Origin of the sequence: Acidovorax sp. JHL-9, from assembly GCF_000426205.1 — a bacterium.
In the GTDB taxonomy this organism is placed as follows: Bacteria; Pseudomonadota; Gammaproteobacteria; order Burkholderiales; family Burkholderiaceae_C; genus Acidovorax; species Acidovorax soli.
The window spans coordinates 224455-276093 of sequence record NZ_AUEX01000002.1; the positions used below are offsets into that span (position 1 = coordinate 224455).

Genomic DNA, 51639 nt, shown 5'->3' on the forward strand with positions numbered 1-51639 from the left:
CACCACACCCGGCAGGCGCAGGCTGGTGGCCGAATGGGTGGTGATGCAGGCGCCAAAACCGCCCGCCACCAGGGCCACGCAGGTCAGTACATCTTCCACCGCCTGCACCACGTTCAGGCGAATGCCCTCGCGGTGGAAGGCGCTGGCCACCTCCTGGGCCAGCCCGGGCAGGGGGGCGTTGGGGTAGACGATCATCGGCTCGCCGTCCAGGTCGCGCAGCGTGATCTCCGGGCGTGCGCACAGGGGATGGGTCTCCGGCAGGCCGACGACCAGTGTTTCCTGGAGCACGTTCAGTACCTCCAAGCCGGGTTCGGGGGGCACCAGCCGGTTGAAGCCGATGGTGATGCGGCGCTCGCGCAGCGCCTGCAACTGTTCGCCCTTGGTCAGGTTGTGCAGTTCGATGCGCACCTCGGGACGTGCCTGGTGGAAGGTGGCCAGCAGCCGGGGGATCACGTCCAGCACCCCCGAGCCGAAGATGCCCACGTCGAGCAGGCCGATCAGCCCCTGCCCGGCCTGCTGCGTGCGGTCGCGCGCGCGTTGCGTCAGCGACAGGATGTTGGGCACCTCGTCCAGCAGTGCCTGGCCGGCGGCGGTCAGCTCCACGCCCTTGGCGGTACGCCGGAACAAAGGGGTTCCCAGTTCGTCCTCCAACCCCCGGATCTGCCGTGTCAGGGGCGGCTGCGCCATGTGCAGCCGCGCTGCTGCCCGGCCGAAGTGCAGCTCCTGGGCGAGCGCAAGAAAGTATTTCATCTGGCGCAAATCCACTGTGCATCTCCTTTTTTTAATACCTCGAAGGTATCAGATTTGGAAAATTTGGTATTGGACAGTATGAGCCTCCCACCCTATCTTTACAGCCAGTCAGTGCTTGCGAGATAAGAAAGTCACCATGCAACAGATTCTGAATTTCATCAACGGCGAATATGTTCGCAACACCAGCGGCAAGACGTTCCAGGACATCAACCCGGTCAACGGCAGCGTCATCGGCGATATTTACGAAGCCGGCCAGGTGGAAGTCAATGCCGCTGTCGCCGCGGCCAAAGCGGCGCTCAAGGGCGACTGGGGCCGACTGTCGGTCGCCGAGCGCTGCAAGCTGCTGGACGCCGTGGCGATCGAGATCAACCGCCGCTTCGACGACTTCCTGCAGGCCGAGATTGCCGACACCGGCAAGCCGCACCACCTGGCTTCGCATGTGGACATTCCGCGCGGCGCCGCCAACTTCCAGATCTTCATCGACACCATCAAGAGCACGGCCACCGAGTCGTTCAACATGCGCACGCCCGACGGCAAGACCGCGCTGAGCTACGGCGTGCGCGTGCCGCGTGGCGTCATCGCCGTGGTCTGCCCGTGGAACCTGCCGCTCTTGCTGATGACCTGGAAGGTCGGCCCGGCGCTGGCCTGCGGCAACACCGTGGTCGTCAAGCCGAGCGAGGAAACCCCCGCCACCGCCACGCTGCTGGGCGAGGTGATGAACGCGGTGGGCATGCCCAAGGGCGTGTACAACGTGGTACACGGCTTTGGCGCCAATTCCGCCGGCTCCTTCCTGACCGAACACCCCGACGTCAACGGCATCACCTTCACCGGCGAAACGCGCACCGGCAGCATCATCATGAAGGCGGCCGCCAATGGCGTGCGCCCGGTGTCGCTGGAGATGGGCGGCAAGAACGCCGCCGTGGTGTTTGCCGACTGCGACTTCCAGACCACCATCGACACGCTGACGCGCTCGTGCTTCGAGAACGCCGGCCAGGTTTGCCTGGGCACCGAGCGCGTGTACGTGGAGCGCCCGATCTTCGAGAAGGTCGTGGCCGCACTGAAGGACCGCGCCGAGAGCATGAAACCCGGCCTGCCCTTCGACAAGGACACCAAGATCGGCCCGCTGATCAGCAAGAAGCACCAGGCCAAGGTGCTGGGCCTGTACCAGACGGCCAAGGAGCAGGGCGCCACCATCGTCACCGGTGGCGGCATCCCCGACATGCCCGGCGACCTGAAGAACGGCTCGTGGATCCAGCCCACCATCTGGACCGGCCTGCCCGAGACCGCCACCGTGGTGACCGAAGAAATCTTCGGCCCCTGCTGCCACATCAGTCCCTTCGACAGCGAAGAAGAAGTGCTGGGCAAGGTCAACGCCAACCGCTACGGCCTGGCCACCGCCGTCTTCACGCAGGACCTTGCGCGCGCCAACCGCCTGGCGCAGCAGATCGAGGTGGGCCTGTGCTGGATCAACGCCTGGTTCCTGCGCGACCTGCGCACGCCGTTCGGCGGCTCCAAGCAGTCGGGCATCGGCCGCGAAGGCGGTGTGCACTCGCTGGAGTTCTACACCGATCTGCGCAACGTGATGGTGAAGTTTTAAGTTGAATCGGCTTCTAGAGATTGCTCGGCAAGCGCTAGATGCTCCTATAAAAGTAGCAAAGAGATATTTCTGATGAGCGCCACCGCCTCCCACCCCGAGATCGGGCACCGCATCGAAGCAGCGGGCATCCGCACCAACTACCACGACCTGGGCAGCGGCCACCCGCTGCTGATGATCCACGGCTCCGGCCCCGGCGTGTCGGCATGGGCCAACTGGCGCCTGGTGATGCCCGAGCTGGCCAAGCAGGCGCGCGTGATCGCGCCCGACATGGTCGGCTTCGGCTTCACCGACCGCCCGGCAGGCCAGCGCTATGACATGGACAGCTGGGTACGCCAGGCCGTGGGCCTGCTGGACGCGCTGGGCATCGAGAAAACCGACCTGGTCGGCAACTCCTTTGGCGGTGCACTGGCCCTGGCGCTGGCCATCCGCCACCCGCAACGCGTGCGCCGCCTGGTGCTGATGGGCAGCGTGGGCGTGCACTTTCCCATCACGCAGGGGCTGGACGCCGTGTGGGGCTACACCCCGTCGGTGCAGAACATGCGCGCCATCATGGGTTACTTTGCCTTCAACCAGGGGCTGATGAGCGACGACCTCGCCCGCATGCGCTACGAAGCCAGCATCCGCCCGGGCTTCCAGGAGTCGTTCTCGGCCATGTTCCCCGCGCCCCGCCAGCGCTGGGTGGATGCCATGGCCAGTCGCGAAGAAGACATCCGCGCCCTGCCGCACCAGACCCTGGTGGTGCATGGGCGCGACGACCAGGTGATCCCGCTGTCCACCTCGCTGACGCTGTCCAACTGGATCCCGCGCTCGCAGCTGCACGTGTACGGCCAGTGCGGGCACTGGACGCAGATCGAACACGCCGCGCGCTTTGCCCGCCTGGTGGGCGATTTCCTGGCCGAGGCTGCAACCGACGAACCCCATTCCCTTTGAGATCGAGGACTTCATGCAAGCACCACTGATCGAGCAGCTCGGCGACGAGCTCTACGACGCCCTGAAGGGCTGCCGCACCGTGGCGCCGCTGACCGCGCGCCATGCCGATATCACCATCAACGACGCCTACGCCATCCAGCAACGCATGCTGGCGCGCCGCCTGGCCGCCGGCGAGCGCGTGGTGGGCAAGAAGATCGGCGTGACCAGCCAGGCGGTGATGGACATGCTGGGCGTGTTCCAGCCCGACTTTGGCTGGCTCACCGACGGCATGGTCTACAACGAAGGCCAGGCCATCCCCGCCGGCACGCTGATCCAGCCCAAGGCCGAGGGCGAGATCGCCTTCGTGCTGAAAAAGACGCTGAAGGGCCCCGGCATCACGGCCGCCGACGTGCTGGCCGCCACCGAGGGCGTGATGGCCTGCTTCGAGATCGTCGACTCGCGCATCCAGGACTGGAAGATCAAGATCCAGGACACCGTGGCCGACAACGCTTCGTGCGGCGTGTTCGTGCTGGGTGACCGCCTGGTCGATCCGCGCGATGTTGATCTGGCCACCGTCGGCATGGTGCTGGAGAAGAACGGCGACATCGTCGCCACCGGCGCCGGAGCCGCTGCGCTGGGCCATCCGGCCAATGCCGTCGCCTGGCTGGCCAACACGCTGGGCCAGCACGGCATCGCGCTGGAGGCGGGTGAGGTCGTGCTGTCGGGTTCGCTCGGCATCATGGTTCCGGTCGCCGCGGGCGACAACCTGCGCGTGACCATGGGTGGCATCGGTGGCTGCTCCGTCCGCTTCGTCTGACACAAGGAATTTCCATGAGCAAGAAGATCAAATGCGCCCTGATCGGGCCCGGCAACATCGGCACCGACCTGCTGGCCAAGCTCCAGCGCAGTCCGGTACTGGAGCCCGTCTGGATGGTGGGCATCGACCCCGAGTCCGACGGCTTGAAGCGCGCCCGCGCGATGGGCATCAAGACCACCGCCGAAGGGGTGGACGGCCTGATTCCCCACATGCGGCAGGACGGCGTGCAGATCGTCTTTGACGCCACCAGCGCCTATGTGCATGCCGAAAACAGCCGCAAGGTCAACGCCCAGGGCGCGCTGATGATCGATCTCACGCCGGCCGCCATCGGCCCGTTCTGCGTGCCGCCTGTGAACCTGAAGGAGCATGTCGGCAAGGCCGAGATGAATGTCAACATGGTCACCTGCGGCGGCCAGGCCACCATCCCCATGGTGGCGGCGGTGAGCCGCGTGCAGGCCGTGGCCTATGGCGAGATCGTGGCCACCGTGTCGTCCAAGTCGGTGGGCCCCGGTACGCGCAAGAACATCGACGAGTTCACCCGCACCACAGCCAGTGCGGTCGAGCAGGTGGGCGGTGCCAAAAAGGGCAAGGCCATCATCATCATCAACCCGGCCGAGCCGCCGCTGATCATGCGCGACACCGTGCACTGCCTCACCGAAGGCGAGCCCGACCAGGCCAGGATCACCGAGTCCATCCACGCGATGCTCAAGGAAGTGCAGAAGTACGTGCCCGGCTACCGCCTGGTCAATGGCCCGGTGTTCGACGGCAAGCGCGTGAGCGTGTTCCTCGAAGTCGAGGGGCTGGGCGACTACCTGCCTAAGTACGCCGGCAACCTGGACATCATGACCGCCGCCGCCGCCCGCACGGCGGAGATGTTTGCCGAAGAAGTCCTGTCCGGTTCGCTCACGCTCGAACCCGTGGCTGCGTAAGGAGAAACCGCACATGACCAACACCCTTCAAGGCAAGAAAGTCCGCCTGCACGACATGACGCTGCGCGACGGCATGCACCCCAAGCGCCACCTGATGACGCTCGCGCAGATGAAGACCATCGCCTGCGGCCTGGACGCCGCGGGCATGGCCCTGATCGAGGTCACCCATGGCGACGGCCTGGGCGGCAGCTCGGTCAACTACGGCTTTCCCGCGCACACCGACGAGGAATACCTGGGCACCGTGGTGCCCCTGATGAAGCAGGCCAAGGTCTCGGCGCTGCTGATTCCCGGCATTGGCACCGTGGACCACCTGAAGATGGCGCATGAACTGGGCGTCAGCACCATCCGCGTGGCCACGCACTGCACCGAGGCCGACGTGAGCGAGCAGCACATCACCCTGGCGCGCAAGATGGGCATGGACACCGTGGGCTTTCTGATGATGAGCCACATGAACAGCGCCGAAGGCCTGGTCACGCAGGCCAGGCTGATGGAAGGCTACGGCGCCAACTGCATCTACATCACCGACTCGGCCGGCCACATGCTGCCGCACGACGTGAAGGAAAAGCTCGGCGCCGTGCGCCAGGCCCTCAAGCCTGAGACCGAGCTGGGCTTTCACGGCCACCACAACCTCGCCATGGGCGTGGCCAACAGCCTGGCCGCCATCGAGGTGGGCTGCAGCCGCATCGATGCCGCCGCCGCCGGCCTGGGCGCCGGTGCCGGCAACACGCCCATGGAAGTGCTGGTGGCGGTGTGCGACCTGATGGGCATCGAGACCGGCGTGGACGTGTTCAAGATCCAGGATGTGGCCGAAGACCTGGTGGTGCCCATCATGGACTTCCCCATCCGCATCGACCGCGACGCGCTCACGCTGGGCTATGCCGGCGTGTACGGCTCCTTCCTGCTGTTCGCCAAGCGCGCCAGCCAGAAGTACGGCGTGCCGGCGCGCGAAATCCTCGTCGAGATGGGCCGCCGCGGCATGGTCGGCGGCCAGGAAGACATGATCGAAGACACCGCGCTCACCCTCGCCAAGGCGCGCGGCCTGCAGACAGCTTGAAGGACAAGAACATGGCATTGAACGCATCCACCCTCGACCAGCTGGCCGACCACCTGGAAAACTGCCAGCTGAAGGCCCAGGACACCCTCAAGATCACCGAGTCCCATCCCGACATGGATTGGGATGACGCCTACGCCATCCAGGACCGCATCCTGGCGCGCAAGCTGGCGCGCGGCGCCCGCGTGGTCGGCTACAAGGCGGGGCTGACCTCGCACGCCAAGATGAAGCAGATGGGCGTGACCGATCCGGTCTTCGGCTTCCTGGTGGACGAGTTCGTCGTCCCTGAAGGCGCGGAGATCCAGGTCGGCGACCTGATCCACCCCAAGGTCGAACCCGAGATCTGCTTCATCACCCGCACCGAACTCAAGGGCCCTGGCTGCCACATCGGCGCCGTGCTGGCCGCCAGCGACGTGGTGCTGCCCGGCATCGAAGTCATCGACAGCCGCTACCGCGACTTCAAGTTCGACCTCAAGAGCGTGGTGGCCGACAACACCTCGGCCGCGCGCTTCGTGGTCGGCGGGCGCATTGCCGCGGCCCGCGACGTGGACCTGCGCACGCTGGGCGTGGTGCTCGAAAAGAACGGCCAGCCCGTGGCCGTGGGCGCTGGCGCCGCGGTGCTGGGGCACCCGGCGGCCGCCGTGGCCATGCTGGTCAACCACCTGGGCCGGCGCGGCCAGTCGCTGCCGGCCGGCAGCCTGGTGCTGTCGGGCGGCATCACCGAGGCCGTGGCGGTGCAGGCAGGCGACAACGTCACGCTGCGCATCCAGAACCTGGGCAGCGTGTCGGTTCGTTTTGTTTAACAGAAGAGGGAAGAAACAATGCAACGGAGACATTTCATCGCCACCGGCATGGGCACCGCCCTGTCGGCATCCCTGGCCGCGTTCCCTCTGGCCAGCTGGGCGCAGGACACCTGGCCCGCCAAGCCGATCAAGCTGGTCGTGCCATTCCCGCCGGGGGGGCCGACCGACATCATGGGCCGCACGGCGGCCAAGGCGATGGGCGACAAGCTGGGCCAGCAGCTGGTGGTGGAGAACAAGGCCGGCGCCGGCGGCAACATCGGCACCGACGCCGTGGCCAAGGCGGCGGGCGATGGCTACACCATCGGCCTGTCGGCCATCAGCAGCCTGGCCATTGCGCCCACGCTCTATCCCAAGCTGTCGTTTTCCGTGGAAAAAGACCTGGCGCCGGTGTCGCTGGTGGGGTTCACGCCCTGCGCCATCGTGGCGCACCCGAGCGCGCCGTTCGATGACCTCAAGGGACTGGTCGCCTATGCCAAGGCCAACCCCGGCAAGCTCAGCTACGGCACCTCGGGCATCGGTACCAGCACCCACCTGGCGGCCGAGCTGCTGCAATCCGCCACTGGCATTGCACTCACCCACATCCCCTACAAGGGCACCAGCCAGATCGCCCAGGACCTGCTGGCCGGCACGATTCCCCTGAGCTTCGAGAGCTCGCTGACCACCACCCTGCCCAACGTGAAGTCGGGCAAGCTCAAGGTGATAGCCGTGACCTCGGCCCAGCGCTCGCGCGCCTTGCCCAACGTGCCCACGGTGGCCGAGCAGGGCGTTGCCGGCTTCGATGTGGTGACCTGGTTCGGGCTGATTGCGCCGGCGGCCACGCCGCGCGACATCGTCAACAAGCTGGCCGATGCCTGGAAAACCGGCGCAGCCACCGCACCCGCCCTGGCGGCCTTCGAGAACATCGGCGCCGACATCAAGGTCAACACGCCGCAGCAGTTTGCCGAGTTCATCCGTGCTGAAAACACGCGCTGGGGCAGCCTGATCCAGAAACTGGGCATCAAGCTCGACTGATCGCCCACCGGCAATGCGCCCAGCCCATGCTTTGAGACTTCCAAGGACATCCCCATGCCATTTGCCCAGATTTACATGATCGAAGGCCGCACCGAAGAGCAGAAGAAGGCCGTCATCGAGAAGGTGACCCAGGCCCTCGTGGATGCCGTGGGTGCGCCGCCGGCCAACGTGCGCGTGTGGATCCACGATGTTCCCAAGGAGAACTGGGGCATTGCCGGCGTCAGCGCCAAGGCGCTGGGGCGCTGAGGCGGCGGCAGTACCTCAGTTTCCGTGGCCGTCTTGCGCCGGTTCGATCACTGCAGCCGTTTGGCCGCGCGACGGCAGACCGAACGCCAGCGCTCCCAGCGCACCTTGCACTAGGCCATAAACGCCGTACAGCATCGCGGCGCCCACGGCGGCAGGGACTGCCACCCCAAACGGCGCCAGCGCGGCGACCGCCGCCGCCTCGCGGGTGCCCCAGCCGCCCACGCTGACGGGGAGCGCCGCCATCAGGAACACGGGGGCGATGGCCCAGGCCCATGCCGTGGGTGGCAGCTGTATGCCGAGCGCCAGCCCACCCGCCGCCAGTGCTACCGCCGACAGCACCTGGACGGCTCCCGAAGCCAATGCCTGCCTGCCGAGCTGGCGCTGAAAATCCGGTCGCAGTGCCGCGGTTCGCAACGGTGCCAGCCAGCTCCAGTTGGCGCCATGCCGCAGCAGTGCCGGCAGGCACCAGGGCAGCACCAGCCAGAGCGCCGTGCCGCACAGTGCCACGCCCCGCAGCAGTGCGGGTGCAAGCCCCAGTGCCGCGCCCAGCGTGTCGGCGCTGGCGGCTGCGCCCAGCCCGCCAATGGCGCACAGCATCCACAGCCCGCTCACGCGATCGAGCACCACCGACCAGCTGGAGGCCACGGCGTCCTGCCCGGTGCGGCGCAGCACCACGGCGCGGTACAGATCGCCTCCCACCACCGCACCCGGCAGCAGCGCATTGAGGCCGATGGCCTGGAAGTACCATCGAATGGCGTCGCGCACGCCCATGTCCGCCCCCAGCCAGCGCGCCAGCGCCCGCCAGCGCAGCGCTGACACGAGGTTGGAGGCGATTGCGGCGGCGAGCCCTGCCAGCAGCCAGCCCGGATGGGCCTGCCCCAGGCTGGCCAGCACCCGGCGCGGGTCGGCCAGCGCCAGCACCGCGCCCAGCAGCGCCAGTCCCAGAAGGGCGCGCAGCAGGATTTTGCGGGACGATTTCAAGCGACTATTTTGGTAGCTGCTGGCGCTGGCGGTACGGGCGCTGCAGCCGTATCTGCCTGGTACTCTTCGGCGTGGAACTGTGGCTTGTTGCCGGCCTCGTGGTAGATGCGCATCAGCATCTCACCGATCAGCCCGGCGACAACCAGCTGCGCGCCCACCAGCACCAGCACCATGCCGGCCAGCAGCAGCGGCCGGCCGCCGATGGCATGGCCCATGAGCTTTTCCACCAGCAGCCACAGCAGGATCAGCGAACCCGGTGCGATCAGCCACAGGCCCAGCCCGCCAAACGCGTGCAGCGGGCGCTGGCGGTAGCGCATGAAGAACACGATCAGGATCAGGTCCAGAATGACGCGGAAGGTGCGGTCGATGCCGTACTTCGACACGCCGCGGGTGCGCGCATGGTGGCGCACCGGTACTTCGGTGATGCGCGCACCGGCTTCCTTGGCCAGCGACGGGATGAAGCGGTGCAGTTCCCCGTACAGGCGAATGCGGTCGATGATCGGGCGGCGGTAGGCCTTGAGCGCGCAGCCGTAGTCGTGCAGGTACACGCCGGTGGAGCGCGAGATCAGCCAGTTGGCGATGCGCGAGGGCAGCTTGCGCGAGAGCTCGGCGTCTTGCCGGTCCTTGCGCCAGCCGGACACCATGTCCACGCGGTGGTCGGTCTCCAGCCGTTGCAGCAGCAGCGGAATGTCGTCGGGCTCGTTTTGCAGGTCGGCGTCCAGCGTGACCACATAGCGGCCGCGCACGCGGTCAAAGCCGGCCTGCAGCGCGCTGGACTGGCCATAGTTGCGCGCCAGAAAAACGGGCCGCAGCCAGGCGCGCGTGGCGGCCAGCTCACGCAGTTTGTCCACGCTGCCGTCCGTGGAGCCATCGTCCACCGTCAACAGTTCGAACGTCAGCGCTTGCTGCGCCATGGCCTGGGCGATGCGCTCCACCAGGTCGGTCAGGTTATCGAACTCGTTGTAGATCGGTACCACGATGGAAACATCGGGTGTCGCGGTGCGGGCGGTATTCATGGACAACTGTAGCGGGGGAGGGATAATGCCGCGATTGTGCCCTGCAGTGCCGCCACCCGCGCCGGCAGCCGGTCTTGGCGGCGCAACGTCCAGCCCCCGAGAACATGAACGTTTCTGCAGTGCCCCGCACCCCGTTGTCTTTCCGATCCCTGATGGCGCATCCACTGGCCTGGCTGCTGGCGATTGCACTGGCGCATGTCGTGGTGCGGGTGGCGGTGTCGCCCGCATTGAAATGGGACGAGGCCGAGCAGATGCTGTGGTCGCGGGAGCTCGCTCTGGGCTATGGCGCCCAGCCGCCGCTCTATACCTGGCTGCAATGGCTGACCAACCAGGTGTTCGGCCCGTCCGTGCTGGCGCTGTCGCTGCTCAAGCACATGCTGCTGGCGCTGACCTACGCGCTGATGTGGCTGGCCGGGCGCGAATTGCTCGGTCAGCGCGGTGCGTGGTGGGCTTCGGCCAGCATGCTGCTGTTTCCCTCCCTGGGCTGGGATTCTGTCCGCGACCAGACGCACTCCATCCTGGTGACCGCCATGGCCTGCGGCGCCTGGTGGCTGCTGCTGCGCATCGTCAAGCGGCCCCGGCCGGTGGACTTTGCCTTGCTGGGGCTGGTGTGCGGGGTGGGCCTGCTGGCCAAGTACAGCTTTGCGCTGGTCATTGCCCTCATGCTGGTGGCGGCGCTTTCAGTGCCGCAGGCCCGACGGGCATTGTTTGCGCGCGGCTGGTGGTGGGTGCTGATCATGGGGGGACTGGTGGTCTTGCCGCATGCGATCTGGCTGGCCTCGCACCTGCAGGAGGCCACGGCGGGCACCCTGGCCAAGATGGAAATCCAGCCCGAGCGGGCTTTGGGTAGGGGGCTGCTTGACTTGCTGGGCGCCATTGTGGGCATGCTGGCGCTGTGGGCGCTGGTCGCGCTGGCGGTGTTTCGCTCGGCCTGGTGGCGCCGGCCGCTGACGCCCGTCGCACCCTGGGCGCAGCAGATCTTTGTGCGCTATGTCCTTTTGGCCCTGCTGGTCCTGCTGGGCATGGTGCTGGCGGCGGGCGTGACCCATTTTGAGGGGCGCTGGGTGCTGCCGCTGTTGTGCATGGTACCGCTGGCGGTTTTCGCAGCGCGGCCGGAGCTGCAGCACCACCCGCGTGCTGGCCGCTACAGCGCTGCCGTCGTCTTCATCGCGCTCTTCTTTCTGTTGGCTGCGGGGCTGCGTCCCTGGGTCACCGGCCTGCGCGGCCACCCGGACGAACTCAACCATCCAGTGGTGGAACTGGGCAACGCGCTGCGGCAGGCGGGCTACGACGGTGTCAGCCCCATCATCGCTGCCGATCACATGTTGGCGGGCGCGCTGCTCACCCGGTTCCCCCGGGCCCCTGTGAATGTCTGCACGTCGAGCCAGGGCGTCTCCACCTGTGTCGCCAGCCACCTGGCGCGCGCGCGAACGGCAGGCCAGGGCTGGTTGCTGATTTCGCGCGAAGACCGTCTGGAACCCGGCTGGTGGGCCGGCGCGAGCGCGGGCAGGCCGGCGCTGGCCATGCAGTCGGTCCGCCTGCCGTTCCACAAGGTGCGGCCGGGCGTGCCGCCAGCGCATTACCAGTTTGTCTGGCAACCTGCCGGAAATGCCGGGGCCAGCACCGGAGAACCGTAGCGCCGACCCGGCTCGGAGGCGAGGTGGATGCTCTTGCTCATATCGCCTGCGGCGCTTGCTGCATAAGCGCGGGCCGCCCATTGGGCATTGATCCTGTCACAGGTTGGTGGCCGCCACCACTTCGGCCATGTCGGTCAGGCCCTGCAGCACCTTTTCGATGCCGTCCTGGCGCAGGGTGAGCATGCCGGCCGCCAGGGCTGCATGGCGGATATCGGAGGCGGGTGCGCGATGGCGGATGTGCTGGCGGATGGGGTCGTCGCTGAGCATCAGCTCATGGATGCCCAGCCGGCCGTGGTAGCCGTGGTGCTCGCACTCCTTGCAGCCTACCGCGCGCCACAGGCGCACGGATCCCGAGGCATCGCCATGCTGCTGGCGCCAACGCGCCACCTGGGTGCTGTGTGCCTCCTGGGTATTGCCGGTGCCGCTGGCAAGGTATTGCGAGGCCAGGCCCAGCAGGGTGTCCTCGTCGGCTACATGGGGCTCGCGGCAGGCAGTACACAGTCGCCGCACCAGGCGCTGCGCGAGGATGGCCAGCAGCGAGTCGGAGAAGTTGAAGGGGTCCAGGCCGATCTCCAGCAAGCGCGCAATGCTTTCGGGGGCCGAGTTGGTGTGCAGCGTGGACAACACCAGGTGCCCCGTGAGCGAGGCCTCGATGGCGATGCGCGCGGTTTCCTCGTCGCGCATTTCGCCGATCATGATGACGTCGGGGTCGGCGCGCAGGAAGGTGCGCATGGCGGCCGCAAAGGTCCAGCCGATGCGGGGATTCACCTGCACCTGGCGCAGGCCGCTCTGGGTGATTTCGATCGGGTCCTCGGCCGTCCAGATCTTGCGCCCGGCGGTGTTGATGTCGCGCACCACCGAATGCAGCGTGGTGGTCTTGCCGCAGCCCGTGGGGCCGCACACCAGCACCAGGCCGTAGCTTTTCTTCATCACGCCGCGCATGGCCACCAGGTTGGAGGGGCTCAGGCCGATGGCTTCCAGCGGCAGGGGCTTGGCGCCGGCCAGCAGGCGCAGCACCACGTCTTCGAGCCCGCGCGAGGTGGGCACGGTGACCACGCGCAGCTCGACCGGCGGGCCGCCAAAGCGCGAGAAGTCGATCTTCCCGTCCTGCGGCTTGCGGTGCTCGGAGATGTCCATGTTGGCCATGATCTTGATGCGGGCCACCATGGCAAACCGAAAGCGTGCCGGGAGTTCGAGGTAGGGCGTCAGATCGCCGTCGATGCGCAGGCGCACGCGCACGTTCAGCGGGGCGGGTTCGGTTTCGATGTGGATGTCGGAGGCGCGGTGGATGATGGCCTCGTCAATCACCGAATTGATCAGGCGTACCAGGGTGTTGTCCGACTCGCTGATCACGTCGGCCGCCTCGGCCTCGCTGTCGGGGGCCGTGGAAGTGAGGTTGACGGCCAGTTCCTGGGACGTGGCGCGAGAGGCAACGGCAGGGCTGTTGTGCGCACCCGCCCCGGCGGGCGAACCCCGCTGGGTCCGCGGCTGCACGCTGTAGGCCTTGGCGATGGCGGGCACCAGGGTGCCTGGCGCTGCCTGCAGCGGAATCAGGCGCCGCTGGGTCAGAAAGCGCAGCTCGTCGAGCAGTATGCGGTCGCAAGGGTCGGCCATCAGCAGCACCAGCGCGTCCCCGCGGGCCAGCAAGGGCAGCACCGATTCGCGCTCGGCCACCGCGCGGGGCACCAGCGCCAGCGATATGGCATCCGGCGTCAGGTGGGCGGGGTTGACCATGTATTCGCCCAGCCAGCTGTCAATCACGTGCTTCAACTGGTCTTGTGTCACGTCGCCGCGGTCCACCAGGATCTGGCCCACCTGGCGTCGGATGCCTATTTCCTGTTCGGCTTTCTGGGTCTGCAGGCCTTCCAGCAACGTCTGCTCGCTGATGATGCCGGCCTGCAAAAGGGCTTCACCCAGGTGGCGCGCCTTTCCCACCACCGGATGGGGGGTGGTGACCAGTTTCCACAAAGCATCCGTATCCGGAGGGGTAAAGCACGGGGTTGGCGTGGTGACAATCGTTTCGGGCGTTGTTGTCATGGGGTGGTCTGCCGAGAGAGGGGGCGAGGGCGGCCGTCAGAGCGTGAAGTCGTAATCCACGGTGATGGGCGCATGGTCCGAGAATTTTTCGGTCTTGTAGATGTGCTCGGTGCGTGCGAGGGCCGCCAGTGCGGGAGTGGCCAGGTGGTAATCCAGGCGCCACCCCACGTTGTTGGCATAGGCCTGCCCCCGGTTGCTCCACCAGGTATAGGCGGTGTCGGTGGCCGTGGGTTGTAATTGGCGGTAAACGTCCACCAGGCCTCCGCCGGCATCAGTTGTGTGCAACAGTTTTGTCATCCAGGCGCGTTCTTCGGGCAGGAAGCCGCTGTTTTTCTGGTTGCTGCGCCAGTTTTTCAGATCGATCGGCTGGTGGGCAATGTTGATGTCTCCGCACAGGATGAATTCGCGCTGACCCTTGGCGGCCATCAGATGCGGATGGAACTCTTCCAGGAAGCGGAACTTGGCCTGCTGGCGATCTTCGCCCGACGAGCCGCTGGGAAAATACGCGCTGATGATGGACAGCTTGCGCGCGGGTGTGTCAAAGCGCAGTTCGATGTAGCGGCCCTCGGCGTCGAACTCGGGCGAGCCATAGCCGGCCACGACATCGCTGGGCTCATGGCGGGTGTAGATGCCGACGCCCGAGTAGCCCTTTTTCTGGGCAAAGTGGAAATGGCCGTTCATCCCGGCAAGCTGTTCGAAACGCGTGGCGATATCGGCGGCCTGGGCCTTCACTTCCTGCACGCAAATACAATCCGGCCGCATGCTTGCGATCCAGGGTTCCACGCCCTTGCTGGTGGCGGAACGGATGCCGTTGAGATTGAGGCTGGTTAACTTGAACAAGGAATTTCCATGGTGAATGTTGGCGCGCCAACCCCTGAGCAGGGTCGTCTGGCGCAGGATTTTGTCCGTTTTGCCGTTGAGGCAGGGGTGCTGCGGTTCGGGGAGTTCAAGACCAAGGCGGGGCGCCTGAGTCCCTACTTCTTCAACGCCGGCCTGTTCGACGATGGGGACAAGCTGGGCCGCCTTGCTGAATTCTATGCAAAAGCCCTGCTGGCCAGCGGGATCGAGTTCGACATGGTGTTCGGTCCAGCCTACAAGGGCATTCCCCTGGCTGCGACCGTGGCCGTGGAACTGGCGCGGCGGGGGCGCAACGTGCCCTTCGCCTACAACCGCAAGGAAGCCAAGGACCATGGGGAAGGCGGTACCCTGGTGGGTGCCCCCCTCCAGGGGCGGGTGCTGATCATTGACGACGTGATGTCGGCAGGCACCGCCGCACGCGAGTCCATCGCCATCATCCGCGCCGCTGGCGCTGTGCCGCATGCGGTCGCCATTGCACTGGATCGCCAGGAAAAAGCCACCGAGAATGGCCAGGACGTAGCGCACAGCGCCGTGCAGTATGTGCGCCACCAGCTGGGCATGCAGGTGTGCGCCATTGCAACCCTGGCAGACTTATTGCTCTATCTTTCCGAAACAGGGGGGGGGGAAATGAGCGCGCACCACGCGCGGGTGCTGGCCTATCGCCAGCGGTATGGAGTCAACCAAGGGTCATGCAGTTGAGCAAATGGGCGTGGATCATGGGAGTCGGTGTGATGGCCAGCATGGCTGCGCAGTGCGCGTGGGCGCAGCAGACCAATGCCGGCAGCATCTACACCTGTGTCGATCGCCAGGGGCGCCGCCTGACGGCGGACCGCCCCATCGCCGAATGCATGGACCGCGAGCAGCGTGAACTGGGCCCCACGGGCACCGTGCGGCGCCAGATTGGTCCTTCCCTCACCGAGCAGGAGCGGGCCGCCCTGGAAGTGCAGCGCCGCAAGGAGGCTGAGGAGCGCGCCCGCCAGCAGGAAGAGCGCCGCCGCGAGCGGGTTCTCACTGCCCGCTACCCGGACAAGGCGGCCCACGATAAGGAGCGTGCCTCGGCCATTCAGCTGCTGGAGGACGTCACCACCGTCGCCGAGAAGCGCGTGCTGGAACTGCAGCAGCAGCGCAAGGCCCTGGAAACCGAAATGGAGTTCTACCAGCGGGATCCCGCCAAGGCCCCCATGGCGCTGCGCCGCAAGATGGCCGAAAACGATGCAGGCATGGCGGAGCAACGGCGCTTCGTGCTCAACCAGGAGCTGGAAAAACGCCGCATCCACCAGCGCTACGACGCAGAGCTGGCGCAGCTGCGCAGGCTGTGGGCTGCGCAAATGGCGCCTGCCGCCGCAGCCTCCGACGTGTTGCTGCCTGCCGCCACGCGCTGAAGGCGGCGCCGGCAGGCCAGTGCGCCGTGCCCCGCAAAATCAGGCTGCGAGCCGTGCGCGCAGCAACTCGTTGACCTGCGTCGGATTGGCCTTGCCCTTGCTGGCCTTCATGATCTGACCCACCAGCGCATTGAAGGCCTTGTCCTTGCCTGCGCGGAACTGCGCCACGTTGTCGGCGTTGGCAGCGATCACCTCGTCGATGATCTTCTCCAGTGCGCCGCTGTCATTCATCTGCTTGAGGCCCTTGGATTCGATGACGGCGTCCACGTCGGCCGATTCACCGTTCCACAGCGCATCAAACACCTGCCTGGCCGCGTTGTTGGAAATCGTTCCGTCAGCGATGCGCGCGATCAGTGCAGCCAGTTGCGCAGAAGACACCGGTGCCTGCTCGATGCCGATCTCGCCCGCGTTCAGGCGGCGCGACATCTCGCCCATGATCCAGTTGCTGGCCAGCTTCGGCTGCCCGCAGGCCGTGGCCACCGCTTCGAAGTAGGCGGCCATGGCCTTGCTTTGCGTGAGCGTGGTGGCGTCGTATTCGGGCAGGCCATGGTCCGCCACGAAGCGCGCCGCCATGGCGCGGGGCAACTCGGCCATGAGCGCACGCTGTTCCTGCGCCCATTGCGCTGAAATGTGGAGCGGCGGCAGGTCTGGGTCAGGAAAGTAGCGGTAGTCCGCTGCGTCTTCCTTGGTGCGCATGGCGCGCGTCTCGCCGGTGTCGGGGTCGAACAGCACGGTGGCCTGCTGGATCGCGTGGCCGTCCTCGATCTGCTCGATCTGCCAGCGGATTTCGTAGTCGATGGCCTGCTGCATGAACTTGAACGAGTTCAGGTTCTTGATCTCGCGGCGCGTGCCTAAAGCGGCGCCGGGCTTGCGCACGGACACGTTGGCGTCGCAGCGGAAGCTGCCTTCCTGCATGTTGCCATCGCAGATGCCGATCCAGGTGACGATCTTGTGCAGTTCCTTGGCATAGGCCACGGCCTCTTCGGACGAGCGCATGTCGGGCTCGGTCACGATCTCCAGCAGCGGCGTGCCGGCGCGGTTGAGGTCGATGCCCGACTGGCCGATGAAGTCCTCATGCAGTGATTTGCCCGCGTCTTCTTCCAGGTGGGCGCGCACCAGGCGCACGGTCTTCTTCTCGTCGCCGAGAAAGAACGCGACCTCGCCGCCTTGCACCACCGGGATCTCGAACTGGCTGATCTGGTAGCCCTTGGGCAGGTCGGGGTAGAAGTAGTTCTTGCGCGCAAAAATGCTCACGGGCGCAATGTGGGAGCCCAGGGCCAGTCCCAGTTTGATAGCGCAGGCCACCGCTTCACGGTTCATCACCGGCAGCGTGCCGGGCAGGGCCAGGTCCACCGCGCAGGCCTGGGTGTTGGGCTCGGCGCCAAAGGCGGTGGGGGCGCGGCTGAAGATCTTGCTCTGCGTGGCGAGCTGGGTGTGGGTCTCGAAGCCGATGACGACTTCATAGCCGTGGATCAATTTGCTGGTCATATCACAGACCTCCGGGTTGGCGGAGGTGGAAGTCAGTGGCTTGCTGCAGGCGGTGTGCAGCGTTCAGAAGGCGTGCTTCCTGGAAGTAGTTGCCGATGAGTTGCAGGCCCACGGGCATGCCCCCCTCGCCAAACCCTGCGGGCACGCTCATGCCGGGCAGGCCGGCCAGCGATGCGGGCAGGGTGAAGATGTCGGCCAGGTAGTCGGCCAGCGGGTCGTTGCCATGTTCACCGAGTTTCCAGGCCACGGTGGGCGCCACGGGGCCGGCGATCAGGTCGCAGCTCTGGAACGCGCTCTGGAAGTCGTCGGCGATCATGCGGCGGATCTTCTGCGCCTGCAGGTAGTAGGCGTCGTAGTAACCGTGCGAGAGCACATAGGTGCCGATCATGATGCGGCGCTTGACCTCGTCGCCAAAGCCTTCCGCGCGGGTCTTCTTGTACATGTCGACCAGATCGGTGTAGTCCTTGGCACGATGGCCGAACTTCACGCCGTCAAAGCGGGAGAGGTTGGACGAGGCTTCGGCCGGGGCAATGATGTAGTAGACCGGAATCGACAGCTCGGTGCGGGGCAGGCTGATGGGTACGAGCTTGGCGCCCAGCTTTTCGTACTCCTTCAGGGCGGCATCGACGGCAGCGCGCACGTCGGGTGCAAGGCCTTCGCCAAAGAACTCGGCGGGGATGCCGATGCGCAGGCCCTCGATGCTGTCGTTGAGCTTGGCGCTGAAGTTCTCGGCGGGCACGTCCAGGCTGGTGGAGTCGCGGTCCGGGTCCGGGCCGCACATGGCCGACAGCAGCAGGGCGCAGTCTTCGGCCGAGCGGGCCATGGGGCCGGCCTGGTCCAGGCTGGAAGCGAAGGCGATCATGCCGTAGCGGCTGGCGCGGCCGTAAGTGGGCTTGATGCCGGTGATGCCGCAGAACGACGCGGGCTGGCGGATGGAGCCGCCGGTGTCGGTGCCCGTGACGGCAGGCGCCAGGCGCGCGGCCACGGCCACGGCGCTGCCGCCCGAGGAGCCGCCGGGAATGCGATGGCTGTCCCAAGGGTTGCGCACCGGCGCGGGGGTGTCGAAGCCCACGGGGGCGACGGCGGAGTTTTCGTTGGCCGAGCCCATGGCGAACTCGTCGCAGTTGAGCTTGCCCAGGGTCACGGCGCCCGCGTCGGCCAGCTTGGTGACCACGGTGGCGTCAAAGGGCGATTGGTAGCCCGCCAGCATTCTCGATCCGGCGGTGCTGGGGAAGCTGCGGGTGACGAAGATGTCCTTGTGCGCAATCGGCACGCCTTCCAGGGTGCCTGCCGTGCCCGCGGCAATGCGGGCGTCAGCGGCCTGGGCTTGTGCCAGGGTGGCGCCTTCGTTCAGGGCCACAAATGCGCCCAGGTTCTGGTGCGCCTTGGCGCGGGCCAGGAAATGCTGGGCGGCTTCGACGGCGGAAACGCGGCGCTCGCGCAGTTCGGTGGCCAACTGGGCCACGCCCAGGTCATGCAATGCGGTGGAAGTCATGCGGCGGGGCTCTTACTCGATCACTTTGGGCACGAGGAACAGGCCTCGTTCGACAGCGGGGGCGCTTTGCTGGTTGGCTTCGCGCTGGTTGGGCTCGCTGGCCACGTCTTCGCGCAGCCGCAGGGTCACGTCCTGGATGGCCGCGACGGGATGTGCCAGGGGGGTGAGCCCCGAGGTGTCCACCGCCCGCATCTTCTCCACGATGCCAAAGAAGCCATTCAGTTGAGTCAGCATGCGCTCACTCTCAGAAGGGGTCAATTCGAGCCGCGCCAGATTGGCGATGCGAGCGATGTCCTGGGGTGTTAGTGCCATAACGGGAACAAGGAGGGAAACCAGATGTAAAGCTGTGATGTCGGTCAAACCGGACGAAGTTATTCACAGGGGATGGGGTATTATCCCGGCTTTGCCGCAATACCCCCTGCCTGACGGTCATTGTGCGGAAAAAGCAAAATCTGCCCCCCAACCACTCCCTGACACACCCCGCGACGGCAAGCCGAAGTGCATGCCGTGCCTGAGAGGATTTTTGAATGTTCGGAGCTTTTCGTCGGTATTTCTCCACCGACCTTGCCATTGACCTTGGCACTGCCAATACCCTCATCTTTGCACGCGACAAAGGCATTGTGCTGGATGAGCCTTCTGTCGTCGCCATTCGCCACGAAGGTGGGCCCCATGGCAAGAAAGTGATTCAGGCTGTCGGCCGTGAGGCCAAGGCCATGCTGGGCAAAGTGCCCGGCAATATCGAGGCCATCCGGCCCATGAAGGACGGCGTGATCGCCGACTTCGTGATCACCGAGCAGATGATCAAGCAGTTCATCAAGATGGTGCACCCGCGCACGCTGTTTACACCCAGCCCGCGCATCATCATCTGCGTGCCCTGTGGCTCCACCCAGGTCGAGCGCCGCGCCATCAAGGACGCGGCCGAGGCCGCCGGCGCCACCGCTGTCTATCTGATCGAAGAACCCATGGCCGCCGGTATCGGCGCGGGCCTGCCCGTGTCGGAAGCATCGGGCTCGATGGTCGTGGACATCGGCGGCGGCACCACCGAGGTGGGTGTGATCTCGCTGGGCGGCATGGTCTACAAGGGCAGTGTGCGCGTGGGCGGCGACAAGTTCGACGAAGCCATCATCAACTACATCCGCCGCAACTACGGCATGTTGATCGGCGAGCCCACGGCCGAAGCCATCAAGAAGAACATCGGCTCGGCCTTTCCGGGCTCCGAAGTGCGCGAGATGGAGGTCAAAGGCCGGAACCTCAGCGAAGGCGTGCCGCGCAGCTTCACCATCTCCAGCAACGAAGTGCTGGAAGCGCTGACCGACCCGCTCAACCAGATCGTCTCGGCCGTCAAGAACGCGCTGGAACAGACCCCGCCCGAGCTGGGTGCCGACATTGCCGACCGCGGCATGATGCTCACCGGCGGCGGCGCGCTGTTGCGTGACCTCGATCGCCTGCTGGCCGAGGAAACCGGCCTGCCCGTGCTGGTGGCCGAAGACCCGCTGACCTGCGTGGTGCGGGGCTGCGGCATTGCGCTGGAGCGCATGGACCGCCTGGGCAGCATTTTTACCAGCGAGTAAAGCGGGGCAGCCTGTGCCTGCACGGGTCGCACCCTGTTTTCCATTGCATGACTGACTGCGTTCGCCTCCATGCCTTGTGGACACGCATTCGCGGCCCGGTGGCCGTGCTCGTGCCATCCCGCCTGACTACGATCATGTGCCATGTCGCTCGGAACCCTTGAGCGCAGTGCGCCGCCGTTTTTCAAGCAAGGGCCATCGTCCCTTTCCAAGCTGGCCCTCTACAGCGCATTGGCGCTGTTTTTGATGGTGGCGGATGCGCGCTTTCACCTCACGGGCGCATTGCGCCAGGCGGTGGCCACCGTCATTTACCCGGTGCAATGGCTGATGCTGCAGCCGGTCGAGTTCATTGCGCAGGGCCGTGGCTATTTCCAGTCCCTGAAAACGGCCCAGGAAGACGCCGATGCGGCCCGCAAGCAAATGGTCCTGATGTCGCAGCGCGCGCTCCAGTCGGATCAGTTGATGCAGGAAAACTTGCATCTGCGGCAATTGCTGGACCTTCGGACCCGGCTGGAAACCCCTGCCCAGGCGGCACAGGTGCTCTACGACACGGCAGATCCCTACACCCGGCGGGTGGTGGTGGACCAGGGCCGGACGGCAGGCGTGGAGCTGGGTGCTCCGGTGCTCGACGAGAAGGGCGTGTTGGGCCAGGTCACGCGGGTGCATCCGTTCGTGAGCGAGGTCACATTGCTGATCGACCGTGATCAGGCCATCGCGGTGTTGAATATACGCACCGGTACCCGCGGCGTTGCCTACGGGGACCCGGTGGCGGGCCATGCCGGTGGCATGGAGTTGCGCTTCATGCCGGCGAACGCCGACGTCCTTGAGGGGGATCTGCTCACGACCAGCGGGGTCGATGGGGTGTATCCACCGGGGCTACCCGTCGCCAAGGTGGTGCGCGTGGAACGGCGGGCCGATTCGGCATTCGCCCGCATTTATTGCGCCCCCATCGCCGGGGTGCAGGGGGCCCGCCATGTGATGCTGCTCAAGCCGGTGGCAGAACCCATGCCGGAGCAGCACGAACCCGTTGCGGTGCCTCCCGGCAAGAAGGGAGCTCGCAAGTGATGTGCTGCAGGAATGTCCCGTCACCGGGGCGCGCGCCATGATCATGCCGCGCGGGCAGCCCTTGCTGCTGCCAGTCAACCCGGCCTTCATTGCCGCCAGCCTGGTGGCGGGCCTGGCGATCAATTTTGTGCCGCTCGGGCGCGTGGTCTGGACGCCCGATATCCTGATGCTGCTGCTGGCGTTCTGGGTGGTGCACCAGTCCCAGCGCATCGGCATGGGCGTGGCGTTCCTGCTGGGCCTGTGCATGGATGTGCACCAGTCATCCTGGCTGGGGCAGCATGCCCTGGCCTATACCGTGATGGCGTTTGGCGCCATGGCGATGCATCGCCGGCTGCTGTGGTTCAGTGTGCCGTCCCAGGCGCTGCAGGTATTGCCGCTGTTTGTGCTGGCCCACGCGGTGGAGCTGTTGCTGCGCATGGTGGGCGGAGGCGTCTTTCCAGGCTTCTGGGGGCTGCTCGCGCCCGTGCTGGAGGCGTTGCTCTGGCTCCCGGCCAGCTGGGTGCTGCTGGCACCGCAGCGCCGTCCACCGGATCGCGATGAGAACCGGCCGCTGTGAGGTTTTTCTTGCGCATGACGAAATATGTCCATTCACCCGCTGAAGCGTTGCCTGCCGCTTGGCGCGAGCGCCGTTCGCAGGCGCCGCAGGGATGGCGGACATGACGGAGCTGCGCAATGTCGAGGCCGACGCATCGCGGTTTCGTACACGGGTCGTGGTGATCGGTGCTGTGGTTTTTCTGGCGTTCTGCCTGATCGTGGCCCGTCTGCTCTTTCTGCAGGTGGTGCGACACGAAGACCTTGCGGCGCAGGCAGAGAGCAACCGCACCGCGATCGTTCCGATTGTTCCCAACCGGGGCCTGATCCTGGATCGCAACGGTGTGGTGCTGGCGACCAACTATGCGGCCTATACCCTCGAAATAACGCCCTCCCGGGTGGGGTCGCTGGACGACACCATTGATGGATTGTCGAAGGTGGTGGAGATTCAAGCCCGGGATCGCCGCCGCTTCAAGCGTTTGATGGAGGAATCGCGCAATTTTGAATCGCTGCCCATCCGCACCCGCCTGACGGACGAGGAAGTCGCACGCTTTGCGGCGCAACGCTACCGGTTTCCCGGAGTGGACATCAAGGCGCGGCTTTTTCGCAACTATCCCCTGGGCGAAGTGGCAAGCCATGCGATTGGCTACATCGGGCGCATCAACCAGGCGGAGAAAGCCCGGATACAGGATTCTGAGGAAGAGGCCAACTACCGTGGCACCGAGTACATCGGCAAGCTGGGCATCGAGCAGAGTTACGAAACGGCATTGCATGGCGCCACGGGTGTGGAGCAGATGGAGACTTCCGCGGGCGGCCGTGCCGTGCGCAAGCTGTCGAGCCGTGCGGCCACGCCTGGCGACAGCGTGATGCTGTCGATCGACGTCAAGCTGCAAAAACTGGTGGAAGAGTTGTATGGGGCCCGCCGCGGCGCGCTGGTGGCCATCGACCCGCGCAACGGCGAGATCCTGGCGCTGGTAAGCAAGCCCACGTTCGATCCCAACCTGTTCGTGGAAGGTATCGATGTCGAAAACTGGACCGCGCTCAATGAATCCATCGACAAGCCGCTGCTCAACCGCGCCCTGCGAGGGCTGTACCCGCCGGGTTCGACCTACAAGCCCTTCATGGCACTGGCGGCGCTGGAACTGAACAAGCGTTCGGCCAGCATGATCATGAACGACCCGGGCTTCTACACGTTCGGTGGCCGCACCTTCCGCAGCCACGAAGGGGGGCTGGGCGCGCTGGACATGCACCGCGCCATCCAGTTCTCCAGCAACACCTACTTCTATTCACTGGCCGTGGAGATGGGCGTGGACACCATCCACGACTTCATGAAACCCCTGAGCTTCGGCCAGTCCACCGGCATCGACCTCAATGGCGAAGTGCGCGGCACCCTGCCCAGCACCGAGTGGAAGCGCAACGCCTACAAGCGCCCCGAGATGAAGCGCTGGTTCCCGGGCGAAACTGTCTCGCTGGGCATTGGCCAGGGCTACAACAACTTCACCATGCTGCAGCTGGCGCAGGCGCAAGCCACCATGGTCAACGGCGGAACCCGCTACCGCCCGCATATGGCCAAGGCCGTGAAGAATGCAGTCACGGGGGCGGTGACGGAGATCGCGCAGCCACCGGGCGAAAACCTGGGCTACCAGTCCAGGAACGTGGACATCGTGCGCAACGCGATGGTGGCCGTGAACACGGGGGGGACTGGAACGCGCGTGTTTGCGGGGGCTCCCTACACCTCGGGCGGTAAAACCGGAACGGCCCAGGCGGTCAGCCTGGGGCAGAACGTGCGCTACAACGCCAAGGCGCTGGAGGAGCACCAGCGTGACCATTCCCTGTTCACGGCGTTCGCGCCCGCCAAAGATCCGAGGATTGCGCTGGCACTGATCGTTGAAAACGCCGGATTTGGCGCAGCGCACGCTGCCCCCATTGCACGCCGGGTGTTCGACTACTGGCTGCTGGGGGAGTACCCGAGCGAGGCAGACATCGCCGCCGTGCAGAAGGGGCAGGCCTCGGCGCCTATCGGCAAGCCGCGTGCCGTGGCCGATGTCCCGTTGTTAGCCCCTTAGCGTCATCTAAAACAATAGCTGTTAACGCTTTCTGCAGAAGAGGTGCAGCCTGATTCGCTGATTAATCGGGCGCAACCGGTTGCACGCCACCGGAGGGTGCCGCGGTCCGCCGGGGTGGCCCCATCTGGCTGAAAACCAGAGCCACCACAATCAGGGCCGCACCGCCCAGTCCGGACCACCCCAGCCGCTCACCCAGCAGCACCCAGGCGGTCAGTGCGGCGAAAACCGGCTCCAGTCCGAACACGATGGCACTGCGCATGGCATCCACGCGCTGCTGGCCCCAGGCCTGCAGCGTCACCACCACCACGCTGGCCACAAAGCCCAGGTACACGAGCGCCAGCCAGCTCGCTGTCTGCAGCTGGCCCAGCGATGGCAGCCCGTCCATGCCGCCATCGCGGACCAGCAGCAGCGCGGTGGCGCAGGCGCACATCACGGTCGCCTGTGCCGCGGCCATGCGTGTGGCACGCAACGGGTGCGCCACGGTGCGGCGCGCGCACTCTTCCAGCACCAGGATATAGACCGCGTAGAACACCGTGCTCGCCAGCGTGAGCGAGTCCCCCGGATTCCAGGGGTCGTTCTCATGGAACATCAAGACCATGCCTGCGAACGCCATGGCGCATGCGGCCCAAAGGCGCCAGCCATAGCGTCGGCCGAGAGCCACCATGGCGATCAGGGGCACCACCAGCACGTTGAGCCCGGTGACGAAGGCATTGCGATTGCTGGTGGTGCGCGCCAGGCCTTCGATCTGCAGCCAGAAGGCCAGGAACAGCAACAGCCCCAGCGCGCAACCCCACAGGCGCTCCTTGGGCCGCATGCCCACCCACAGCGGTGCCAGCACCAGCAGCGCCAGGGCAAAACGCAACCAGATGATCTGCAGGGCATCGAGGTGCTCCGACAGCAGCTTCATGGCGGGGAAGGTGGTTCCCCACACGGTGGTGACCACCAGCAGGGCCAATAGTCCAAATCGTTCAGAGCGCATAAAAAGGAAACGGGTGCTCAGCGCATGCGCCTGCTGCACCGCGGCACTGGGGGTTCAAGGGGGAGGCCGGTCAGAGGCTCGCGCGGCAGCCACCGGACGGGGCCGGGTGCTTGGCGGTCGGCCGCGACGGGGCGTCGGCGATTCAGGTGCCCATCCGGCCGATGAAGGCGCGGATGCGGTCGTTTCCCGGATTGTTGAAGAACTCCGTGGGGGGGGCATCGTGCGCAATGCGCCCCTTGTCGAAGAACAGCACACGGTCCGCCACCTCGCGTGCAAAGCCCATTTCGTGGGTCACCACGATCATGGTCATGCCGCCGCGCGCCAGTTCGCGCATGACGTCGAGCACTTCCTGCACCATCTCGGGGTCCAGCGCCGAGGTGGGCTCGTCAAAGAGCATGACCTTCGGTGCCATGGCCAATGCGCGGGCGATGGCCACGCGCTGCTGCTGCCCGCCGGACAGCTGCCATGGGTACTTCTGTGCATGGTCCTGCATGCCAACGCGGCGCAACAGGGCCATCGCCTGCTCATTGGCCTGGGCCCTTGCAAGATGGCGCAGGCGCCGTGGGGCCAGTGCCACGTTGTCGAGCGCGTTCATGTGGCCAAACAGGTTGAACTGCTGAAACACCATGCCCACTTCGCAACGCTGCTGCTGCAAGGTGCGGGGATCGTCCGTGACGGGCACGCCACCGATGCGGATGGTGCCGCTGTCGTGGGGCTCCAGCCGGTTGATGGCGCGCAGCAAAGTGCTTTTGCCCGAGCCGGAGGCGCCGATGATGACCGTCACCTCGCCGGTGCTGAAATGCGTGGATACATCCTTGAGCACCTGGTTCGTGCCAAAGGACTTGCAGACGTTTTCTGCCACGATGTAGGGCGTAGTGGCGCTCATTGGATGCGCCCTTCCACATCAAAGCGGTGCTCGATGGCGTTGGACAGCTGGGTCACCAGCGTGGTCAGCAGCAGGTAGGTCAGGGCCACGGTGGTCAAGGTGGCAATGGGCTGGAACGTCGCTGACTGGATGCGGTTGCCCACATTGGTCAGTTCCACCACGCCGATCGCGTACGCCAGCGAGGAGTCCTTGAGCAGCGCCACGAAGTTGCTCACCAGGGGCGGCAGCGAGATCTTGAAGGCCTGCGGAAACACCACATCGAAAAATACATGGCCACGCCCGAGGCCCAGTGCGCGTGCAGCTTCCGTCTGGCCCCGGGGCACGGCCAGCAGACCCGCACGGATCGCTTCGGCGTTGTAGGCGCCCACGTTCAGCCCCAGCGCCACCACGGCGGCGGCAAAGTCGGGCAGATTCAGCCCCGGCACCAGCACCGGCAGCGCGAAGTAGACAAACAGGATCTGCACCAGCAGCGGCGTTCCGCGGATGGCCCAGATGTAAAAACCCGCCAGCCAGCGCAAACCGATCCAGCGGGCCGTCCGTGCCAGTGCCGCAGCCGTGCCCAGCACCAGACCCACGGCGCCGCTGACCAGCGTCAGCCACAGCGTGGTGCGCGCACCGTCGGAAAACGCCTGCGCGTTGGAGCCGATGGGTTCGGGGAAAAGGGAAAGGATCTGGCCGAGCAGGGCCAGCATGAACACCATGAGGACCAGCGCCGCAACCAGCGTGGCGTTGCTACGCTGCGGGCGGCTCCAGTGGCGCGGCCAAAGGGCTATGAGCATGGATCAGAGAGGGCCGAAGCCCCCGTTTTCAGTTGCAGCGTACGTCTTCGTTGAAGTACTTTTTCGACAGGGCGGCGTAGCTGCCATCGGCCATGGTTTCGGCCAGTGCCTTGGACCAGGCATCCGCCAGGGGCTGGTTGCCCTTGGCAACTGCCGAGGCGATGCGCTCGATGAATACCATTTCACCCAGTTGCAGGCCTGCCTTGGGGTTCTTGGCCACCACTTCCTTGGCCACGAAACGGTCGGTCACCCAGGCGTCCACCCGGCGCGAGGTGAGTGCGCTGCGCGCATCCACATCGGTGGGGAAGTTCTTCATTTCCTTGATGGTCGTGACCTTCTGGACATTTTCCAGGTAGCTGGTGCCGGTCTGCACGGCGACAATCTTGCCCCCCAGATCCTTGGCGCTGCGGATCGCGGGGTCCATGGCGATCACCATGCCGCCAGAGCAGTAGTGCGGCGCGGTGAAGGTGACGGCCTTGGCGCGCTCTTCGGTCACGCCATGCGATGCGATCACCAGATCCCAGCGGTCCTGCTTCAGGCCGGTCAGCAGGGCGTCAAAACCGATGGTTTTCCATTCGATCTTCAGGCCCATCTTCTTGGCTGCGAGTTCTGCCACCTCCACCTCAAAGCCCGTCAGCGTGGTGCCCTTGAAGTAATTGAAGGGTGCAAACTGCCCTTCGGTGGCCACAATGATCTTGCCACCTTTCTTGATCTCATCGAGGGAGCGGGCCTGTACGGAAATGACAGCGCACAGTGCCAGGGTGGAGGCGATGAACTTGAAAAGCTTCATGGTGAATCCTGTCGGGGTGGTACAGATACAAAAAATCCGGCTTGCGGGTCACGCAACCGGAGCCTGGAAAATGATAGCGCCCAAAGGTAATGGGCGTCATAAAACTGACGCAATCGATTATAGAGGGCAGTCCATGCGGCACCGCCTGTTTCCGCCAGCCCCTGGATCGCTGGCTGGGTGGCCTGTGGGGCGGGTGGTGGATCGGTTCAGCGCAGAAAGGCGTCGTAGCCGGTCTTGAGGATCAGCGCGCCCACCACCACGATGAAAATGCCGCGCACAAAGCCGGTGCCGTGCTTGAGCGCCAGGTGCGTGCCGAGCAGGCTGCCCACAACGTTGGCAATGGCCAGCGTCACGGCAAAGTGCCACCACACATGGCCCTTGGCGGCAAACAGTGCAATGGCAGCAATGTTGGTGGCGCAATTGAGCAGCTTGGCGGATGCAGAGGCGTTGAGGAAATCGTAGCCTAGCAGGCGTACGAACAGGAAGACGAAAAAACTGCCGGTGCCGGGGCCGAAGAATCCGTCGTAGAAACCGATGAGCCCGCCGATCAGGCAGGCCACCAGTGCTTCGGCCCGCCCCTCATGGCGGGGCCTGTGGTGCTGGCCCAGCTCCTTCTTGGCCAGTGTGTAGGCCAGCACGCCCAGCAGCACGAGTGGCAGCAACTTGCGCAGAAAGTCTGCGGACATCACCGTGACCGCCCAGGCGCCGGCGAACGCTCCCATGAAGCCGGCGGCTGCAGCAGGCAGCATGGCCGGCCAGCGGATCTGCACACGCCGGCTGTACTGCCAGGTAGCCATGGCGGTTCCCCATACCGATGCCGCCTTGTTGGTGCCCAGCAGCGTGGCCGGTGGCGCGCCGGGAAAGGCCGCAAACAGCGCTGGCACCATCACCAGTCCCCCACCGCCCACAATCGCATCCACAAAGCCTGCGAGCAGCGAGGCCAGGGTGATAAAAATCCATTCCATCGACGGATTTTCGCACCTTGTTTGCTATCAATTTGGTGAGATTCGGGGCAATCGACGGGGTGGCTTGCACGACAAACGGGCAAGAAAAAGGCGCTGGGATCACCAGCGCCTGAAAAAAGAATGCACCTCGTTGGGTGCTTGGAATTGGATTGTTGGTAGAAATGTCTCCTCGGGCCCCTCGCTTGGCACACCGAAGCGCGCTTTCGAGTGGCATGACTTTAACGGCTGCCCCTCGGTGGTGCATTGGGGATTTCCCACCCCTGTTGCCGTGCGTCCAGCGTTGTGGTTGCCCGGCGTCGGGCCAGGCCGGCTGGCATGGCCTGTGAAAGTGTTCGTAACAATTTGCGAAGGGGCGCGTCTATGTGGGCGTCCATGCTCCGGCAGCTGGCTGTCGATTACGCCGTCTTGCGCGCCTGCAGGATCCACTCGGCCGCCTTCTCGGCCAGCATCAGCGTGGGCGAGTTGGTGTTGCCGCTGGTGATGGTGGGCATGGCGCCCGCATCCACCACCCGCAACCCGGCGATGCCGCGCACGCGCAGCTGGGAGTCCAGCACGGCCATCGGGTCATCGTCGCGCCCCATCTTGGTGGTCCCCACAGGGTGGAAGATGGTGGTGGCGATGTCTCCGGCCAGGCGGGCCAGGTCTTCGTCACTTTCAAACTGCACGCCGGGTTTCCATTCCTCGGGCCGGTATTTGGCCAGCGCGGGCTGGGCCACGATGCGGCGTGTGACGCGCAGGCTGTCGGCGGCCACCTGGCGGTCTTCGGCGGTGCTCAGGTAGTTGGGCGCGATGGCCGGTGCGGCCTTGAAGTCGGCGCTCTTGATGTTCACCGTCCCGCGGCTGGTGGGGTTGAGGTTGCACACGCTGGCCGTGAAGGCCGGAAAGCTGTGCAGCGGATCGCCAAACGCGTCGAGCGACAGCGGCTGCACGTGGTACTCGATGTTGGGCCAGGGCTGGTCGGCACTGCTGCGCGTGAAGGCGCCCAGCTGCGAGGGCGCCATGCTCATGGGGCCGCTGCGCTTGAGCGCATATTCGAGCCCGATCTTGGCCTTGCCCAGCAGCGAGGTGGCCATGGTGTTGAGCGTCTGCACACCCTGCACCTTGAACACCGCACGGATCTGCAGATGGTCCTGCAGGTTGGCGCCCACGCCGGGCAGGTCGTGCGCCACCTCGATGCCATGCTGGCGCAGCAGCGCGGCCGGGCCGATGCCCGACAGCTGCAGCAGCTGGGGCGAATTCACCGCGCCGGCGCTCAGGATGACCTCTTGTGTGGCGCGGGCCGTGACCATTTCGTGGCCGTCCCACACCTGCACGCCGGTGCAGCGCTGGCTGCCGTCGGGCTGCGTCTCGATGAGGAGCTTGGAAGCCTGCGCGGCGGTCCACATCTCAAAGTTGGGGCGGCCATAGCAGGTGGGGCGCAAAAAGGCCTTGGCGGTGTTCCAGCGCCAGCCATTCTTCTGGTTGACCTCGAAATAGCCCACGCCTTCGTTGGTGCCGCCATTGAAATCATCGGTGGCCGGAATGCCTGCCTGCTGCGCCGCCTGGGCGAAGGCATCGAGCACGTCCCAGCGCAGGCGCTGCTTTTCCACGCGCCACTCGCCCTGGCTGCCCGTGGCCTTGTTGCCATGCAGGCGCTTGAAATTTTCGTTCACGCCGTCCGGCTGGTCCAGGCGCCAATGGTCCTCGTGGCGGCGAAAGTAGGGCAGTGCGTTGTCCCAGCGCCAACTCGCGTCGCCCGTCAGTTCGGCCCAGTGGTCGTAGTCACGGGCCTGGCCGCGCATGTAGATCATGCCGTTGATGCTGCTGCAGCCGCCCAGCGTCTTGCCGCGCGGGTAGCGCAGGGTGCGGCCGTTCAGGCCGGCATCGGGCTCGGTGTGGTAAAGCCAGTCGGTGCGCGGGTTGCCGATGCAGTACAGGTAGCCCACGGGGATATGGATCCAGTGGTAGTCGTCCTTGCGACCGGCCTCGATGAGCAGCACGCGGTTGCGGCCGTCCGCGCTCAGGCGGTTGCAGAGGAGGGCGCCGGCCGTTCCGCCGCCGATGATGATGTAGTCAAACGTGGTGTCGCTCATGGAATGAAAGCTGGCTGCAGCGTCGCGCGGAAGAAAAAAGGGGCTGAGAGGCTGGGTGCCATTGTGCGGTGGGCCGGCCCGCTGTCGAGGGGGGAAATGCGGATTGCTACGCTATTTGTAGCTAATGGTGCTTGTTGATATTGCGCCGGAAGTCAATTTGATAATAATTGCATGCACGGGGCCGGCGGCTGTGCTTGCGTGTGCAGTCCGGTCCTGGCGCGCTCCGCCGGCGCCGCGCCCCTGATTTTGTCCAACCATGGCGGCCCGTGCCGCCCCCTCCATGAGCGACCTTTCGCCCCACATCGTCCGTGTCGAATCGCCCCAGGGACCCCAGGCGCAGCTGCTGGGGCGCTGGGGTGCGGCCGAGCTGGGCCAGCGCGCCCACTGGCGGGTGCTGGCGGCGCAGTTGCGCGCGCATGCCGCGCCCGCGGGGGGCTGGGATCTGCGCAAGCTGCAGTGGCTGGACCATGTGGGCGCGCAATTGCTCTGGAACCACTGGGGCCAGCAGTGGCCCGAGCGCGTGCTGCTGAGCGAACCCCAGCGCGCCATGCTCGAACGCGTGGCGGGCCTGACGGTGGCGCCGCCGCCGCCAGAGCCCTGGCGCCTGTCCGAGCAGGTCGATCACCTCGGTGTGCTGGTGCTGCACGGCGTGGACCACGCCAGGCACCTGGTGCAACTGGTGGGCCAGCTGTCGCTCGACCTGGTGCGGCTGGCGCGGGCCCCGCACCGTGGGCCCTGGCGCGACATGTCGGGCCATGTGTACCGCATGGGTGCCACGGCGCTGCCCATCACGGCGCTGGTGGGTTTTCTGATTGGCGTGGTGCTGGCCTACCTGATGAGCCTGCAGCTGCGCCAGTTCGGGGCCGAGTCGTTCATCGTCAACATTCTGGGCATTTCGCTGATCCGCGAGCTCGGACCCATGCTGGCGGCCATCCTGGTGGCGGGCCGGTCGGGTTCTGCCATCACGGCGCAGATCGGTGTGATGCGCGTGACCGAAGAACTCGATGCCATGCGCGTGATGGGCATTCCCCACGGCTTTCGCCTGGTGTTGCCGCGCACGCTGGCGCTGGCGCTGGCCATGCCGCTGATCAGCGTCTGGACCACGCTGGCGGCGCTGGCCGGCGGCATGCTGGCGGCCGATGTCGCCATGGGCATTTCGCCAGCCTACTTTACCCAGGCGCTGCCTGCGGCGGTGAAGATTGGCAACCTCGGACTGGCGATGGCCAAGTCGGTGGTTTTTGGCGCCCTGATTGCCCTGATCGGTTGCCACTGGGGCCTGCGCGTCAAGCCCAACACGCAGAGCCTGGGCGAGGGCACCACGGCCTCGGTGGTCACCTCCATCACCATGGTCATCATCGTGGACGCGTTGTTTGCCGTGGCGTTCAAGAACCTCGGTATCTGACCCATGACTGCCCCATCCCCCCAGCCAGATTCTGCCGAACCGGTGGTGGACATCTCCGGGTTGTGTACCGTCTTCGGCAAGGGTGACGCGGCCTTCACCGTGCACCAGGACCTGCAGCTGTCGGTGCAGCGCGGCGAGATCCTGGCCCTGGTGGGTGGCTCGGGCACGGGCAAGACCGTGCTGCTGCGCCAGATGCTGGGCCTGGCCCGGCCCACGCGCGGGCGCGTCACGGTGCTGGGCCAGCCGGCCTCGGAAATGGGCCGCGAAGGCGCCGCCAGCCGGGTGGGCATGCTGTTCCAGCACGGCGCGCTGTTTTCGGCCTTCAATGTGCTCGACAACGTGGCCTTTGCGCTGCGCGAACAGGGCACCCTGCCGCCGGATGTGGTGCGTGACGCGGCGCTGGTCAAGCTGCAGATGGTGGGCCTGAAGCCCGAGCACGCCACCCGCATGCCGGCCGATCTGTCGGGCGGCATGGTCAAGCGCGTGGCGCTGGCGCGGGCGCTCATCATGGACCCCCCGCTGCTGCTGCTCGATGAGCCGACGGCGGGGCTGGATCCCAGCGCCTCGGACGATTTCGTGGACCTGCTGCGCGAGCTGCACGCGGCGCTGTGCCTGACCGTGGTGATGGTCACGCACGACCTTGATACGCTGTTTGCCCTGAGCACCCGTGTGGCCGTGCTGGCCGACAAGAAAGTGATCGTCACCGGCGCACCCGCCGAGGTGGCGCACTACCCTCATCCGTTCATCGAACACTTTTTTCTGGGTGAACGCGGCCAGCGCGCCATGGCGCCTGTGCGCACCGCCGTCACTGCCAAGGAATCCTGATGGAAAACAAATCCCACGCACTCGCCGCCGGAGTATTCGTGCTGGTGGTGGCCGCCATGCTGGCGGGCCTGGCCATCTGGCTCACCCGCGACAACACCAGTTACCAGCAATTCGAACTGACCAGCAAGGACGGCGTCACCGGCCTGCAGCCCCAGGCCGCCGTGCGCTACAAGGGCGTGGCGGTGGGCAAGGTCACGCGCATCGGCTTCGATCCGCAGCTGCCGGGCAATGTGCTGATCCGCATCGCGGTCAACGACCAGGCCCCCATCACTCCCAGCACCTTCGCCGTGCTGGGCTACCAGGGGGTCACCGGCCTGGCCCATGTGCAGCTCGATGATGAAGGTGTGGCGCAGCCGGTCGAGCCCCCCGGCCCGAGTGGCCTGCCCCGGCTGCCGCTGCGCAGCTCGCCCCTGTCGCGCCTGGCAGAGCAAGGCCCCGCCATCCTGGGTCAGGTGGAGGAAGCCACGCAGCGCATCAACCAGCTGCTGGGGGACGACAACCAGAAACGGTTCAGCACGGTGCTCGACAGCATGGGACAGGCGGCCAGCAGCGTGGCGGCCCTGAGCCAGCGGCTGGACACCACCGTGAAAGAGCGCCTGGACCCCACCCTGGCGGCTTTGCCGCCGCTGGCGGGCGACGCACGCCAGACCCTGCAGGCCTTGCAGCAGGCCGGCACCCAGGTGTCCACGCTGGCCGCCGACATCGGTCAGACCACCAAGCGCCTGAGCGCCGACGGTGGCGCCCTGGACCAGCTCACCCAGGGCACCCAGGCCCTGGCGCGGGTGGCCGACCAGTTTGGCAACAGCACCCTGCCACGCATCAACCGCGCTGCAGACGACACTTCGCGTGCGGCGCGCCAGTTCGGGCGCACGGCCGGGGGAGTCAACGAAAACCCGCAGGTTTTCATTTACGGCCCGGGCCGCGCCGGTGCTGGCCCGGGTGAGCCCGGTTTCGAGGCGCCCGCGGTCCAACCCTGATGCCATTCGCCATGAAAACTACCAAAACCATAGCTACCAGCGTTTGTGAAAAAAGCGTTGCAGCCGTACTTGCTGCTGCTTTTCTGGCGGGATGCTCGGCCTTGCCTTCACCGCCGTCACGCCCCGTGCACTACGACTTTGGCCCGGGCGCCATGGCACCCGTGCCCGCCGACCGGCGCGCGCCCCTGCCGCCCCTGGCGCTGGCCGATCTGGAGGCACCGGGCCTGGTCGAAGGCAGCACCGCCGTGCTGTACCGCCTGGCCTACGCCGACGCCCGGCAGCTGCGCCCCTACCGCCAGGCCCGCTGGAGCCAGCCGCCCGCGCAACTGGTGCAGCAGCGCCTGCGCGATCAGCTGGGCCAGCGCCGCGCCGTGCTCACGGCCGAGAGCGGTGCGGCCCAGGCGCGCTCCGCTGGGAAGCTGCCCACCGTGTTGCGGGTGGAGCTGGAGGAGTTCAGCCAGGTCTTCACCAGCGCCACCGAAAGCGCCGGTCTGGTGCGCCTGCGTGCCACGCTGGCAGAACCCGCTGCGACTGGTGAAACGCTGCTGGGTCAGCGCGTGTTCATCGTGCAGCGACCGGCCACCAGCGCGGATGCCGCCGGCGGCACGCGGGCCCTGGTAGAAGCCACCGACCAGCTGGCCCAGGAACTGGTGCAGTGGCTGGAGCAGCTGGGGCGCTGATCAGCCCCTGAACCGGGTGTGCCCCCGGGGAGAGGGCGGCGCTGTGTGGGGTGTGGCGCCGTCCGTGCAAAGCTGCAACCCGCGTCCTTGCCTGCCATGTCCGTAGGCCTGCGCTGACGCGTGTTTCGCGGCGTGGCCTACGCGGTGCGACGGGCATCGTTTCTACAGTGGACTCCATCGCATCACGCAGATGTTCCACGCATTCCGGGTGGATGGCAGAGGCGAAATTTCCGAGGAAGCGCACCATGAACGAAGACACCCTTCAAGGCAACTGGAAGCAGTTCAAAGGCCAGCTGGTCGAACAGTGGGGCAAGCTCACCGATGACGATTTCGATGTGATCGCAGGCCGTCGCGATCAGTTGCTGGGCAAGCTGCAGGAACGCCATGGCATCGCCCGCGATGTGGCGGAAAAGCAGCTCAAGGAATGGCAGGGACGCCATCCTGAATTCCGCTTCAGGGACTGACGCTTCTTGCGCACCAGCCCCCAAAACCGTTGAACCACTTTTGTCTGCGCACAGGTGCCGCGGCAACTGCGCAGCAGACTACCCTGAGGACCAAGCCATGAAAATCGCACGCACCCTGATTGCCACCATCACCGCCGGCCTGCTGGCCACGAGCGCCTTCGCAATGACCCAGCCGGAGTACAAGGCGGCGAAGGACACCATCTCGGCCGAATACAAGGCCAGCAAAGACAAGTGCAATGCCCTGACGGGCAATGCCAAGGACATTTGTGCCAAGGAAGCCAAGGGCCACGAAGACGTTGCCATGGCCGAACTGGATGCCAGGTACAAGCCCAGCGCCAAGGCGGAGTACAAGGCCCGCGTGGCCCGTGCCGACGCCGACTACGCCGTCGCCAAGGAAAAATGCGACGACCTCAGCGGCAACGCCAAGGACGTCTGCATGAAGGACGCCAAGGCCGCCCATGTGACCGCCAAGGAAAACGCCAAGGTGAGCGAAGCGCGGGCCCAGCCCGCCGACACACCCGCCGCCAAGGGTGCTGCCGTGGCCGAGGCGCGCAAGGACGCCGCCGCCGAGAAGAACGAGGCCAACTACAAGGCCGCCAAAGAGCGTTGCGACACCCTGCAGGGCGATGTGAAGTCCAAATGCGTGGACGACGCCAAGCGCATGTACGGCCAATGAACGGCAGCAGGGAACATCCTGGTGGATGCCCCCTGCTGCCGATGCCCCATGAGCCCCGCCCTGCGCGGGGTTTTTGCATGCGGGTGGCCATGCGCTGCGCACATGACTTGCGTCAATACTCCGGTCAACCTCCCCCCCTAAGCTGGCGCCTTTTTTGGACGCAAGGAAGCAAAGATGGCTGCACTGCAATGGTCGGAGGCGCTGGCGCTGGACCTGCCGCTCATGGATGACACCCACCGCGAGTTTGTCGATCTGCTGGCGGCGGTGGAAGCCGCCGACGACGCCACCCTGGTAGCCAGGTGGCAGGCACTGGTGGAGCACACCGAGCAGCATTTCGGCCAGGAGGATGCCTGGATGGCTTCCACCGGCTTTGCCTCGGGCAACTGCCATGCCCTGCAGCACAAGGTGGTGTTGCAGGTCATGCGCGACGGTGCCGCGCGTGCGGCGGACAAGGGCGAGCTGCATGTGGTGCGTGCCATGGCGGCCGAGCTGGCGCTGTGGTTTCCCCAGCATGCGCAGAGCATGGACGCCGCCCTGGCCCTGCATCTGCGCCGGGTGGGCTTTGATGCGACCACGGGGGTGGTGCATGCGCCCGATGCGCTGCCAGATGGCTTGCTCCATGGCTGCGGCGGCGCGAGCTGCTCGGACGAGGGCACTGCGCCCGCCGCTGTGGCCGCAGCCGTGGCCTGAACGGCGGCGGCAGGGGGCCGGGGCTGCTGCCGGGTGCTGCTGATGTTTGCTTTGTTCTTGATCGCTAATAGCGCTTGATGGATGAGCGCTTTCTGTGCTTTTGTATCGATTCCCGTTCGACCCGCCCGGGTTATGGGGCTGTGGCCGCGCGCCATTGCTGCACCTGTTCTATCACCCACTGGGGCGCATCCAGCGGCAGATCGTGCCCCGCATCGGCATGCAGGGCCAGGGCGCAGTGCCAGCCACGGGCAATGGCTTGCGAACAGCGGCTGTCCACCAGCTGGTCGTTCTGGCTGGCCAGCAGCAGGATGCGGGGGGTGGGGGGCAAGGCGGGCGCGCGGTAGCGGGCCGCCGCCGCCAGCTGGCGCAGGGCGTTGGCGGCCGACACCGGGCGCAGGGTGCGGGCGGCCACCCAGTCGCGGATGACGGCGCTGCGCGGGTCGGGCGCGTTGCTCGTCAGCCGCCACACCGTGCGTTCGATGGCGTCGGCCGATCGGGGAAGCAGCGCCAGGCCCAGCAAGGCCGCATAGTTGCGGGGGCGCAGCCGGTGAAAAAAGGGGCTGAACGGGCGAAAGCTGGTGTTCACCAGCACGCAGCCGCTGACTTCTTGCGGCGCTGTGCGGGCCCATTCGGTGGCCACCATCGCGCCCAGCGACATCGCAAACAAATGCAACGGCGGGTGCACCCCTTGCCTAGCCAGTTCGGCGCGGCAGGCCGCCACCATGCCCTGCACGGTGGCCGGGCTTTGCTGTGCATGGAACAGGCCGTTGCCCGGCAGGTCGATCGACACGACGCGGGCCCCGGGCCATGCGCTCTGGAAATCGTCAGCAAACCGCCCCCAGTGGGCGGTTTCGCGGGTCAGTCCGCGCAGCAGAACCCAGGTGTCCATGTTCAATACCACTCGGCCAGCGCGTTGGCGCGGCGTTGCGCGTAATGTTCGGCTCCGGGCACCCACCGCTGGTGGCTGCAGGCCGCGCGCGACAGAAAATCGAGCAACGCCAGATGCCGGCGCAGCACCCGCTGCTGGCGGTGGTCGATCAGCGGATTGAAGATGCCCAGGCGCGAGAACAGCTGGCGCGGGTTCTTCTTGATCCAGATCCACGAGCCCATTTCCAGCGTCAGCGGCAGGAAGATGCGCCCCGCTTGCTCGCAGGACTGCAGGTACAGGTAGTCCCACAGGTCACCATGGGCCAGGTACTGCGTGCTCTGGGGTTCGATGATGTACTGGTGGTTGCTGTGGGCCTGCAGGAAGATGTCCTTCAGTGCATGCAGCTCGTTCAGGTGCGCAATGGGCTTGCGGGTGTGGGCAAACGGAAACCACAGGCGGTCGCGCACCCCGAAGCCCGAATGGCAGTCCAGCGCAATGCTGAAGGGGCGGGGCAGCAGCTCGGCGCCCACCACCTCGCACAAGGCCTGGCTTTCGACTTCCATGGGTGCGCCCGGGTGACCACGGTACCAGGGCAGGCCGGCGCTCAGCCGCTGCCCACCCATCAGAAAAGGCACGCGGTCCAGGGCCTGCACCGGCGCATTGCGCATCAGGTCCACCCCGTTCGGGTTGGCGCGGGTGGCCGCCCACATGCCGCCGGGGTTGACGATGGGCATGAACACCAGGCGCACCTGCTCGAGCTGCTGGTGCAGCGTGGTGTCCCAGCGCAGCCGCATGGCGATGTTCTGCAGGTAGGCCAGCACCACCTCGGCGCCGATGCGTTCCAGGCCATGCACTCCCCCAAAAAAACCCACGGCAGGGACGTGCGGGCTGGTGTTGCCAATGCCGATCGAATAGATGGGAAAGCGCTGGCCCGATGCCACGCTGACCTCGCGCACCACGCGCACCTGCAGGTCGGGGCCGCCCTGCTCGATGATCTTTTCCAGGGCCAGCAGTTCGGGCAGAACGTTTTCGGGCACGGTGGTGGAGGGCGGTGTGGCAGGGGGAGGACGCCGCAGCATACCGCTCGCTTGGCCTGCCGTGTGAATCCAGAGGGTGGGTGTGGCAAATGTGCCGACGGACGCCAAACTGTCACACAGCGCAGGTAACTTGCAGCAGCCAACCACCTCTTTCAAAGGCCTCGCATGCTGTGGAAACTGCTCGGATTGCAGAGACTCTTCGATGACCTGTTCGACGAACGCTGGCGTTGGCTGGACTTGCCGGGCAACGACTGTTTCTCTTATGAAGAATTCACCACCCCATCGCCCGCACAGGATTGACGCCTTGCGCTGGCTGATGCTGTGCGGCCTGGTGGGCTGCGGCATGGCGTGGGGCGTGGTGGAGCTTTTTGCCTTGCAGCGGGCGCGCTACCACGCCTGGCGCGATCGCCAGCAGACCGCGCTGCCGCACTAGGTGCGCGGCGATGGGCCGGTCTCTCCTCACGGGCTGCGCCGGGCGTGCGCAAAGCCGGGGCGAGGAAACCGCCAATGCGGCCAGCCACGCCGTGGCGTTGATTGCCGCCCTGGGTGCCGGTGGCTGGCTGGTGTCGCGGGGGCGCAGCCTGAGCGCCGAGGGCTTTGCCGGTATCTGCGTTTTTGTGGCGACGATGGTGTGGCTGTACTTGGCGTCCACCGTGTACCACGCCTTGCCGGATGGACGGGCCAAGCGTGTTTTCCTGCGGCTGGACCACGGTGCGGTGTTCCTGTTCATTGCGGGCAGCTACACGGCTTTTGCGTCGGGGCATCTGGGGGAACCTGGGGGCCGCTTCATTCTGGTCCTGGTGTGGCTGGTGGCTGTTGCAGGCACGGCGCTCAAGGCCATGGGCCGGCTGTCATCGCCCTGGTTGTCCACGGGCGGGTATCTCGCCATGGGGTGGCTGGTGCTGCTGGCGGCAGTGCCCATCCTGGAGCGTGCGTCGGGGGCTGGGGCGCAATGGCTGGTGGCCGGGGGCTGCTCCTATACCCTGGGTGTGGTCTTTTTTGTACTGGACGCCCGCATCCGCTACGCCCATGCGGTATGGCATGGCTTCGTTGCGGCGGGCACCGCGTGCCACACCTGGGCGGTGCTTGGTTGAGCTACCGCGCCCCGAGAATGGGGAACAGCTTGCCCAGGCCGTCGGCCATCACCTCCACGGCCAGGGCCGCCAGGATCAGGCCCATCAGCCGGGTCATCACGTTGATGCCCGTCTTGCCCAGCACGCGGGCAATCGGATCGGCGAGCGAAAAGCACAGGGCCGTGGCCAGCCCGATCACCACGCCGTAGCCCACCAGCGCCGCGTGCTGCCAGAAGGTCTGCGCACGATCGGCATAGATCACCACGGTGGACATGCTGGCCGGGCCGGTGAGCAGGGGGATGGTGAGCGGCACCACGGCAATGCTGCTGCCCGCCGCCGCTTTCTCGGCGCCTTGCTCCAGGTCATGCGTGTGGGGCTTGGCCTCGGCCGGCTGGGCGTTGAGCATGTTCATGGCGCTGATCAGCAGCAGCATGCCGCCGCCCACCTGAAAGCTCTGCAGCGAGATATTGAAGAACTCCAGGATCTGCAGGCCCAGCAGTGCGCAGGCGGCAATCACGCAAAACGACGCCAGGGCCGCTGTGCGGATGGTGCGCCGGCGCTGTTCGCTCGAAAACCCCTGGGTGTAGTGGATGAAAAACGGCACGATGGCCAGCGGGTTCACGATGGCCAGCAAGGTGATGAGGGGTTTCAGATCCATCGGCGGTTTCCTGAATGGCGCAAAGCGGTGGCGGTGGTGGTGCGGTTGGTGCAGGCGGTGTTGCACTTGGTCCAAAACCGGTCTCCTGCAAGAATGCAGTGCATTACAGCATCCCGGCACGGGGCCGGAATGCTTTGGTGGGCGGCGGTGGTGCCTTTGTGCCACAGCCCTTTTTCTTCTCAAGGAGCAATTGCATGGGCCAGTTTGTCAATCTGACGTCGCAGGATGGTTTTGTGGTGCCCGCCTGGGTGGCACAGCCCGATGGGGCACCGCGCGGTGCCATCGTGGTGCTGCAGGAGATCTTCGGGGTCAATTCGCACATCCGGGCCGTGGCCGACCGCTTCGCGGCGCGTGGCTACCTGGCGGTGGCGCCCGCCACCTTCGCGCGCGTGCAGCCGCAGGTGGACCTGGGCTACAGCGAAGCCGACATGGGCGTGGGCTTTGGCTACAAGACGGCGGTGGATGCACTGCCCGGCGACGGCGTCATGCCCGACATCCAGGCCGCCATCGACTACGCCGCCCAGCAAGGTGGCGGCAAGGTGGGCATCGTGGGTTTTTGCTGGGGTGGCCTGCTGGCCTGGCGTGCGGCCTGCAGCCTCCGGGGCCTGGCCGCGGCGGTGTGCTACTACGGCGGCGGCATGACCGCGCCCGACGAGGCGGCGCGCCAGCCCCAGGTGCCGGTGCTGGCGCATTTTGGCCAGCGCGACCACTGGATTCCGGTGGACAGCGTGCAGGCCTTTGCAGGCGCGCACCCCGAAGTGCAGGTGCATGTGTACGAAGCCGACCATGGCTTCAACTGCGACCAGCGCGGCTCGTATGACGAAGCCTCGGCCCTGGTTGCACGCGACCGCACGCTGGCTTTTTTTGCCCAGCACGTCGGGTAGGCCGGCGTCTTCCAGAGGGCGCGGGCGTGGCGCCGGTCACTGTCCGCTGGTGCGCGCCAGGTAGCGCTTGCGCCAGAACAGCGCCACCAGCGCCACGGCAATGAACGCCATCGAGCCCATGGCCCACCAGAAGCCGTCGGCCTTGTGCACCAGCGGAATGAATTCGAAGTTCATGCCGAAGATGCCTGCGATCAGGTTCAGCGGCAGGAACACCGCGGTCAGCGCGGTGAGCGTGCGCATGATGTCGTTGGTGCGGTTGCTCTGCACCGAAAAGTGCATCTGCACGGCGGTTTCGGTGCTCTGCTCCAGCCGGCGCACATGGTGCACCACGCGTTCGATGTGTTCGAGCAGGTCGCGGCTGCGCACCTTGAGCAGGTCCAGGTCGCGCTGGCCGGCGCTGCTTTCGGGGACGGCCCAGGTTTCCAGGGCGTCGATCCAGTTCTGCACGGCGGTGCGCTGGTCTTCGCAGATGTCGTCAAGCTGGTGCAGCGAGAGGCGCGCTTCGAGCAGCGAGTTCCAGTTCACATAGCGCGACCGGGGCTTGAGCAGCTCGGTCTGCCAGTGGTCGAGCTGGCGCGTGAGTTCGCGGCGCAGGTCCAGGTAGCCGTCCACCATCAGGTTGGCCACGCGCAGCATCAGGTCGGCGGGGCTGGCGGGGCGACGCGCGCCGGGCACCGCACTGCTGCGGCCTTCGCCAGCCGGGGCCGGAGCGTCGGCCAGCAGGCGTGCGGCATAGGCGTCGCGTACGGCGCAGTCGGTCGGGTGCACGGTCAGGAGCAGTTGGTCAAACACCGCGAAGCCCACCGGACTGGTGTCGATGCGCCGCAGCACGGGTGGCCCGCTGCGCTTGAGCGGGCTGGGTGCTGGCGTGGCGCCGGGCTCTTGCGGGGCCGCGCCGTTTTGCGTGGCGAGCCGGCGGAACACCAGCAGGTCGTACTGCGCGGTGTAGTCGTAGTGCGAGGGCAGTTGCGTGTTGAGCAGGTCGGAGACATGCAGGTCCACCAGCTGTAGCCCCGCCAGGGCCTGCAGGCTGGCCTGGATCTCGGCCAGCCGCGCCTGGAATGCCGGGCGTGCGCAGGCCATCCAGACAAAGCCCTGGGCGGGCATCTGCGCCGGCAGCCCGGCCAGTTCCTGCACGCCGCCGTTGTGGATGTGGAAGATGCGCAGGGCACCAGGTTCTGAGGTCAACAGTGCCTCCAGCGCTTGCTGTGCGAGCGCAAGTAGCGATTATTTTTGAAGAGCCCTTGCCGCATCGCGTGCAAAGTAGGTCAGCACACCGTCGGCGCCTGCGCGCTTGAAGGCCAGCAGGCTTTCCATCATCACGGCATCGTGGTCAAGCCAGCCGTTGGCGGCGGCGGCCTTGATCATGGCGTATTCGCCGCTGACCTGGTAGGCGAAGGTGGGCACGCGGAACTCGTCCTTCACGCGGCGCACGATATCGAGGTAGGGCATGCCGGGCTTGACCATCACCATGTCGGCGCCCTCGGCGATGTCCAGCGCCACTTCGCGCAGCGCCTCGTCGCTGTTGCCCGGGTCCATCTGGTAGACGAACTTGTTGCTCTTGCCCAGCGCACCGCGCGTGCCCACGGCATCGCGGAAGGGGCCGTAGAAGGCGCTGGCGTATTTGGCGCTGTAGGCCATGATGCGGGTGTGGATGTGGCCCTGCACCTCGAAGGCTTCGCGGATGGCGCCGATGCGCCCGTCCATCATGTCGCTGGGCGCCACGATGTCCACGCCGGCTTCGGCATGGGTGAGGGCCTGGCCGGTGAGGATTTCCACCGTGTCGTCGTTGATGATGTAGCCGGTGTCGTCGAGCACGCCATCCTGGCCGTGGCTGGTGTAGGGGTCGAGCGCCACGTCGGTCATCACGCCCAGGTCGGGAAACTCTTTCTTCAGGGCGCGGACCACGCGCGGGATCAGGCCATCCGGGTTCAGCGCCTCTTTGCCGTCGGGCGTCTTGAGGGCGGGGGCGATGGCCGGAAACAGCGCCAGCACGGGGATGCCGAGCTTCACGCAGTCTTCGGCCACCGGCAGCAGCAGGTCCAGGCTCAGGCGGTCCACGCCGGGCATGGAGGGCACGGCCTCGCGCTGGTTTTGGCCCTCGTGCACGAACACGGGGTAGATCAGGTCGTGGGGCGTGACGGCATGCTCGCGCACCAGGTTGCGGGTGAAGGCGTCACGGCGCAGGCGGCGTGGGCGGCTTTGCGGGAAGGGGGTGGGGCTGGAGAGGTGCATGAAAGTGATTATGAAGCTCCCTGAGTCGCCTTCGATGCCTTCCCCCCGAGGGTACGATGCCAGGGGCCCGGCAAAGCCGGTTCCCCGGCGCCTGCTGGCTGGAGCGGCGCTTGTGCACAGACCGCGCCCTGGAGTGCGGTCATGAACCAGGGACGGCCGTCGAAGCCGCCGGCCCTTAAACTGCAGCCATGCTCTGGATCAAAGCCCTTCACATTGTCTTCGTGGCCAGCTGGTTTGCTGGCCTGTTCTACCTGCCGCGCATCTTCGTCAATCTGGCGATGGTGGCGCCCGGCTCGGTGGCCGAGCGCGAGCGCCTGGTGCTGATGGCGCGCAAGCTGCTGCGCTTCACCACCATCTTGGCCGTGCCTGCCGTGGCGCTGGGCCTGTGGCTCTGGCTGGGCTATGGCATCGGACGCGGTCCGGGCAATGGCTGGATGCACGCCAAGCTGGCTGTGGTGCTGCTGGTCATCGGTTACCACCACGCCTGCGCCGTGCTGCTGCGCAAGCTCATCGCCGAAACCAGCCGCAAGAGCCATGTCTGGTTCCGCTGGTTCAATGAAGTGCCCGTGCTGCTGCTGCTGATGGCCGTGGTGCTGGTGGTGGTCAAGCCGTTCTGACACACGGAGCCTGCGCCGGTGCACAAGACCTCTGCCTGGCCACTGGCGCTGATCCATGCAGCGCTGATTGTCTTTGCCAGCCTGTTCCCGTTTGATGGCTGGCGCGATCAGGGGATTGATCCCTGGGTGTTCCTGTCGGCACCGTTGCCGCCGCCGTACTGGACGGGGTTCGATGTCGCCATCAACATGGCGGGTTATGCCCCCCTTGGTTTTTTGCTGGTGCTGGCGCTGCTGCGTTCGGGCCGCGAGCGCGGGGCGGTGCTGCTGGCCACGCTGGCGGGTTCGCTGCTGTCGCTGCTGATGGAGTATCTGCAGATCTACCTGCCCCGGCGCGTGCCTTCCAACCTGGACCTGTTGCTCAACGCCATAGGGACGCTGGCGGGGGCGTTCACGGCGGCGCTGCTGGAGCGCTGGGGGGCCATCGACCGCTGGAGCGATTTCCGTGCCCGCTGGTTCGTGCGCGATGCGCGCGGTGCGCTGGTGCTGCTGGCGTTGTGGCCCGCGGCCCTGCTGTTTCCGGCAGCCGTGCCTTTTGGCCTGGGCCAGGTGCTGGAGCGGCTGGAACAGGGCCTCGAAGAGCTGCTGGCCGACACGCCCTTCCTTGAATGGCTGCCGGTGCGCGATGCGCCGCTGGAGCCCCTGTCTCCCGGCGGCGAGCTGTTGTGCGTCACGCTGGGGCTGCTGATCCCGTGTCTGCTGGGCTATTGCGTCATCCGCCATGTGGGGCGCCGCGTCCTGTTTGCCATCGCCGTGGCGGTGGTGGGGATAGCGGTCACGGCCCTGTCGGCGGCGCTGAGCTGGGGGCCAGCGCATGCCTGGAGCTGGCTGGAACTGCCCACGCGCGTCGGGGTGGGGGCGGCGCTGGGGCTGGCGGCGCTGCTGCTGGCCTTGCCGCGGCGCGCCAGCGCGGCGGTGTTGCTGCTGGCGCTGGCCTGGCATCTGGGGCTGCTCAACCAGGCCCCCGCCAGTGCCTATTTTGCCCATACGCTGCAAACCTGGGAGCAGGGGCGCTTCATCCGCTTTTTTGGCCTGGGCCAGTGGCTGGGCTGGCTGTGGCCCTATGTCGCACTGGCCTATGTGCTCATTCGGGTGTCGCGCCGGGAGCCGAAAAACTAGAATGACCCGATGAGCGACACCCCCTCCACCCCCGCCGCAGCGACCGGCTATTTCGCCCGCCACATCTTCTTTTGCCTGAACGACCGGGCCAACGGCGAGAACAGCTGTGCCCACCATGGCGCCCAGGAGGCCTTCGACCGGTGCAAGGCGCAGGTCAAGGCGGCAGGCTTGGCGGGCCCCGGCAAGGTGCGGGTGAACAAGGCAGGCTGCATGGACCGCTGCGCCGCCGGCCCCGTGGCCGTGGTGTACCCCGAGGGCACCTGGTATTCCTATGTGGACGCCAGCGATGTCGACGAAATCGTGGAGTCGCACCTGAAAAACGGCCAGATCGTCGAACGCCTGCTCACGCCGCCGGAACTTGGGCGCTGAGCGCCGCTCTGCCATTTTTTGGGTGTTTTTGCATCTGGTGCTTATATGGCAAGCGCTTGATGCTATTGAATGGGTAGCAATTTGTGAATGCACAAACCGAACGCCTGGCGTTGAACGGCGCTGCCGGCGCCATCGAGGCGGCGCGCGATGCGGCCTCCCCGCACGACGGCGCGGCCCCGCGCGGTGTGGCCGTCATTGCCCATCCCCATCCGCTGTTTGGCGGCACCATGGACAACAAGGTGGTACAGACCCTGGCACGCGCGTTCACCCAATGCGGCTGGACCACGGTGCGCTTCAACTTCCGGGGCGTGGGCGCCAGTGCCGGCGCCCACGACGAAGGGCGTGGCGAGCTGCAGGACCTGCTGGCCGTGGTGCGGCAGGTGGCACCCGAGGGGCCGATTGCGCTGGCCGGTTTCTCGTTTGGCGCCTTCGTCACCAGCCACGCCCTGGCCGCCCTGTGGGGCGAGCGCGAGGTCGCGCAGGCGGTGCTGGTTGGCACCGCCGCAAGCCGCTTCACGGTGGCGCCCGTTCCCCCCGAGGCCCATCTGCGTACGCTGGTGCTCCATGGCGAACGCGATGACACCGTGCCGCTGTCGGCCGTGCTCGACTGGGCGCGACCGCAGATACTGCCTGTCACAGTCGTTCCCGGTGGCGGTCATTTCTTTCACGGACAATTGACGCTTTTGAAGAATCTGGTGGTCCGCCACCTGCAATCGGGCGCCTGAGAGGCACGACCCGAACCGGCCCCGGCCGGTCACCGCCCTCCCTCCTGTCTTTTCTCAACCCTTTTCCGAGCCTTTCCAGCCCCTTGTTGCCCCATGAAACGAATCCTGTCCGCGTTGCGATCCCTGGCCGTCCTTGCTGTGCTTGCCCCTGCCGCCTTCGGCGTCCACGCCCAGGCGCCCCAGCCTCCCGAGATCGCCGCGCGCACCTACCTGCTGGTGGATGTGACGGCCAACCAGGTGCTGGCGGCCAAAGACATCGATGCGCCGGTGGAGCAGGCCTCGCTCACCAAGCTCATGACGGGCTACCTGGTCTTTGACGCCTTGCGCGCCAAGAAGATCACGCTGGAGCAGAAGCTGCCCGTGAGCGTGCGGGCCTGGAAGATGCCCGGTTCGCGCATGTTCATCGACCCCAAGATGCAGGTGCCGGTGGACGATCTGCTCAAGGGCATGATCGTGCAGTCGGGCAATGACGCCACCGTGGCCCTGGCCGAAGGCGTGGGTGGCACGGTCGAGAATTTCGTCAAGCTCATGAACGACCAGGCCCAGGCCCTGGGCATGAAGGGCACGGCCTACAAGAACCCCGAGGGGCTGACGGAACCCGGCCACACCACCACGGCGCGGGATCTGGCCACCCTGGCCACCCGGCTCATGAAGGACTTCCCGGAGTACATGCACTATTACGCCACCAAGCAGTACAGCTACCCCGGCACCCCCGCCTCCAATGGCAACAACCGCAATGCGCTGCTGTTCCGCGACCCCACCGTGGACGGCCTCAAGACCGGGCACACCGCAGCCGCCGGCTACTGCCTGGTGGCCACTTCCAAGCGCGAGTTTCCGAATGTGGGCCAGCGGCGTTTGCTGTCCATCGTGCTGGGTGCCGCCAGCGAGAACGCCCGCGCCAACGAGAGCCAGAAGCTGCTGAACTGGGGCTATACCGCCTTTGATGCCGTCAAGCTGTTCGATGCCGGCCAGCCTGTGGCCACGCCCGCCGTGTGGAAAGGCACGGCCAGCACCATCCGGATCGGTCGCTCCGAGGCCATCGTCGTGGCGGTGCCCTCGGGCAGCGCCGGCAAGGTCACGACGCAGATCGTGCGCCAGGACCCGCTGGTGGCGCCCTTCACCAAGGGCCAGGCGATTGGTTCGCTCAAGGTGGTGCTGGGTGAGCAACCGTTGGTCGAGGTGCCGCTGGTGGCGCTGGACGGCGTCGAGCAGGCTGGCATCCTGGGCCGCGCCTGGGACGCCATCCGGTTGTGGATTAAATAAGGAGCAGCCCCCTGAGGTGCTGTGCGCCTTCCCCCTCTCGCGCGCTGCGCGCGGGAAGGGGAGCGCAGCCGGTGGACGGGGTGATCCTTGCATGGCTCGCGGCGTGGGTTGCGCCGGTGTCGAGGGCCGGCCGCCTGGTGCGGGTGCCCCACATTCCGGCGCTAATCGCAAGCCGCTTGCCCATTTGAAGTCAAGCTGATACATTAGAAGGCTTTTCGGAATTTCCGAAGGGATTCACGTTTTCGCTTTCACGAAGCATTTCACGTTTAGGGACGTATTCATGCCAACCATTAACCAGCTCGTGCGTCAGGGGCGTCAGGTCGAAACGACCAACTCCAAAAGCCCCGCGATGCAAAACTCTCCACAGCGCCGTGGCGTGTGCACCCGTGTGTACACCACGACGCCAAAGAAGCCTAACTCCGCTCTGCGCAAGGTCGCCAAGGTCCGCCTGACCAACGGTTTCGAAGTCATTTCCTACATCGGCGGCGAAGGCCACAACCTGCAGGAACACAGCGTCGTGCTGGTTCGCGGCGGTCGTGTCAAGGACTTGCCCGGTGTGCGTTACCACATCGTGCGCGGTTCGCTCGACTTGCAGGGCGTGAAAGACCGCAAGCAGTCGCGCTCCAAGTACGGTGCGAAGAAGCCAAAGGCCAAATAAGCCTGCGGTTGATCCAGATAAAAGGTGCTGTTTCCCGCGTGGCGCGGTGATGCAGCGTAGTGACCCCAAGCGCAAATGTCTTGCGTGGGTCGAGTAAGTGGGAGTCCTAAATGGCTCTCGCGGTGTCTGAAAAGATGCCAACTGAAGCAAAGATAGAGGTAAAAAATGCCACGTCGTCGCGAAGTCCCCAAACGTGAAATCCTGCCGGATCCCAAGTTCGGCAATGTAGAGCTGTCCAAATTCATGAACGTGATCATGGAAGGCGGCAAAAAGGCGGTTGCAGAACGCATCATTTACGGTGCTCTGGAGCTGATCGAGAAGAAGCACCCCGACAAGGACCCTCTGGAAGCCTTCACCGTTGCCATCAACAACGTGAAGCCCATGGTGGAAGTGAAGTCCCGTCGCGTGGGCGGTGCCAACTACCAGGTGCCTGTGGAAGTGCGTCCTGTCCGTCGCCTGGCCCTGTCGATGCGCTGGATCAAGGAAGCCGCCCGCAAGCGCGGCGAGAAATCGATGGCCCAACGTCTGGCCAACGAACTGCTGGAGGCCACCGAAGGCCGTGGCGGCGCCATGAAGAAGCGTGACGAAGTGCACCGCATGGCCGAAGCCAACAAGGCATTCAGCCACTTCCGCTTCTAAAAGGCGGATTTGCCCTGATAGAGGCCCAAGGCTGCTGGCGTTTTGTCTGCAGCCTTGTGTCGATTTCAGGCAGTCACAAAATTGACGGGCTTTCTTGCCAGTATGGCTGCCCGACACCCTCTCCAATACGACCCATCAAGGATCCACCATGGCTCGCAATACCCCCATCGAGCGCTACCGCAATATCGGTATCTCGGCCCACATTGACGCTGGCAAGACCACGACCACCGAACGTATCCTGTTCTACACGGGCGTGAGCCACAAGATTGGTGAAGTGCACGATGGTGCCGCCACCATGGACTGGATGGAGCAAGAGCAAGAGCGTGGCATCACGATCACCTCGGCTGCCACGACCTGCTTCTGGAAGGGGATGGACAACACCTACCCCGAGCACCGCTTCAACATCATCGACACCCCCGGCCACGTGGACTTCACGATCGAAGTGGAGCGTTCCATGCGCGTGCTCGACGGCGCCTGCATGGTCTATTGCGCCGTGGGTGGCGTGCAGCCCCAGTCGGAAACCGTCTGGCGCCAGGCCAACAAGTACAAGGTGCCCCGTCTGGCCTTTGTGAACAAGATGGACCGCACCGGTGCCAATTTCTTCAAGGTCTACGACCAGATGAAGCTGCGCCTGAAGGCCAACCCCGTGCCCGTTGTGATCCCCATTGGCGCCGAAGAAAAATTCACCGGCGTGGTGGATCTGCTCAAGATGAAGGCCATCATCTGGGACGAAGCCTCCCAGGGTATGAAGTTCAGCTACGAAGACATTCCTGCCGATCTGTTGGAGTCCGCCAAGGAGTGGCGCGAAAAGATGGTGGAAGCGGCTGCCGAAGCCTCCGAAGAGCTGATGAACAAATACCTGGAAGAGGGTGACCTCTCCGAAGCTGAAATCAAGCAAGGCCTGCGCACGCGCACGATCGCTACGGAAATCCATCCGATGCTGTGTGGTACCGCGTTCAAGAACAAGGGTGTGCAGCGCATGCTGGATGCCGTGATCGACTACCTGCCTGCGCCGACGGATATTCCTGACGTGACGGGCACCGACGAAGACGAGAACCCGGTTACCCGCAAGGCGGATGACGGCGAGAAGTTCTCCGCTCTCGCATTCAAGCTGATGACCGACCCGTTCGTGGGCCAGCTGACCTTCGTGCGTGTGTACTCGGGCGTGCTGACCAAGGGCGACACCGTCTATAACCCCATCAAGGGCAAGAAAGAGCGTATCGGCCGTATCGTGCAGATGCACGCCAACGAGCGTCAGGAAGTGGAAGAAATCCGCGCGGGCGACATTGCTGCCTGCGTGGGCCTGAAGGAAGTGACCACCGGCGAAACCCTGTGCGACGTGAACTCCCAGATCATCTTGGAGCGCATGGTATTCCCCGAGCCTGTGATCTCGCAGGCGGTGGAACCCAAGACCAAGGCCGACCAGGAAAAGATGGGCATCGCCCTGCAGCGCCTGGCAGCCGAAGATCCATCGTTCCGCGTGCGTACCGATGAAGAGTCGGGCCAGACCATCATCTCCGGCATGGGCGAACTGCACCTCGAAATCATCGTGGACCGCATGAAGCGCGAGTTCGGCGTGGAAGCCAACGTCGGCAAGCCCCAGGTGGCCTACCGTGAAACCATCCGCAAGACGGTGGAAGAGGCCGAAGGCAAGTTCGTGCGCCAGTCGGGCGGTAAGGGCCAGTACGGTCACGTCGTGCTCAAGATCGAACCCAACGAAGCCGGCAAGGGCATCGAATTCGTCGACGCGATCAAGGGTGGCGTGGTTCCCCGCGAATTCATCCCGGCCGTGGAAAAGGGCATCAACGAAGCCGTCACGCAGGGCGTGCTGGCGGGCTACCCCGTGGTGGACGTCAAGGTCACGCTGCACTTCGGTTCGTACCACGACGTGGACTCGAACGAACTGGCGTTCAAGATGGCTGCCATCTTCGGTTTCAAGGAAGGTTGCCGCAAGGCCAACCCCGTGATCCTGGAGCCCATGATGGCCGTGGAAGTGGAAACGCCCGAAGACTACGCCGGCAACGTGATGGGCGATCTGTCCAGCCGTCGCGGCATGGTGCAAGGCATGGAAGACATTCCTGGCGGCGGCAAGGCCATCAAGGCCGAAGTGCCTCTGTCGGAAATGTTCGGCTACTCGACCACGCTGCGCTCCGCAACGCAAGGCCGCGCCACGTACTCGATGGAATTCAAGCACTACAGCGAAGCACCGCGCAACGTGTCGGAAGCCATCATGGCTGCGCGCGCCAAATAAGTCCCTGGGGACGGACCGGTTCTGCCGCTCTGTCCCCTCTGGCTGAATCGGGCTCTGGCGCTTGTTCCATAGGCGCTGGTAGCTGTTGATTGAATAGCAAATCATTTTTGCAATCTGCGATCCGGTGCCGCCCCGTTGCCTGTGCAGGGCGAACCAGCAACCGGATGCAGACGTTAAACCACTACACAGGCATCGCTCTTTGGAGAACTGAAAATGGCAAAAGGTAAGTTTGAACGCACCAAGCCCCACGTCAACGTGGGCACGATCGGTCACGTGGACCATGGCAAGACGACGCTGACGGCGGCCATCGCCACGGTGCTGTCGGCCAAGTTTGGCGGCGAAGCCAAGGCCTACGACCAGATCGACGCGGCACCTGAAGAAAAGGCCCGCGGCATCACGATCAACACCGCCCACGTGGAATACGAGACGGCCAACCGCCACTATGCCCACGTGGACTGCCCCGGCCACGCCGACTACGTGAAGAACATGATCACCGGCGCAGCCCAGATGGACGGCGCCATTTTGGTGTGCTCGGCCGCTGACGGCCCCATGCCCCAGACCCGCGAACACATCCTGCTGGCCCGCCAGGTGGGCGTGCCCTACATCATCGTGTTCCTGAACAAGTGCGACATGGTGGACGACGAAGAGCTGCTCGAACTCGTCGAAATGGAAGTGCGCGAACTCCTCGACAAGTACAACTTCCCTGGCGACGACACCCCGATCATCCGCGGTTCCGCCAAGCTCGCCCTGGAAGGCGACAAGGGCAAGCTGGGTGAAGAAGCCATCATGAAGCTGGCCGAAGCCCTGGACACCTACATCCCCAC

The 51639-nt window shown here is 65.7% G+C and carries 54 protein-coding genes (1 of these 54 only partly in view); 35 read left to right on the forward strand and 19 right to left on the reverse strand.

What is annotated here, in order from left to right; all coding sequences use genetic code 11:
• On the reverse strand, nt 1-765 hold the 5' portion of the coding sequence (locus tag K225_RS0102665; protein ID WP_026434967.1) for a LysR substrate-binding domain-containing protein. Its footprint begins 159 nt before the window's first position; only the first 765 of its 924 coding nucleotides appear in the window; its start codon is at nt 763-765; its stop codon lies off the left edge, out of view.
• 121 nt (nt 766-886) lie between these two features.
• Between K225_RS0102665 and K225_RS0102670 the strand changes: the two genes are divergently transcribed.
• From K225_RS0102670 to K225_RS0102705, 8 genes are all read left to right on the forward strand, one after another.
• A complete protein-coding gene (locus K225_RS0102670; protein ID WP_026434968.1) occupies nt 887-2347 on the forward strand; it encodes a 2-hydroxymuconic semialdehyde dehydrogenase in 1461 nt (486 codons plus the stop codon).
• A 72-nt stretch (nt 2348-2419) separates the two neighbouring features.
• Nucleotides 2420-3277 (forward strand): alpha/beta fold hydrolase, encoded by an 858-nt coding sequence (locus tag K225_RS0102675; RefSeq protein ID WP_026434969.1) that lies wholly within the window; start codon nt 2420-2422, stop codon nt 3275-3277.
• 13 nt (nt 3278-3290) lie between these two features.
• Nucleotides 3291-4073, forward strand: coding sequence for a 2-oxopent-4-enoate hydratase (gene dmpE / locus K225_RS0102680; RefSeq protein WP_026434970.1), 783 nt, complete (start codon nt 3291-3293; stop codon nt 4071-4073).
• A gap of 14 nt (nt 4074-4087) precedes the next feature.
• On the forward strand, nt 4088-5002 hold the full coding sequence (locus K225_RS0102685; protein WP_026434971.1) for an acetaldehyde dehydrogenase (acetylating): 915 nt from the start codon (nt 4088-4090) through the stop codon (nt 5000-5002).
• 13 nt (nt 5003-5015) lie between these two features.
• Entirely contained in the window at nt 5016-6056 is a 1041-nt protein-coding gene (dmpG, locus tag K225_RS0102690; RefSeq protein WP_034711606.1) for a 4-hydroxy-2-oxovalerate aldolase, read from the forward strand.
• A gap of 11 nt (nt 6057-6067) precedes the next feature.
• A complete protein-coding gene (dmpH, locus tag K225_RS0102695; protein WP_026434973.1) occupies nt 6068-6856 on the forward strand; it encodes a 2-oxo-3-hexenedioate decarboxylase in 789 nt (262 codons plus the stop codon).
• A gap of 18 nt (nt 6857-6874) precedes the next feature.
• Entirely contained in the window at nt 6875-7867 is a 993-nt protein-coding gene (locus tag K225_RS0102700; protein ID WP_026434974.1) for a tripartite tricarboxylate transporter substrate binding protein, read from the forward strand.
• Between the two features lie 54 nt (nt 7868-7921).
• A complete protein-coding gene (locus K225_RS0102705; protein WP_026434975.1) occupies nt 7922-8113 on the forward strand; it encodes a 2-hydroxymuconate tautomerase in 192 nt (63 codons plus the stop codon).
• Nucleotides 8114-8128: 15 nt separating this feature from the next.
• Here the strand turns inward: K225_RS0102705 and K225_RS20240 are convergent, their stop codons facing one another.
• Together K225_RS20240 and K225_RS0102715 are read right to left on the reverse strand one after the other, a co-directional pair.
• Nucleotides 8129-9094, reverse strand: a complete 966-nt coding sequence (locus K225_RS20240; protein ID WP_051248614.1) for a lysylphosphatidylglycerol synthase transmembrane domain-containing protein — start codon at nt 9092-9094, stop codon at nt 8129-8131.
• Nucleotides 9091-10110: a glycosyltransferase family 2 protein gene (locus tag K225_RS0102715; RefSeq protein WP_026434976.1), complete on the reverse strand. Its 1020-nt coding sequence runs from the start codon at nt 10108-10110 to the stop codon at nt 9091-9093. Before K225_RS0102715 ends, K225_RS20240 begins: the two co-directional genes overlap by 4 nt.
• 104 nt (nt 10111-10214) lie before the next feature.
• Between K225_RS0102715 and K225_RS0102720 the strand changes: the two genes are divergently transcribed.
• Nucleotides 10215-11747: a glycosyltransferase family 39 protein gene (locus K225_RS0102720; RefSeq protein ID WP_026434977.1), complete on the forward strand. Its 1533-nt coding sequence runs from the start codon at nt 10215-10217 to the stop codon at nt 11745-11747.
• A gap of 96 nt (nt 11748-11843) precedes the next feature.
• Here K225_RS0102720 and K225_RS0102725 read toward each other — a convergent pair whose 3' ends face one another.
• Together K225_RS0102725 and K225_RS0102730 are read right to left on the reverse strand one after the other, a co-directional pair.
• Nucleotides 11844-13784, reverse strand: a complete 1941-nt coding sequence (locus tag K225_RS0102725) for a GspE/PulE family protein (protein WP_026434978.1) — start codon at nt 13782-13784, stop codon at nt 11844-11846.
• A 36-nt stretch (nt 13785-13820) separates the two neighbouring features.
• A complete protein-coding gene (locus K225_RS0102730; protein WP_026434979.1) occupies nt 13821-14624 on the reverse strand; it encodes an exodeoxyribonuclease III in 804 nt (267 codons plus the stop codon).
• Nucleotides 14625-14633: 9 nt separating this feature from the next.
• Between K225_RS0102730 and pyrE the strand changes: the two genes are divergently transcribed.
• Both pyrE and K225_RS0102740 read left to right on the forward strand, forming a co-directional pair.
• Nucleotides 14634-15341, forward strand: coding sequence for an orotate phosphoribosyltransferase (gene pyrE, locus K225_RS0102735; protein WP_026434980.1), 708 nt, complete (start codon nt 14634-14636; stop codon nt 15339-15341).
• Nucleotides 15332-16024 carry a hypothetical protein gene (locus K225_RS0102740; protein WP_051248616.1) on the forward strand — a complete coding sequence of 231 codons (693 nt, stop codon included), beginning with the start codon at nt 15332-15334 and terminating at the stop codon, nt 16022-16024. Before pyrE ends, K225_RS0102740 begins: the two co-directional genes overlap by 10 nt.
• 39 nt (nt 16025-16063) lie before the next feature.
• Here K225_RS0102740 and gatB read toward each other — a convergent pair whose 3' ends face one another.
• From gatB to gatC, 3 genes are read right to left on the reverse strand one after another with little or no spacing between them, the layout of a single operon-like run.
• Nucleotides 16064-17512, reverse strand: coding sequence for an Asp-tRNA(Asn)/Glu-tRNA(Gln) amidotransferase subunit GatB (gene gatB / locus K225_RS0102745; protein WP_026434982.1), 1449 nt, complete (start codon nt 17510-17512; stop codon nt 16064-16066).
• Between the two features lies 1 nt (nt 17513).
• Nucleotides 17514-19007 (reverse strand): Asp-tRNA(Asn)/Glu-tRNA(Gln) amidotransferase subunit GatA, encoded by a 1494-nt coding sequence (gene gatA / locus K225_RS0102750; RefSeq protein WP_026434983.1) that lies wholly within the window; start codon nt 19005-19007, stop codon nt 17514-17516.
• Nucleotides 19008-19019: 12 nt separating this feature from the next.
• Nucleotides 19020-19319, reverse strand: coding sequence for an Asp-tRNA(Asn)/Glu-tRNA(Gln) amidotransferase subunit GatC (gene gatC / locus K225_RS0102755; protein ID WP_026434984.1), 300 nt, complete (start codon nt 19317-19319; stop codon nt 19020-19022).
• Nucleotides 19320-19534: 215 nt separating this feature from the next.
• Here gatC and K225_RS0102760 point away from each other — a divergent pair, with 215 nt between their 5' ends.
• The 4 genes from K225_RS0102760 to mrdA all read left to right on the forward strand — a co-directional run bounded on the left by K225_RS0102760 (nt 19535) and on the right by mrdA (nt 24237).
• Nucleotides 19535-20578: a rod shape-determining protein gene (locus tag K225_RS0102760; RefSeq protein ID WP_026434985.1), complete on the forward strand. Its 1044-nt coding sequence runs from the start codon at nt 19535-19537 to the stop codon at nt 20576-20578.
• 141 nt (nt 20579-20719) lie between these two features.
• On the forward strand, nt 20720-21640 hold the full coding sequence (mreC, locus tag K225_RS0102765) for a rod shape-determining protein MreC (protein WP_026434986.1): 921 nt from the start codon (nt 20720-20722) through the stop codon (nt 21638-21640).
• Between the two features lie 37 nt (nt 21641-21677).
• Nucleotides 21678-22196, forward strand: coding sequence for a rod shape-determining protein MreD (mreD, locus tag K225_RS0102770; protein ID WP_026434987.1), 519 nt, complete (start codon nt 21678-21680; stop codon nt 22194-22196).
• Between the two features lie 100 nt (nt 22197-22296).
• On the forward strand, nt 22297-24237 hold the full coding sequence (mrdA, locus tag K225_RS0102775) for a penicillin-binding protein 2 (RefSeq protein WP_026434988.1): 1941 nt from the start codon (nt 22297-22299) through the stop codon (nt 24235-24237).
• A gap of 61 nt (nt 24238-24298) precedes the next feature.
• Here the strand turns inward: mrdA and K225_RS0102780 are convergent, their stop codons facing one another.
• The 6 genes from K225_RS0102780 to K225_RS0102805 form a co-directional block, all read right to left on the reverse strand.
• Nucleotides 24299-25216, reverse strand: coding sequence for a DMT family transporter (locus K225_RS0102780; protein ID WP_034711652.1), 918 nt, complete (start codon nt 25214-25216; stop codon nt 24299-24301).
• A gap of 142 nt (nt 25217-25358) precedes the next feature.
• Nucleotides 25359-26102 (reverse strand): amino acid ABC transporter ATP-binding protein, encoded by a 744-nt coding sequence (locus K225_RS0102785; protein ID WP_026434990.1) that lies wholly within the window; start codon nt 26100-26102, stop codon nt 25359-25361.
• On the reverse strand, nt 26099-26881 hold the full coding sequence (locus K225_RS0102790) for an amino acid ABC transporter permease (RefSeq protein WP_026434991.1): 783 nt from the start codon (nt 26879-26881) through the stop codon (nt 26099-26101). The genes K225_RS0102785 and K225_RS0102790 overlap by 4 nt, the downstream gene beginning before the upstream one ends.
• Nucleotides 26882-26909: 28 nt before the next feature.
• On the reverse strand, nt 26910-27671 hold the full coding sequence (locus K225_RS0102795; RefSeq protein ID WP_026434992.1) for an ABC transporter substrate-binding protein: 762 nt from the start codon (nt 27669-27671) through the stop codon (nt 26910-26912).
• Between the two features lie 206 nt (nt 27672-27877).
• Entirely contained in the window at nt 27878-28636 is a 759-nt protein-coding gene (locus K225_RS0102800; protein WP_026434993.1) for a TSUP family transporter, read from the reverse strand.
• 395 nt (nt 28637-29031) lie between these two features.
• Nucleotides 29032-30708 (reverse strand): GMC family oxidoreductase, encoded by a 1677-nt coding sequence (locus K225_RS0102805; protein ID WP_026434994.1) that lies wholly within the window; start codon nt 30706-30708, stop codon nt 29032-29034.
• A gap of 280 nt (nt 30709-30988) precedes the next feature.
• Here K225_RS0102805 and K225_RS0102810 point away from each other — a divergent pair, with 280 nt between their 5' ends.
• The 7 genes from K225_RS0102810 to K225_RS0102840 all read left to right on the forward strand — a co-directional run bounded on the left by K225_RS0102810 (nt 30989) and on the right by K225_RS0102840 (nt 36422).
• The gene (locus K225_RS0102810) at nt 30989-32110 is read left to right on the forward strand and encodes an ABC transporter permease (RefSeq protein WP_026434995.1); all 1122 of its coding nucleotides are present in this window, start codon (nt 30989-30991) and stop codon (nt 32108-32110) included.
• Between the two features lie 3 nt (nt 32111-32113).
• A complete protein-coding gene (locus K225_RS0102815; protein WP_026434996.1) occupies nt 32114-32935 on the forward strand; it encodes an ABC transporter ATP-binding protein in 822 nt (273 codons plus the stop codon).
• On the forward strand, nt 32935-33912 hold the full coding sequence (locus tag K225_RS0102820) for an MlaD family protein (protein ID WP_026434997.1): 978 nt from the start codon (nt 32935-32937) through the stop codon (nt 33910-33912). The genes K225_RS0102815 and K225_RS0102820 overlap by 1 nt, the downstream gene beginning before the upstream one ends.
• 11 nt (nt 33913-33923) lie before the next feature.
• On the forward strand, nt 33924-34592 hold the full coding sequence (locus K225_RS0102825; protein ID WP_051248630.1) for an ABC-type transport auxiliary lipoprotein family protein: 669 nt from the start codon (nt 33924-33926) through the stop codon (nt 34590-34592).
• Nucleotides 34593-34837: 245 nt separating this feature from the next.
• On the forward strand, nt 34838-35056 hold the full coding sequence (locus K225_RS0102830) for a CsbD family protein (RefSeq protein WP_026434999.1): 219 nt from the start codon (nt 34838-34840) through the stop codon (nt 35054-35056).
• Nucleotides 35057-35153: 97 nt separating this feature from the next.
• Nucleotides 35154-35732 (forward strand): hypothetical protein, encoded by a 579-nt coding sequence (locus K225_RS0102835; protein WP_026435000.1) that lies wholly within the window; start codon nt 35154-35156, stop codon nt 35730-35732.
• A 174-nt stretch (nt 35733-35906) separates the two neighbouring features.
• A complete protein-coding gene (locus K225_RS0102840; protein WP_026435001.1) occupies nt 35907-36422 on the forward strand; it encodes a hemerythrin domain-containing protein in 516 nt (171 codons plus the stop codon).
• 130 nt (nt 36423-36552) lie between these two features.
• On the opposite strand, the gene K225_RS0102845 is transcribed toward K225_RS0102840, so the two are convergent.
• Nucleotides 36553-37311 (reverse strand): alpha/beta fold hydrolase, encoded by a 759-nt coding sequence (locus K225_RS0102845; protein ID WP_026435002.1) that lies wholly within the window; start codon nt 37309-37311, stop codon nt 36553-36555.
• 2 nt (nt 37312-37313) lie between these two features.
• Entirely contained in the window at nt 37314-38327 is a 1014-nt protein-coding gene (locus tag K225_RS0102850; protein ID WP_026435003.1) for a M14 family zinc carboxypeptidase, read from the reverse strand.
• 165 nt (nt 38328-38492) lie between these two features.
• Between K225_RS0102850 and K225_RS22695 the strand changes: the two genes are divergently transcribed.
• The 3 genes from K225_RS22695 to K225_RS0102865 are packed head-to-tail and all read left to right on the forward strand — an operon-like array spanning nt 38493 to nt 39421.
• A complete protein-coding gene (locus K225_RS22695; RefSeq protein WP_255346452.1) occupies nt 38493-38627 on the forward strand; it encodes a hypothetical protein in 135 nt (44 codons plus the stop codon).
• Between the two features lie 4 nt (nt 38628-38631).
• Nucleotides 38632-38760 (forward strand): hypothetical protein, encoded by a 129-nt coding sequence (locus tag K225_RS22700; RefSeq protein WP_255346453.1) that lies wholly within the window; start codon nt 38632-38634, stop codon nt 38758-38760.
• A gap of 10 nt (nt 38761-38770) precedes the next feature.
• Entirely contained in the window at nt 38771-39421 is a 651-nt protein-coding gene (locus K225_RS0102865) for a hemolysin III family protein (protein ID WP_026435004.1), read from the forward strand.
• 1 nt (nt 39422) lies between these two features.
• Here K225_RS0102865 and K225_RS0102870 read toward each other — a convergent pair whose 3' ends face one another.
• Nucleotides 39423-40058 (reverse strand): MarC family protein, encoded by a 636-nt coding sequence (locus K225_RS0102870; protein WP_026435005.1) that lies wholly within the window; start codon nt 40056-40058, stop codon nt 39423-39425.
• Nucleotides 40059-40252: 194 nt separating this feature from the next.
• Between K225_RS0102870 and K225_RS0102875 the strand changes: the two genes are divergently transcribed.
• Nucleotides 40253-40942, forward strand: coding sequence for a dienelactone hydrolase family protein (locus K225_RS0102875; protein ID WP_026435006.1), 690 nt, complete (start codon nt 40253-40255; stop codon nt 40940-40942).
• A gap of 36 nt (nt 40943-40978) precedes the next feature.
• Here K225_RS0102875 and K225_RS0102880 read toward each other — a convergent pair whose 3' ends face one another.
• The gene (locus K225_RS0102880) at nt 40979-42109 is read right to left on the reverse strand and encodes a magnesium transporter CorA family protein (protein WP_081679585.1); all 1131 of its coding nucleotides are present in this window, start codon (nt 42107-42109) and stop codon (nt 40979-40981) included.
• 60 nt (nt 42110-42169) lie between these two features.
• Nucleotides 42170-43177 carry a porphobilinogen synthase gene (gene hemB / locus K225_RS0102885; RefSeq protein WP_026435008.1) on the reverse strand — a complete coding sequence of 336 codons (1008 nt, stop codon included), beginning with the start codon at nt 43175-43177 and terminating at the stop codon, nt 42170-42172.
• Between the two features lie 188 nt (nt 43178-43365).
• Between hemB and K225_RS0102890 the strand changes: the two genes are divergently transcribed.
• From K225_RS0102890 to K225_RS0102930, 9 genes are all read left to right on the forward strand, one after another.
• A complete protein-coding gene (locus K225_RS0102890; RefSeq protein WP_026435009.1) occupies nt 43366-43794 on the forward strand; it encodes a CopD family protein in 429 nt (142 codons plus the stop codon).
• An 18-nt stretch (nt 43795-43812) separates the two neighbouring features.
• Nucleotides 43813-44910: a VanZ family protein gene (locus tag K225_RS0102895; RefSeq protein WP_026435010.1), complete on the forward strand. Its 1098-nt coding sequence runs from the start codon at nt 43813-43815 to the stop codon at nt 44908-44910.
• Between the two features lie 9 nt (nt 44911-44919).
• Nucleotides 44920-45279, forward strand: coding sequence for a ferredoxin (locus K225_RS0102900; protein ID WP_026435011.1), 360 nt, complete (start codon nt 44920-44922; stop codon nt 45277-45279).
• Between the two features lie 83 nt (nt 45280-45362).
• Entirely contained in the window at nt 45363-46004 is a 642-nt protein-coding gene (locus K225_RS0102905; protein WP_026435012.1) for an alpha/beta hydrolase, read from the forward strand.
• A 93-nt stretch (nt 46005-46097) separates the two neighbouring features.
• Nucleotides 46098-47267: a D-alanyl-D-alanine carboxypeptidase family protein gene (locus K225_RS0102910; RefSeq protein WP_026435013.1), complete on the forward strand. Its 1170-nt coding sequence runs from the start codon at nt 46098-46100 to the stop codon at nt 47265-47267.
• 280 nt (nt 47268-47547) lie between these two features.
• On the forward strand, nt 47548-47925 hold the full coding sequence (rpsL, locus tag K225_RS0102915) for a 30S ribosomal protein S12 (protein WP_024813771.1): 378 nt from the start codon (nt 47548-47550) through the stop codon (nt 47923-47925).
• A 165-nt stretch (nt 47926-48090) separates the two neighbouring features.
• Nucleotides 48091-48564: a 30S ribosomal protein S7 gene (gene rpsG / locus K225_RS0102920; protein ID WP_005798541.1), complete on the forward strand. Its 474-nt coding sequence runs from the start codon at nt 48091-48093 to the stop codon at nt 48562-48564.
• Nucleotides 48565-48712: 148 nt separating this feature from the next.
• Nucleotides 48713-50815, forward strand: a complete 2103-nt coding sequence (gene fusA / locus K225_RS0102925; RefSeq protein ID WP_026435014.1) for an elongation factor G — start codon at nt 48713-48715, stop codon at nt 50813-50815.
• Between the two features lie 213 nt (nt 50816-51028).
• The coding region (locus K225_RS0102930; RefSeq protein ID WP_026435015.1) for a GTP-binding protein at nt 51029-51639 on the forward strand (611 nt) is incomplete at its 3' end.

Bases quoted from the DNA above. Each gene is read 5' to 3' on its own strand.
- K225_RS0102670 (WP_026434968.1), top strand. From the start codon at position 887: ATGCAACAGATTCTGAATTTCATCAACGGCGAATATGTTCGCAACACC.
- K225_RS0102675 (WP_026434969.1), top strand. From the start codon at position 2,420: ATGAGCGCCACCGCCTCCCACCCCGAGATCGGGCACCGCATCGAAGCA.
- dmpE (WP_026434970.1), top strand. From the start codon at position 3,291: ATGCAAGCACCACTGATCGAGCAGCTCGGCGACGAGCTCTACGACGCC.
- K225_RS0102685 (WP_026434971.1), top strand. From the start codon at position 4,088: ATGAGCAAGAAGATCAAATGCGCCCTGATCGGGCCCGGCAACATCGGC.
- dmpG (WP_034711606.1), top strand. From the start codon at position 5,016: ATGACCAACACCCTTCAAGGCAAGAAAGTCCGCCTGCACGACATGACG.
- dmpH (WP_026434973.1), top strand. From the start codon at position 6,068: ATGGCATTGAACGCATCCACCCTCGACCAGCTGGCCGACCACCTGGAA.
- K225_RS0102700 (WP_026434974.1), top strand. From the start codon at position 6,875: ATGCAACGGAGACATTTCATCGCCACCGGCATGGGCACCGCCCTGTCG.
- K225_RS0102705 (WP_026434975.1), top strand. From the start codon at position 7,922: ATGCCATTTGCCCAGATTTACATGATCGAAGGCCGCACCGAAGAGCAG.
- K225_RS0102715 (WP_026434976.1), bottom strand. From the start codon at position 10,110: ATGAATACCGCCCGCACCGCGACACCCGATGTTTCCATCGTGGTACCG.
- K225_RS0102720 (WP_026434977.1), top strand. From the start codon at position 10,215: ATGAACGTTTCTGCAGTGCCCCGCACCCCGTTGTCTTTCCGATCCCTG.
- K225_RS0102725 (WP_026434978.1), bottom strand. From the start codon at position 13,784: ATGACAACAACGCCCGAAACGATTGTCACCACGCCAACCCCGTGCTTT.
- pyrE (WP_026434980.1), top strand. From the start codon at position 14,634: ATGGTGAATGTTGGCGCGCCAACCCCTGAGCAGGGTCGTCTGGCGCAG.
- K225_RS0102740 (WP_051248616.1), top strand. From the start codon at position 15,332: ATGCAGTTGAGCAAATGGGCGTGGATCATGGGAGTCGGTGTGATGGCC.
- gatB (WP_026434982.1), bottom strand. From the start codon at position 17,512: ATGACCAGCAAATTGATCCACGGCTATGAAGTCGTCATCGGCTTCGAG.
- gatA (WP_026434983.1), bottom strand. From the start codon at position 19,007: ATGACTTCCACCGCATTGCATGACCTGGGCGTGGCCCAGTTGGCCACC.
- gatC (WP_026434984.1), bottom strand. From the start codon at position 19,319: ATGGCACTAACACCCCAGGACATCGCTCGCATCGCCAATCTGGCGCGG.
- K225_RS0102760 (WP_026434985.1), top strand. From the start codon at position 19,535: ATGTTCGGAGCTTTTCGTCGGTATTTCTCCACCGACCTTGCCATTGAC.
- mreC (WP_026434986.1), top strand. From the start codon at position 20,720: ATGTCGCTCGGAACCCTTGAGCGCAGTGCGCCGCCGTTTTTCAAGCAA.
- mreD (WP_026434987.1), top strand. From the start codon at position 21,678: ATGATCATGCCGCGCGGGCAGCCCTTGCTGCTGCCAGTCAACCCGGCC.
- mrdA (WP_026434988.1), top strand. From the start codon at position 22,297: ATGACGGAGCTGCGCAATGTCGAGGCCGACGCATCGCGGTTTCGTACA.
- K225_RS0102780 (WP_034711652.1), bottom strand. From the start codon at position 25,216: ATGCGCTCTGAACGATTTGGACTATTGGCCCTGCTGGTGGTCACCACC.
- K225_RS0102785 (WP_026434990.1), bottom strand. From the start codon at position 26,102: ATGAGCGCCACTACGCCCTACATCGTGGCAGAAAACGTCTGCAAGTCC.
- K225_RS0102790 (WP_026434991.1), bottom strand. From the start codon at position 26,881: ATGCTCATAGCCCTTTGGCCGCGCCACTGGAGCCGCCCGCAGCGTAGC.
- K225_RS0102795 (WP_026434992.1), bottom strand. From the start codon at position 27,671: ATGAAGCTTTTCAAGTTCATCGCCTCCACCCTGGCACTGTGCGCTGTC.
- K225_RS0102800 (WP_026434993.1), bottom strand. From the start codon at position 28,636: ATGGAATGGATTTTTATCACCCTGGCCTCGCTGCTCGCAGGCTTTGTG.
- K225_RS0102805 (WP_026434994.1), bottom strand. From the start codon at position 30,708: ATGAGCGACACCACGTTTGACTACATCATCATCGGCGGCGGAACGGCC.
- K225_RS0102810 (WP_026434995.1), top strand. From the start codon at position 30,989: ATGAGCGACCTTTCGCCCCACATCGTCCGTGTCGAATCGCCCCAGGGA.
- K225_RS0102815 (WP_026434996.1), top strand. From the start codon at position 32,114: ATGACTGCCCCATCCCCCCAGCCAGATTCTGCCGAACCGGTGGTGGAC.
- K225_RS0102820 (WP_026434997.1), top strand. From the start codon at position 32,935: ATGGAAAACAAATCCCACGCACTCGCCGCCGGAGTATTCGTGCTGGTG.
- K225_RS0102825 (WP_051248630.1), top strand. From the start codon at position 33,924: ATGAAAACTACCAAAACCATAGCTACCAGCGTTTGTGAAAAAAGCGTT.
- K225_RS0102830 (WP_026434999.1), top strand. From the start codon at position 34,838: ATGAACGAAGACACCCTTCAAGGCAACTGGAAGCAGTTCAAAGGCCAG.
- K225_RS0102835 (WP_026435000.1), top strand. From the start codon at position 35,154: ATGAAAATCGCACGCACCCTGATTGCCACCATCACCGCCGGCCTGCTG.
- K225_RS0102840 (WP_026435001.1), top strand. From the start codon at position 35,907: ATGGCTGCACTGCAATGGTCGGAGGCGCTGGCGCTGGACCTGCCGCTC.
- K225_RS0102845 (WP_026435002.1), bottom strand. From the start codon at position 37,311: ATGGACACCTGGGTTCTGCTGCGCGGACTGACCCGCGAAACCGCCCAC.
- K225_RS22695 (WP_255346452.1), top strand. From the start codon at position 38,493: ATGCTGTGGAAACTGCTCGGATTGCAGAGACTCTTCGATGACCTGTTC.
- K225_RS0102865 (WP_026435004.1), top strand. From the start codon at position 38,771: ATGGGCCGGTCTCTCCTCACGGGCTGCGCCGGGCGTGCGCAAAGCCGG.
- K225_RS0102870 (WP_026435005.1), bottom strand. From the start codon at position 40,058: ATGGATCTGAAACCCCTCATCACCTTGCTGGCCATCGTGAACCCGCTG.
- K225_RS0102875 (WP_026435006.1), top strand. From the start codon at position 40,253: ATGGGCCAGTTTGTCAATCTGACGTCGCAGGATGGTTTTGTGGTGCCC.
- hemB (WP_026435008.1), bottom strand. From the start codon at position 43,177: ATGCACCTCTCCAGCCCCACCCCCTTCCCGCAAAGCCGCCCACGCCGC.
- K225_RS0102890 (WP_026435009.1), top strand. From the start codon at position 43,366: ATGCTCTGGATCAAAGCCCTTCACATTGTCTTCGTGGCCAGCTGGTTT.
- K225_RS0102900 (WP_026435011.1), top strand. From the start codon at position 44,920: ATGAGCGACACCCCCTCCACCCCCGCCGCAGCGACCGGCTATTTCGCC.
- K225_RS0102910 (WP_026435013.1), top strand. From the start codon at position 46,098: ATGAAACGAATCCTGTCCGCGTTGCGATCCCTGGCCGTCCTTGCTGTG.
- rpsL (WP_024813771.1), top strand. From the start codon at position 47,548: ATGCCAACCATTAACCAGCTCGTGCGTCAGGGGCGTCAGGTCGAAACG.
- rpsG (WP_005798541.1), top strand. From the start codon at position 48,091: ATGCCACGTCGTCGCGAAGTCCCCAAACGTGAAATCCTGCCGGATCCC.
- fusA (WP_026435014.1), top strand. From the start codon at position 48,713: ATGGCTCGCAATACCCCCATCGAGCGCTACCGCAATATCGGTATCTCG.